This window comes from Nonomuraea ceibae, assembly GCF_019396325.1.
Classification (GTDB): domain Bacteria; phylum Actinomycetota; class Actinomycetes; order Streptosporangiales; family Streptosporangiaceae; genus Nonomuraea; species Nonomuraea ceibae.
Window position 1 is genome coordinate 1 of record NZ_JAHKRO010000080.1, and the last position, 45,065, is coordinate 45,065.

General features: G+C 73.0%; 41 protein-coding genes, 4 tRNA genes and 1 riboswitch. Of the genes, 26 read left to right on the top strand and 19 right to left on the bottom strand.

All coding sequences use genetic code 11. The features are described from left to right. Positions 1 to 127: 127 nt before the first annotated feature. The 3 genes from KME80_RS34865 (at position 128) to KME80_RS34875 (ending at position 1,994) form a co-directional block, all read left to right on the top strand. Positions 128 to 487, top strand: coding sequence for a hypothetical protein (locus tag KME80_RS34865; protein ID WP_219511052.1), 360 nt, complete (start codon positions 128 to 130; stop codon positions 485 to 487). 88 nt (positions 488 to 575) lie between these two features. Then, positions 576 to 1,127, top strand: coding sequence for a hypothetical protein (locus tag KME80_RS34870; RefSeq protein WP_219511054.1), 552 nt, complete (start codon positions 576 to 578; stop codon positions 1,125 to 1,127). A gap of 117 nt (positions 1,128 to 1,244) precedes the next feature. Then, positions 1,245 to 1,994, top strand: a complete 750-nt coding sequence (locus tag KME80_RS34875) for a crotonase/enoyl-CoA hydratase family protein (protein WP_219511056.1) — start codon at positions 1,245 to 1,247, stop codon at positions 1,992 to 1,994. Between the two features lie 2 nt (positions 1,995 to 1,996). Here the strand turns inward: KME80_RS34875 and KME80_RS34880 are convergent, their stop codons facing one another. Both KME80_RS34880 and KME80_RS34885 read right to left on the bottom strand, forming a co-directional pair. Continuing rightward, positions 1,997 to 2,236 (bottom strand): hypothetical protein, encoded by a 240-nt coding sequence (locus KME80_RS34880; RefSeq protein WP_219511059.1) that lies wholly within the window; start codon positions 2,234 to 2,236, stop codon positions 1,997 to 1,999. A gap of 50 nt (positions 2,237 to 2,286) precedes the next feature. Then, positions 2,287 to 3,180 carry a hypothetical protein gene (locus tag KME80_RS34885; RefSeq protein ID WP_246646271.1) on the bottom strand — a complete coding sequence of 298 codons (894 nt, stop codon included), beginning with the start codon at positions 3,178 to 3,180 and terminating at the stop codon, positions 2,287 to 2,289. 173 nt (positions 3,181 to 3,353) lie between these two features. On the opposite strand from KME80_RS34885, the gene KME80_RS34890 reads away from it, so the two are divergent. Then, entirely contained in the window at positions 3,354 to 3,758 is a 405-nt protein-coding gene (locus KME80_RS34890) for a RidA family protein (RefSeq protein WP_219511062.1), read from the top strand. A 103-nt stretch (positions 3,759 to 3,861) separates the two neighbouring features. Here the strand turns inward: KME80_RS34890 and hpaE are convergent, their stop codons facing one another. Genes hpaE through KME80_RS34905 form a run of 3 tightly spaced genes read right to left on the bottom strand, consistent with a single transcriptional unit; the run spans position 3,862 to position 7,701 of the window. Continuing rightward, positions 3,862 to 5,337: a 5-carboxymethyl-2-hydroxymuconate semialdehyde dehydrogenase gene (hpaE, locus tag KME80_RS34895; protein WP_219511064.1), complete on the bottom strand. Its 1,476-nt coding sequence runs from the start codon at positions 5,335 to 5,337 to the stop codon at positions 3,862 to 3,864. After that, positions 5,334 to 6,248 (bottom strand): 4-hydroxy-tetrahydrodipicolinate synthase, encoded by a 915-nt coding sequence (gene dapA / locus KME80_RS34900; RefSeq protein WP_219511065.1) that lies wholly within the window; start codon positions 6,246 to 6,248, stop codon positions 5,334 to 5,336. Before dapA ends, hpaE begins: the two co-directional genes overlap by 4 nt. Positions 6,249 to 6,291: 43 nt before the next feature. Then, positions 6,292 to 7,701 (bottom strand): fumarylacetoacetate hydrolase family protein, encoded by a 1,410-nt coding sequence (locus tag KME80_RS34905; protein ID WP_219511067.1) that lies wholly within the window; start codon positions 7,699 to 7,701, stop codon positions 6,292 to 6,294. Positions 7,702 to 7,876: 175 nt separating this feature from the next. Between KME80_RS34905 and hpaD the strand changes: the two genes are divergently transcribed. From hpaD to KME80_RS34920, 3 genes are all read left to right on the top strand, one after another. Beyond that, positions 7,877 to 8,734: a 3,4-dihydroxyphenylacetate 2,3-dioxygenase gene (gene hpaD, locus KME80_RS34910; RefSeq protein WP_219511068.1), complete on the top strand. Its 858-nt coding sequence runs from the start codon at positions 7,877 to 7,879 to the stop codon at positions 8,732 to 8,734. A 59-nt stretch (positions 8,735 to 8,793) separates the two neighbouring features. Next, positions 8,794 to 9,564, top strand: a complete 771-nt coding sequence (locus KME80_RS34915) for an alpha/beta fold hydrolase (RefSeq protein WP_219511070.1) — start codon at positions 8,794 to 8,796, stop codon at positions 9,562 to 9,564. A gap of 100 nt (positions 9,565 to 9,664) precedes the next feature. Further along, a complete protein-coding gene (locus tag KME80_RS34920) occupies positions 9,665 to 10,348 on the top strand; it encodes a GntR family transcriptional regulator (RefSeq protein WP_219511072.1) in 684 nt (227 codons plus the stop codon). Positions 10,349 to 10,436: 88 nt separating this feature from the next. On the opposite strand, the gene KME80_RS34925 is transcribed toward KME80_RS34920, so the two are convergent. Beyond that, positions 10,437 to 11,159 (bottom strand): SDR family NAD(P)-dependent oxidoreductase, encoded by a 723-nt coding sequence (locus KME80_RS34925; protein ID WP_308126049.1) that lies wholly within the window; start codon positions 11,157 to 11,159, stop codon positions 10,437 to 10,439. Positions 11,160 to 11,197: 38 nt separating this feature from the next. Beyond that, on the bottom strand, positions 11,198 to 12,181 hold the full coding sequence (locus tag KME80_RS34930) for a methyltransferase (protein ID WP_219511077.1): 984 nt from the start codon (positions 12,179 to 12,181) through the stop codon (positions 11,198 to 11,200). Positions 12,182 to 12,279: 98 nt separating this feature from the next. Between KME80_RS34930 and KME80_RS34935 the strand changes: the two genes are divergently transcribed. Further along, positions 12,280 to 13,260 (top strand): aldo/keto reductase, encoded by a 981-nt coding sequence (locus tag KME80_RS34935; protein ID WP_219511078.1) that lies wholly within the window; start codon positions 12,280 to 12,282, stop codon positions 13,258 to 13,260. A gap of 52 nt (positions 13,261 to 13,312) precedes the next feature. On the opposite strand, the gene KME80_RS34940 is transcribed toward KME80_RS34935, so the two are convergent. After that, on the bottom strand, positions 13,313 to 14,698 hold the full coding sequence (locus KME80_RS34940) for an amidohydrolase (protein WP_219511079.1): 1,386 nt from the start codon (positions 14,696 to 14,698) through the stop codon (positions 13,313 to 13,315). Between the two features lie 106 nt (positions 14,699 to 14,804). Between KME80_RS34940 and lipP1 the strand changes: the two genes are divergently transcribed. The 8 genes from lipP1 to ligD are packed head-to-tail and all read left to right on the top strand — an operon-like array spanning position 14,805 to position 23,947. Beyond that, on the top strand, positions 14,805 to 15,734 hold the full coding sequence (lipP1, locus tag KME80_RS34945) for a LipP1 family hormone-sensitive lipase (RefSeq protein ID WP_219511082.1): 930 nt from the start codon (positions 14,805 to 14,807) through the stop codon (positions 15,732 to 15,734). After that, positions 15,734 to 16,465: an ABC transporter ATP-binding protein gene (locus tag KME80_RS34950; RefSeq protein WP_219511084.1), complete on the top strand. Its 732-nt coding sequence runs from the start codon at positions 15,734 to 15,736 to the stop codon at positions 16,463 to 16,465. Before lipP1 ends, KME80_RS34950 begins: the two co-directional genes overlap by 1 nt. Then, positions 16,462 to 18,510, top strand: coding sequence for an ABC transporter permease subunit (locus tag KME80_RS50940; protein WP_246646273.1), 2,049 nt, complete (start codon positions 16,462 to 16,464; stop codon positions 18,508 to 18,510). Before KME80_RS34950 ends, KME80_RS50940 begins: the two co-directional genes overlap by 4 nt. Positions 18,511 to 18,545: 35 nt before the next feature. After that, positions 18,546 to 19,700, top strand: a complete 1,155-nt coding sequence (locus tag KME80_RS34965; RefSeq protein ID WP_219511085.1) for an ABC transporter substrate-binding protein — start codon at positions 18,546 to 18,548, stop codon at positions 19,698 to 19,700. A gap of 28 nt (positions 19,701 to 19,728) precedes the next feature. Beyond that, positions 19,729 to 20,601, top strand: coding sequence for a branched-chain amino acid ABC transporter permease (locus KME80_RS34970; protein ID WP_219511087.1), 873 nt, complete (start codon positions 19,729 to 19,731; stop codon positions 20,599 to 20,601). A 19-nt stretch (positions 20,602 to 20,620) separates the two neighbouring features. Next, positions 20,621 to 21,730 (top strand): zinc-binding dehydrogenase, encoded by a 1,110-nt coding sequence (locus KME80_RS34975; protein ID WP_219511089.1) that lies wholly within the window; start codon positions 20,621 to 20,623, stop codon positions 21,728 to 21,730. 27 nt (positions 21,731 to 21,757) lie between these two features. Continuing rightward, a complete protein-coding gene (locus KME80_RS34980; RefSeq protein ID WP_219511091.1) occupies positions 21,758 to 22,714 on the top strand; it encodes an aldo/keto reductase in 957 nt (318 codons plus the stop codon). A 51-nt stretch (positions 22,715 to 22,765) separates the two neighbouring features. Further along, positions 22,766 to 23,947: a non-homologous end-joining DNA ligase gene (gene ligD / locus KME80_RS34985; protein WP_219511093.1), complete on the top strand. Its 1,182-nt coding sequence runs from the start codon at positions 22,766 to 22,768 to the stop codon at positions 23,945 to 23,947. Positions 23,948 to 24,005: 58 nt separating this feature from the next. Here the strand turns inward: ligD and KME80_RS34990 are convergent, their stop codons facing one another. From KME80_RS34990 to KME80_RS35000, 3 genes are read right to left on the bottom strand one after another with little or no spacing between them, the layout of a single operon-like run. After that, positions 24,006 to 27,422 carry a hypothetical protein gene (locus KME80_RS34990; protein WP_219511095.1) on the bottom strand — a complete coding sequence of 1,139 codons (3,417 nt, stop codon included), beginning with the start codon at positions 27,420 to 27,422 and terminating at the stop codon, positions 24,006 to 24,008. Between the two features lie 28 nt (positions 27,423 to 27,450). Continuing rightward, positions 27,451 to 28,371, bottom strand: coding sequence for an SDR family oxidoreductase (locus KME80_RS34995; protein WP_219511097.1), 921 nt, complete (start codon positions 28,369 to 28,371; stop codon positions 27,451 to 27,453). A 36-nt stretch (positions 28,372 to 28,407) separates the two neighbouring features. After that, positions 28,408 to 29,169: an IclR family transcriptional regulator gene (locus KME80_RS35000; protein ID WP_219511099.1), complete on the bottom strand. Its 762-nt coding sequence runs from the start codon at positions 29,167 to 29,169 to the stop codon at positions 28,408 to 28,410. A gap of 68 nt (positions 29,170 to 29,237) precedes the next feature. Between KME80_RS35000 and KME80_RS35005 the strand changes: the two genes are divergently transcribed. Together KME80_RS35005 and KME80_RS35010 are read left to right on the top strand one after the other, a co-directional pair. Further along, positions 29,238 to 30,398 (top strand): 4-hydroxybenzoate 3-monooxygenase, encoded by a 1,161-nt coding sequence (locus KME80_RS35005; RefSeq protein ID WP_219511101.1) that lies wholly within the window; start codon positions 29,238 to 29,240, stop codon positions 30,396 to 30,398. Between the two features lie 59 nt (positions 30,399 to 30,457). Beyond that, positions 30,458 to 30,772: a DUF6401 family natural product biosynthesis protein gene (locus KME80_RS35010; protein WP_246646279.1), complete on the top strand. Its 315-nt coding sequence runs from the start codon at positions 30,458 to 30,460 to the stop codon at positions 30,770 to 30,772. 40 nt (positions 30,773 to 30,812) lie between these two features. Here the strand turns inward: KME80_RS35010 and KME80_RS35015 are convergent, their stop codons facing one another. Further along, the gene (locus tag KME80_RS35015; protein WP_246646274.1) at positions 30,813 to 31,553 is read right to left on the bottom strand and encodes a mechanosensitive ion channel family protein; all 741 of its coding nucleotides are present in this window, start codon (positions 31,551 to 31,553) and stop codon (positions 30,813 to 30,815) included. A 222-nt stretch (positions 31,554 to 31,775) separates the two neighbouring features. Between KME80_RS35015 and KME80_RS35020 the strand changes: the two genes are divergently transcribed. Further along, complete coding sequence (locus tag KME80_RS35020; protein ID WP_219511105.1) at positions 31,776 to 32,249, top strand: DUF5946 family protein; 474 nt, start codon at positions 31,776 to 31,778, stop codon at positions 32,247 to 32,249. 48 nt (positions 32,250 to 32,297) lie between these two features. Here the strand turns inward: KME80_RS35020 and KME80_RS35025 are convergent. The 5 genes from KME80_RS35025 to KME80_RS35045 all read right to left on the bottom strand — a co-directional run bounded on the left by KME80_RS35025 (position 32,298) and on the right by KME80_RS35045 (position 34,633). Beyond that, positions 32,298 to 32,372, bottom strand: a tRNA-Val gene (locus KME80_RS35025). A gap of 18 nt (positions 32,373 to 32,390) precedes the next feature. Beyond that, positions 32,391 to 32,462 (bottom strand) — tRNA-Gly (locus KME80_RS35030). Positions 32,463 to 32,514: 52 nt separating this feature from the next. After that, positions 32,515 to 32,585 (bottom strand) — tRNA-Cys (locus KME80_RS35035). A 15-nt stretch (positions 32,586 to 32,600) separates the two neighbouring features. Further along, a tRNA-Gly gene (locus KME80_RS35040) sits at positions 32,601 to 32,672 on the bottom strand. Positions 32,673 to 32,758: 86 nt separating this feature from the next. Further along, on the bottom strand, positions 32,759 to 34,633 hold the full coding sequence (locus KME80_RS35045; protein WP_219511108.1) for an N-acetylmuramoyl-L-alanine amidase: 1,875 nt from the start codon (positions 34,631 to 34,633) through the stop codon (positions 32,759 to 32,761). A 195-nt stretch (positions 34,634 to 34,828) separates the two neighbouring features. Between KME80_RS35045 and KME80_RS35050 the strand changes: the two genes are divergently transcribed. The 7 genes from KME80_RS35050 (at position 34,829) to KME80_RS35080 (ending at position 43,367) form a co-directional block, all read left to right on the top strand. Then, positions 34,829 to 35,104 carry a hypothetical protein gene (locus KME80_RS35050; RefSeq protein ID WP_443681637.1) on the top strand — a complete coding sequence of 92 codons (276 nt, stop codon included), beginning with the start codon at positions 34,829 to 34,831 and terminating at the stop codon, positions 35,102 to 35,104. A 10-nt stretch (positions 35,105 to 35,114) separates the two neighbouring features. Beyond that, complete coding sequence (gene glmS, locus KME80_RS35055; protein ID WP_219511112.1) at positions 35,115 to 36,935, top strand: glutamine--fructose-6-phosphate transaminase (isomerizing); 1,821 nt, start codon at positions 35,115 to 35,117, stop codon at positions 36,933 to 36,935. An 89-nt stretch (positions 36,936 to 37,024) separates the two neighbouring features. After that, positions 37,025 to 37,735, top strand: coding sequence for an SAM-dependent methyltransferase (locus KME80_RS35060; RefSeq protein ID WP_219511114.1), 711 nt, complete (start codon positions 37,025 to 37,027; stop codon positions 37,733 to 37,735). 69 nt (positions 37,736 to 37,804) lie between these two features. Continuing rightward, entirely contained in the window at positions 37,805 to 38,752 is a 948-nt protein-coding gene (locus tag KME80_RS35065; RefSeq protein WP_219511115.1) for a tripartite tricarboxylate transporter substrate-binding protein, read from the top strand. A 4-nt stretch (positions 38,753 to 38,756) separates the two neighbouring features. Further along, positions 38,757 to 38,949: riboswitch (cobalamin riboswitch) on the top strand. Positions 38,950 to 39,051: 102 nt separating this feature from the next. Beyond that, a complete protein-coding gene (locus KME80_RS35070; RefSeq protein ID WP_219511117.1) occupies positions 39,052 to 41,205 on the top strand; it encodes a ribonucleoside-diphosphate reductase subunit alpha in 2,154 nt (717 codons plus the stop codon). 15 nt (positions 41,206 to 41,220) lie between these two features. Beyond that, positions 41,221 to 42,216 carry a ribonucleotide-diphosphate reductase subunit beta gene (locus KME80_RS35075; protein ID WP_219511119.1) on the top strand — a complete coding sequence of 332 codons (996 nt, stop codon included), beginning with the start codon at positions 41,221 to 41,223 and terminating at the stop codon, positions 42,214 to 42,216. Positions 42,217 to 42,236: 20 nt separating this feature from the next. Beyond that, positions 42,237 to 43,367: a mechanosensitive ion channel family protein gene (locus tag KME80_RS35080; protein WP_308126050.1), complete on the top strand. Its 1,131-nt coding sequence runs from the start codon at positions 42,237 to 42,239 to the stop codon at positions 43,365 to 43,367. A 31-nt stretch (positions 43,368 to 43,398) separates the two neighbouring features. Here KME80_RS35080 and KME80_RS35085 read toward each other — a convergent pair whose 3' ends face one another. Together KME80_RS35085 and KME80_RS35090 are read right to left on the bottom strand one after the other, a co-directional pair. After that, positions 43,399 to 44,205 carry a cytochrome c biogenesis CcdA family protein gene (locus tag KME80_RS35085; protein WP_219511120.1) on the bottom strand — a complete coding sequence of 269 codons (807 nt, stop codon included), beginning with the start codon at positions 44,203 to 44,205 and terminating at the stop codon, positions 43,399 to 43,401. Next, entirely contained in the window at positions 44,202 to 44,954 is a 753-nt protein-coding gene (locus tag KME80_RS35090) for a DsbA family protein (RefSeq protein ID WP_219511122.1), read from the bottom strand. The genes KME80_RS35085 and KME80_RS35090 overlap by 4 nt, the downstream gene beginning before the upstream one ends. Between the last annotated feature and the right edge of the window lie 111 nt (positions 44,955 to 45,065).

Genomic DNA, 45,065 nt, shown 5'->3' on the forward strand with positions numbered 1-45,065 from the left:
CGAAGCTCCTGGGGATGCTGTTGCTCTTGGTCGACAACGCATCTACCAGGGGCTTCTCTGCTTGTAGGTCAAGATCGAGAGCCTGCAACATGCTTGTGACCTGGCGCTTCAGGATGGAAATGGCTCAATGGCCGAAAAGGTCGTCGGCCTGGCGCCAGGTCCCCAAGGCAAGTTTGTCGGTCTCCTGGTGGACGAGGCAAAGGCCACGATTTTCGGAAAGATCGGGTCCAGCCGCGAAGAACAGGCGCGGGAGGATGCAGATACCGCAACCGGCTTGGCCAAGCATATGTTCGCCGACCTTACGGCAGCTACGATGATGCGCCATGGGCTTTTCGGTGACCCGGCCGCCCAGGCCAAGACCCACCCGTACAGTCACAAGGACTTTTCCCCTGGCGCGGCAGGCCATTTCATGGTCGACGGAAAATCAAGCCATGGTCGGATATGGACTCAGATGAGCGTAGGTCTTACAAAGACTGGCTGTCCTTGAACGAGACCGGCCGCGTCTTCGGTGCACCGGACACAGCCATCGAGACCGGGTTCGAGAGTGCGAAGAAATACTACTCCAAGAGCGGCTCATGAGAATAAAGCGATCGATTGCACTCGCTGTTGCCCCTCTTTCCTTGCTCGCGGCATGTACGTCTTCTGAACCGCCACCGGACACCCGGCCGCTGGGGAACGTCACCCAGGCACCTCTGGAATGTGACCTGATCTCGGCGAACGCCATCCAGATCGCTACGGGGTTGGACGACTACAAGGCTTTTGGCACGAAGATGGACATGGGGCGGCGCTTCGAATCCTGCACCGTGAGTGAGAAACCGGACCAGGAAGACGACCAAGGACTCATGATTGAAGTCTTCGAACCGTCTCCCACCAGCCCGGAAGGGCTGGAGAACACCAAGGTGTCCGCTCAGGGGAAGGACCTGCCTGGCGGATTGGGACCGGGCTTCGCGGCTAGACGGAAGAACGAACAGGATCAGACGATCGCGTTCGTCTACGGATGGACGCCTGACCACAAACGCCTTCTCAGCATCAACATTATGGAAGGTGCGCCGGGCCGCGACTCCCTGGCGGATGCGACCGAATTCTTCCGCCAGCTCAAGCCAATCCTGCTGGACAAGCCCGCCTGATCGGCCACGGCCAGGTGATTCGGCAACTGGGTGCCCTTCTGTAGGGACGAATCGGCCTGGTATGGCGTCGGCTTCCGCCGTAGCGTGAGGCGTGGCGAGGGATCCAGGGAGGCACCCATGACCGTACGAGTGGAGCGCGACGGCCCCGTCACCACCGTCGTGCTCAGCAGGCCCGGCGTACGCAACGCCGTCGACGGCAAGACCGCCGCCGCGCTGGCCGATGCGTTCCGGGAGTTCGACGCGTCCGACGCCGCCGTGGCCGTGCTGTGGGGGGAGGGCGGCACGTTCTGCTCGGGCGCCGATCTCAAGGCGCTGGACAACCACGTCGGGGAGGACGGCGACGGGCCGATGGGGCCGACGCGGCTGCGGCTGACGAAGCCGGTGATCGCCGCCGTCGCCGGGCACGCCGTCGCCGGCGGGCTGGAACTGGCCCTCTGGTGCGACCTGCGGGTGGCGGAGGAGGACGCGGTGTTCGGCGTGTTCTGCCGCCGCTGGGGCGTGCCGCTCATCGACGGCGGCACCGTACGGCTGCCGCGTCTCATCGGGCAGAGCCGGGCAATGGACCTGATCCTCACCGGCCGCCCCGTCCCGGCGCGGGAGGCGTATGAGATGGGGCTGGTCAACCGGTTGGTGCCGGGCGGGACGGCACGGCGGCACGCCGAGGAACTGGCGGGAGAGATCGCCCGGTTCCCGCAGGAATGCCTGCGGGGGGACCGGATGTCAGTGCTGGAGCAGCACGGGCTGCCCCCGGCGGAGGCGATGCGCAACGAGGTACGCCGCGGGCTCGTCTCGCTGCCGGGTGCGGCCGGAGGCGCGGCCCGGTTCCGGGCCGGGGCTGGACGGCACGGGGACTTCGGCCACTTCTGACCTCAGGCGAACAGGTCGTCGAGGGTTTGGATGGTGGCTGCTCTGGTGGCCCAGGTTTCCAGCTGGTTGAGGTCTTTGCAGGTGGTGATCTGGGTGTGTGTTTGGTCGGGGAGGGTGAAGCCTCGGGCGGTGAGTACGAGGATGACCAGCTTGGCGGCTTCCTCCTCTTTGCCTTCTTCCTTGCCGCGGCCGAAGTGTTCGCGGGCGAAGGGGCTGTAGACGGGCCAGGTGGTGGACGTCATGATCTCCTCCGTCCGGGGCTGCGGCAAGGCGGTGGCGAACTCTGAGGCCCTTAGGCGAACAGGTTGTCGAGGGTTTGGATGGTGGCTGCTCTGGTGGCCCAGGTTTCCAGCTGGTTGAGGTCTTTGCAGGTGGTGATCTGGGTGTGTGTTTGGTCGGGGAGGGTGAAGCCTCGGGCGGTGAGTACGAGGATGACCAGCTTGGCGGCTTCTTCGGCTTTGCCCTCTTCGCGGCCGACTTCTCGGCCTTCCTCCCGTCCCTCGTCCTTGCCGCGGCCGAAGTGTTCGCGGGCGAAGGGGCTGTAGACGGGCCAGGTGGTGGACGTCATGATCTCCTCCAGGAGCTGGCGAATCTCCGGCGCGGACATGCTGTAGGCGTATTCATAGTACTGCGGAGCGTGATCGTCGGCGGTGTCGGCCAGGGCGGTGGCGAAGGCTTCGATGACCTTGCGGTTGCGGCCGTGGACCATGACGGACATCGTGGCGAGGTCGAGGTGGGCGGTGGCTTCTTTGGCGTCGGTGATGGCGGGGATGGAGTCGGGGCCGAGGACGCAGGGGTGCAGGCGGTAGCCGGTCAGGCCGGAGTCGACGGGACGCATGTAGTGGGCGGCGGTGGCCCGGTTGGGGCAGACGACCAGGACGGTGGCGTCGCAGTGCATCATCAGCCACAGCGAGGCGGCGTAGCGGGCCAGCTTCCTGGGGTCCTTGGAGGTGTCCTGCTGGATCTCGACGACGATGGCGTGGGCCGGGGACTGCGGCGGGCCCATGGAGAGGACGAGGTCGGCGTCGAAGTCGTCGGAGGGCCGCGTGTTGAACGTGTTGGGCTCCACCCGCACGAGAGGAGTCTCGGGGAGCTGTTTCCCGATGAGGTCGCGCAGGATCTCCACCGCCAGTTGCGGCCGGTCGCGGAACATGGAGACGAGCGCGTCATGTGGAGGGGACGGCATGAAGCTCATTGTTACATGATGAACACGTAACGTGACGGCAATTCATAAGGTCCAAGGCGTGGCGGAAGGAATGCGCCGGGAGGTGGCGGCGTTCAGCGGCACGTGATGATCATCGCAGCGTCTCCGGTGCTCCCGCCCCGGGTGCGGATCACACGGTAGGCAGGGGGTACGTCGTGACCGTCAAGCCCAGAACGTTCCGCTTCGGTGTGCCGTGGGAGGACGCGTACGGCTACAGCCAGGCGCTGCAGGCCGGCGACACGCTGTACGTCTCGGGGCAGCTCTCGCACGACGCCGCCGGCGAGTTCGTCGGCGCCGGTGACTTCGAGCTGCAGATGAAGACCACGCTGGCCAACCTCGACCTGGTGCTGGCGCATTTCGCCGCCACCCGCGGCCAGATCGTGGAGACGACCGTGCTGGTCAGGAACCTGCGGGAGAACTTCGACACGACCGCGCGGCTGCACGCCGAGTACGTCGGCGAGCACCGTCCGACGAGCACGGTCCTGGGGGTGGCCGACCTCGCCCTGCCGGACCAGCTCGTCGAGATCGGTGCGCTGGTCCGGCTGGACGTGCGGGCGTAGCGCGGTCGAAAGCCGGGGAGCGGGCGGGCTACCAGCTCGCCCCCTCCTCACCCGGACGGCGCTCGTCACCGCCCGCACCGCTTCCCCGCCGGCCGAAGGAAGCTCAGGCCGGCTCCGCGATCCCGAAGCGGGGGATGGGCAGGTCCTCGGTCGCCAGGTGCACGATGTGCGACTCGGTGTAGACGTCGATGCTGTGCCGCCCGCCCTCCCGGCCCAGCCCGCTGGCCTTCACCCCGCCGAACGGGGTACGCAGGTCGCGCACGTTCTGCGAGTTGACCCAGAGCATCCCCGCCTCGATGCCCTGCGCGAGCCGGTGCGTGCGGCGCAGGTCGTTGGTCCACAGGTACGCGGCCAGCCCGTAGCGGGTGGCGTTGGCCAGCTCCAGCGCCTCGGTCTCGGTGGCGAACGGGGTGACGCACACCACCGGCCCGAAGATCTCCTCCTGGAAGATCCGCATGCCGGGGGTCACGTCGGCGAACACCGTGGCGGCCAGGAAGTTGCCGTCGGGCAGCGCTTCGGGCCGCGAGCCGCCCGCCACGAGCCGGGCGCCCTCCTCCACGCCGGTCCGCACGTACTCCATCACCCGGGCGTGGTGCTCGGGGTGGATGAGCGCGCCCAGCTCCGTGGCGGGGTCGTCCGGCGATCCGACCCGGACGCGCGAGGCCCGTGCTGCCAGCCGCGTCACGAACTCCTCGTACACCGTGTCCTGCACCAGGACGCGCGAGCTGGCCGTACAGCGCTCGCCGTTGAGCGAGAACACGCCGAAGACCGCGGCGTCCAGCGCCCGGTCCAGGTCGGCGTCGTCGAACACCACCAGCGGCGACTTGCCGCCGAGCTCCATCGACAGCGTCTTCAGCCCGTCGGCGGCCGAGCGCATGATGGTGCGGCCCGTCCCGGTCTCGCCGGTGAACGAGATCACCGGCACGTCGGGGTGCGCCACCAGCGCCGAGCCCGCCTCCTCGCCGATGCCGTGCACGAGGTTGAACACCCCGGTGGGCAGCCCGGCCTCCTCCATGATCTCCGGAAGCAGGCCGGCCGACAGCGGGGACCACTCGGCGGGCTTGAGCACGACCGGGCAGCCCGCCGCGAGCGCGGGCGCGAGCTTCCAGGTCTCCAGCATGAACGGGGTGTTCCACGGCGTGATCAGTCCGGCCACCCCGACGGGCTTGCGCACCACGTAGTTGAGCTGGGCCGAGCCGACCCGGTAGACGTCCTCGCCGAGCGTGGTGATCACGTCGGCGAAGAAGCGGAAGTTCTGGGCCGCCCGGCGCGCCTGGCCGCGCGCCTGCGCGATCGGCAGGCCGGTGTCGCGGCACTCCAGCGCGGCGATGCTCTCGTCGCGCGTCTCGATCGCGGCGGCGATCGCGCGCAGGACGGCGGCCCGCTCCTCGCCCGTCATCCGGGGCCACGGCCCGTCGGTGAACGCCTTGCGCGCGGCGGACACGGCGGCGCCGACGTCCTCGGGACCGCCGGCGGCGACCGTCAGGTAGGGCCGGTTCGTGGCCGGCTCCAGCGCGGTGAACGTCGCGCCGGACACGCTCGGCACGTGCGCGCCGTCGATGTAGTGCTCAAGGTTCATCGGACGACTTCCTCGCTCTGTGCCAGCAGTTCCTCGATCCGGGCGGCGCCCGCCTCGGTCGGCGTGATCAGGGGCGGCCGGACGTGCCCGGAGGCGATCAGCCCGCGCCGCTCCAGCACCCACTTGGCCGGGGCCGGGTTCGTCTCCACGAACAGCAGCTCCACCAGGGGATGCAGGGCGTAGTGCAGGTCCAGGGCGGTGCGGTGGTCGCCCTCGGTGTAGGCGGTGTACATGCGGGCCACGGCAGCCGGGGCGAGGTTGGCCGCGGCGCTGACGAAGCCGGCGCCGCCGATCGCCAGCAGCGGCAGGCACAGCAGCTCGATGCCCGACCACATCAGGAAGTCGCGCCCGCACCGGTGCAGCACCTGGGAGAAGTGCTCGAAGTCCTTGGTGGTCTCCTTGATGCCCACGATGTTGTCGTGGGCGCGCCGCAGCCGGGCGACGGTCTCGGGCGCGATGTCCACCGCCGTGCGCGAGGGCACGTTGTAGATGACGATCGGCAGCCCGGGGAACTCCGCCGCCACCGTCGCGTACCAGCGGAACAGCGCCTCCTGCGTCGGGCGCGCGTAGTAGGGGGTGATGACGAGCGCCGCGTCGGCGCCCAGCCGCTCGGCCTCGGCGGTGAGGCGCAGCGTCTCGTCCAGCTTGGCCGAGCCGGTGCCCGGCAGGAACGGCACGCGGTCGGCGGTCTCCTCGGCCACCGCCGTCATCGCGGCGATCCGCTCCTCGACGCTCTGCGCCCCGGGCTCTCCGGTGGAGCCGCCGGTGGAGATGCCGTGCGAGCCCCGGTCGAGCTGCCAGCGCACCAGCGCCTGCAGCGAGTCGACGTCGAGCTCGCCGTCCTCGGTGAACGGGGTCACCACCGGGGCGATGGACCCGCGGATGGTCGCCGGATCCGAACGGAACTTCATGTGATCACTCCTTGCTGCACGATCAGACCTGCGCGCGCGGTCGTCACCGGGCGTCACGCCACGCCTGGTACGCCTCCCGCGAGGCTTGGTTCATCGGGTAGAGCCCGTCGACGGACGCGCCCGCGGCCACCCGTTCGTAGATGAAGCGCTCCTCGTCCTCCTGCCGGGCGGCGTCGCGCGCTACCTCGGCCGCCAGGCCGGGCGGGATGACGACCACGCCCTCGGCGTCGCCCACGAGCACGTCGCCGGGCCTGACGAGCACGCCGCCGCAGGCCACCGGGACCTGCGAGTCCATCGGCACGTGGCGGCGGCCCAGCACCGCCGCGTGCGGCACGGCGAAGTAGGCGGGCAGGTCCAGCGCGGCGAAGGACGGGCTGTCGCGCAGCCCGCCGTCGGTCACGACGCCGGCCGCGCCCCGGCGCAGCGCCCGCAGGGCGAGGATGTCGCCCAGCGTGCCCGCGCCGTGGTCGCCGCGCGCCTCGATCACCAGGACCTCGCCGGGGCGGATCTCCTCCACGGTGCGCTTCTGGGCGTTCATGCCGCCGCCGATCTCGGCGAACACGTCCTCGCGCAGCGGCAGGTAGCGCAGCGTCCGCGCCACGCCGACCATGCGCAGGTCGGGCCGGGTGGGGCGGACGCCCTCGACGAAGTGGTGGTCGATGCCGCGCCTGCGCAGCTGCGACGACAGCGTGGCGGTCGACACCGACCGCAGCGCCGCCGCGGTCTCCTCGTCGAGGGCTCCCGTACGGGCGGCGGCGGATCCGAAGGCGGCGGCGCGGGTCTCGCCGGTGGCGCGGGGCTGCGCGCCCCAGGCGGGCAGCGGCTCCGGGTCGGCGACGACCTCGTTGCGCAGCCGGCCCGCGCCCTCCAGCTCCACCTCCACCACGTCGCCGGGCCGCACGACCGTGGAGCCGGCCGGGGTGCCGGTCAGGACGAGGTCGCCGGGCTCCAGCGTCATGAACCGCGACAGGTCGGCGATCAGCACGTCGAAGCCGAACAGCAGCTCGTCCGTGCCGGCGTCCTGCACCAGCTCGCCGTTCACGTACGTGCGCAGCCGCAGCGCGGCGGGGTCGGCGCCGGTGAGGATCGCGGGGCCGACCGGCGTGTAGCCGTCCTGCCCCTTCGCCCGCAGGTTGGAGCCCAGGTCGGCGTGCTTGAAGTCGTGGACGCCGAAGTCGTTGGCCGCGGTGTAGCCGGCCACGCAGCCGAGCGCGCGCTCGCGGGGGACGCGGTGGGCGCGTTCGCCGACGACGATCGCGATCTCGCCCTCGAAGGCGAGCAGCTCGCACCCGGCGGGCCGGACGACGGGCCGACCGGACCAGGACAGCGAGGACGGCGGCTTGAGAAAGTAGGAGGGGACGGCCGGGACGCGCCCGCGTTCGGCGGCGCGGCTGCGGTAGTTGAGGTGGACCGCGATGATCTTGGACGGCGTCAGGCCGAGCGGGTGTGCCACATCAGCTCCCAAATCATATAGGACATCGTGAATGATATCCGAGGGATCAAGGGAGAGCTATAGACAAAGATATTTGAATTCGTACATGATTGGCCATGCCCGGCAGGGCCCCGGAGCGGCCACGAGGCCGCCACCTGGGCCGGGAGACGGGACCCGTACCACCTGGAGGGGCGTGATGGGAGAGATCGTCCTGGCGGCGAAGATCACACATGTGCCGTCGATCTGGCTGTCCATCCAGCCGGGTGAGCACTTCGGCATCCGCAGGCCCGCCGAGCTGGCGCTGACCGAGGTCGGCGAGCGGGCCCGCGAGCGCGGCGCCGACACCTTCCTCGTCGCCGACACCCACTGGATGAACAGCATCGGCTTCCACCTCAACGGCAAGGAGCGCCACCGCGCCTCCTACGTCAGCCACGAGCTGCCGCACTTCATCCACGACCTGGAGTACGACTATCCCGGCGACCCCGAGCTGGCCGAGCTGATCCGCGAGGAGATCGTCGCCGGCGGCCAGAAGGCCCGCGTCCACACCTACAAGGACCTCGGCCTGGAGTACGCGACGCTGGTGCCGATGTACTTCATGAACGGCGACCCGGCCGTCCGCGTGCTGCCGATCGGCTGCAACATCTACTCCTCGATCGAGGAGAACCGCCGCATCGGCGAGGCCCTGGCCCGTGCCGTGCGGCGCAGCGACCGCAAGGTGGCCTTCCTGGCCAGCGGCTCGCTGTCGCACGCCTTCCCGCCCAACGAGATCGCCGAGTCGCTGCTCAACGACGTGAGCAGCGAGATCAACCGGAAGGTCGACCTGTCAGTGCTCGACATGTGGACCGAGGGCAGGATCGCCGAGTTCCTCAGGATGCTGCCCGACTACAACGAGCGCTGCACGGGGGAGGGCGCGATGGCCGACACCGCGATGCTCTTCGGCCTGCTCGGCTGGGACCGCTACACGGGCAAGGGCGAGCAGCTGTGCCCGTACTTCGGCAGCAGCGGCACCGGTCAGGTCGTGGTCGACTTCCCGGTGCCCGAAATCGTGAACTGAGACCGTTAAGCTACGATCCGATATCGTATGCGAAAGTTGGCGGGGAAAGGTGTGAAGCGATGGGGGACCGTGCCGGCCTGGCCGTGCGGGTGTTCACTCCCGATCGGGCCGCGGACGCGCCGCCCGTGCTGCTCGTGCACGGCTTCGGCTCCGACGGCGGGCGCGACTGGGCCGAGACGGGCATCGCCGGCGCGCTGACCGCCGCCGGGCGCGTCGTGGTGGCGCCCGACCTGCCCGGCCACGGTGACAGCCCGGCCCCCGCCTCGCCCGCCGACGCCGGCGCCAAGGCCGTCGCCGCGGCCCTGGTGACCGCCCTCGACCAGGCCCTGGCCGGGGTTCCGGCTCGTGCCCGGGGCGCGTTCGACGCGTTCGACGTGGTCGGCTACTCGCTGGGGGCGCGGCTCGCCTGGGAGCTGCCCGAGGCGGCCCCGGGCCGCGTGCGCCGCGCCGTGCTCGGCGGGCTCAGCCCCGTGGAGCCGTTCGCGGCCGTCGACGTGGCCGCCCTGCGCCGGGCCGTCGCCGGTGAGGGCGAGCCCGCCGACCCGCTCACCTCGGCGATCGCCGGCCTGGCGCGCGCCGCCGGCGAACGCGCCGCCGGGCTGGCGCTCTGCGTCGAAGGGCTGCGCGACACCCCGTTCGAGCCCCGCGCGTGGGGCGGCGAGCGCCCGCCGGTGTTCGTGGTGGGAAAAGACGACGTGATGAGCGACGGGATCGGGCGTATCGTCGAGTTGGCCGGCGCCACGGAGCCGGTCACGGTTCCCGGCGACCACTTCCAGGCCCTCGCCGGCGCCGGGTTCCGCGACGCCGTCCTGAGGGTGCTCCTACAGTGATCAAGCAGAGAACGACCGGCGGAGCAGGCGCCGGCGTCCGGCCGCCTGCCGCCGGTCGTCCGTGGTGGCCCAGCGTCCGGCCGAGAGTGAGGGGACATCGGTGAGTTCCGCGAAGGGGTCCGCGCGGGCCAGGGCCTCCAAGGCCGAGCTGAGCTATGAGCTGCTCCGCTCGCGCATCATCGACGGCACGTACGGGCCGGGCTACCGGCTCGTCATGGACCAGCTCGCCCGCGAGACCGGGGTCAGCACCATCCCGCTGCGCGAGGCCGTGCGGCGGCTGCAGTCCGACGGGCTGGTCGAGATCGTGCGCAACATCGGCGCGCGGGTCGCCATGTTCGACTCCGCCCAGGTGGAGCACTCGCTGCAGGTCCTGGCGCGGCTGGAGGGCTACGCCACCGCGATCTCCGCGCCGCGCATGAAGGCGTCCCACCTCAAGCAGTCACGCGAGATCAACGCGCGGATGGTGGCGGCGCTGGAGGAGTTCGACCCGCCGTCGTTCACCGCGCTCAACCGCGAGTTCCACTTCTCGATCTACCAGCACTGCCCCGACGAGCACCTGCGGGCGCTGCTGGAGGCGGAGTGGGCGCGGCTCGACCACATGCGTCGCTCGTCCTTCGGCCACGTGCCGGGGCGGGCCCGCCGCTCGGTCGAGGAGCACGAGCACCTGCTCGACCTGATCGCCGCGGGCGCCCCCGGGGCCGAGATCGAACGGGTGGCGTGCGCGCACAAGATCGCGACCGCCGACGCGCTGCACAACGCGCACCTGTCGCCGCAGTCCCTCTGACCCGCCCGTGCGGCCCTGACCGGCGTGCGACCTTGACCGCTCGTACGGCGCACCGGCCCGCGTGGCCCGGTGCGCCGCACGCGTGTTCTCAGACCAGGAGCTGCCCGCCGTCGACCTGCACCACCACGCCCGTGATGTGCCGGGCGGCGGGCGAGGCGAGGAACACCACGAGCGGCGTCACGTCGCCCGTCTCGGCGATGCGGCCCAGCGGGATGCGCGCCTCCCAGGCCGCGCGGGCCTGCGGGTCGGCCATCAGCCCGGCCGTCATCGGCGTGTGCACCGGGCCCGGGGCCACGCCGTTGACCCGGATGCCGTGCCCGGCCAGCTCCAGCGCGCCGGTCCTGGTCAGCGCGTCGACGCCGGCCTTGGTGGCCTCGTAGTGGCCCAGGCCCGCCGTGGGCTGGCGGGCGCCGATCGAGCTGATGTTGACGACGCAGCCGCCCCGGCCGGCCGCGATCATCTGGCGGGCGGCGGTCTGCGTGACGGTGAACGTGCCGCGCAGGTTGACGGCCACGACCCGGTCGAACACCTCCAGCGGCAGGTCCGTGAGCGGGCCGCCGCCCGCGACCACGCCCGCGTTGTTCACGAGCACCTCGACCGGGCCGAGCCGCTCGGCCACCACGGCCAGGCCACCGGCGACCGACGCGGCGTCGGTGACGTCCATCGTCACGGCGAGCGCGCCCAGCTCGCCGGCCGCCGCCTTGGCGGCCACCCCGTCGGCGTCGGCGATCACGACCCGCTCCCCGGCCTCGGCGAACGCCCCGGCGACGGCCCGGCCGATGCCACTGGCCGCCCCGGTGACGACGACCACCCGCCCCCCACCTGCGCCACTCCCCGGGCCTGCGCCGTTCATCGGGCCTCCGCCACGATGACGCGCGGGCTGCCCGGCAGGGTCCGCGTCTCGACCGGCTCCCAGCCGGCAGCCCGCAGCCAGCCCCGCACCTCGTCGTCCGGGTAGACGACGGTGCCGTCGATGACCAGGTATTCGGCGGCGTGCAGCGCGTCGAGCGGCCGCTGCCGGTCGTCGGAGTCGAGGAAGAAGTCGAGCAGCAGGAGCGTCGCCCCCGGCGTGGCGGCCCGGCGGGCCCGCTCGGCGATGCGCAGGTTCTGGGCGGCGTCGTAGCGGTGCGCGACGTGCTCCAGCAGCACCAGGTCGAAGCCCTCGGGCACGTCGCCGTCGAGCGGGTCGCCGTCGACGACCTCGGCCCGGTCGCCCACCCCGGCGGCGACCAGCGTGTTGCCGGCGTGCACGGCCAGGTCGCCGCCGGAGAAGAACACGCCCCGCAGCCCCGGGGCCGCGCGCAGCGCCTCGGCCAGGAACGACCCGGACAGCCCGCCGAAGTCGATCACCCGCTCGTGCCGGGAGAAGTCGTAGTGCCCGGCGAGCATCCTGGCGTGCAGCGCGTTGTAGGTCATCACGCCCGACAGGAACACGCGCATCCGGTCGCCGCCCAGGTCGAGCTGGGCGGGCTTGGCGGTGCGGGCGCTCTCGCCGAAGCCGAGCCAGTGCCCGTAGCTGATCGTGTCGAGGAAGGTCAGCCACGGGCCCAGGTCGACGTCGTCGCCCGACCCGGCGAGGTAGCGGGCGGCGGCGGGGCCGTTGGAGTAGCGGCCGTGGTCGCGCTCCAGCAGGCCGAGGCCCGCCATCGCGTCGGCCAGGACGCGGGCGGTGCGCTCGGGCAGGCCGGTCGCGGCCGAGAGCTCGGCGACGGACGCGGGCCCTGCGGCCAGGGCGCGGAACAGGCCCGCCTCGCTCGCCGCGAAGAGCTGCTTGGCGGCCATGTAGCCGGTGGCCACCTGCACGATCCGCTCGGGGCCGTTGAGAGATGACATGGGGGGTGCACTCCTTGTACGGCAGAAGGATATGGGGAATGCTATACGATTCAGCGGACGGCGGCCAGGGGCCGCACCCACCCCCAAGGGAGGCAGGCGTGGAATTCTCAGGTCAGGTGCCCCGGCGCAGGCTCGGCGACGGCGGCCCGGAGGTCCCGGTCCTCGGCCTCGGCTCGTGGAACACCTGGGACCGCATGCCGCGCGAGCAGGTGGCCGAGCTGATCGGCACGGCCGTCGGGCGCGGCGTCAACCTGTTCGACGTGGCCCATTACGACTTCGGCCCGCATGCCGAGAACGCCGTCACCGACGTGATCTTCGGCCAGGCCGTCAGAGAGGCGGGCGTCGCCCGGGAGGACTACCTGCTGTGCGGCAAGCTCTGGCTGTGGGACTACCCGGTGCTCTCCTTCGCCGGGCAGGCGGAGGTCGCGCTCGACCGCATCGGCACCGACCATGCCGACCTCGTCGTCCTCGGTGACTTCGCCGGCGAGCTCGACCTGCGCGCCGTGGTGACCGACGTGTCCGAGCTGGTGCGGGCCGGGCGGTTCGGCTGCTGGGGGGTCAACAACTGGTCGGCCCGCGACCTGCGACTCGCCCGAGACTTCGCGCTGGCCGAAGGGCTGACGTCGCCCGCGTTCGCGCAGCTCAAGTACAGCGTGGCCCGGCGCTCGGTGCCCGACGGCGAGCCTTACGGGCGGCTGTTCGCCGACGGGCTCGGGCTGCAGGCCTCCGACGTCTTCGAGGGCGGCATCCTGGCCGGCAAGCTCCATCCCGAACGCAAGATCGGCGCCGACCCGGGCGGCATCCGCGACCGGATTCGCGCCGCCTACCCCGAGCTGCGCCGGGTCGCCGAGTCCTTCGGGGCCACGCCCGCGCAGCTCGCCATCGCGTTCTGCCTGGCCCACCCGGCGGCGGCCAGCGTGCTGGTCGGGGTCAGCGGGCGGGCCCAGCTCGACGACAACCTCGGCGCGCTCGCCCTGCTGGAGCGGCACGGCGACGAGCTGCGCGCCGCCGTGGCCGGGCTCTGGATCGACCGCGACGCCGTGCACCCGGAGGCCGCCTGGGGCGCCGACGTCCGCTGAGCGGGCGGCGGCCGGGCGCGAGGGCGTGGCAGGCGGCGTCGCGGCGGCGCTCCTACACCTCGTGGACGACGCGGCCGTCCACCACCGTCATGCGGACCGGGACCTGCGGCAACACCCCGGGCTCGGTCCGCAGCAGGTCGCCGTCCAGCACGCACAGGTCGGCGACCTTGCCGGGCTCCAGCGACCCCTTCCACGCCTCCGCGCCGTCCTGCCACGCCGGCGTGATCGTGTACGCGCGCAGCGCCCGCGCGAGCGCCACCCGCTGCGCCGCCCCGCGCACCCGCCCGTCGGGGCCCTGCCGGGTGACCGCCGCCGCGATGCCTGCCCGCCAGTCCGGCGTCAGCACGGGCGCGTCCGAGCTGAGGCAGAGCGGCACCCCGGTGGCCAGCGCGTCACCCACCGGCCAGGCGTACGCCGCCGCCTCGCGGCCCAGCGCGGCCACCAGCAGGTCCTCGGTGGCGACCGGGATGCCCGCCTGGGTGTTGAGCCCGATCCCGACGGCCGCCATCGCCTTCAGCGTCGCCGGGTGCAGCAGGTCGCCGTGGATCAGATAGTGGCGGGCGTCCCGGCCGTCGCGCGCCAGGGCGGCGGCCAGGGCGCGCGTGACGACCCGCGTCGCCCGGCTGCCCGTCGCGTGCACGCCGATCTGGTGCCCGGCCGCGTGCGCCGCGTCGATCATCGCGACCAGCCCGGCCTCGCGTTCGTCGTCGGTGCCGCCGTCGACCAGCAGACTCCCGTACGTGCCGTCCTCGTACGGCTCGTCCGTCCAGGCGGTGCGCATCGGCGGGATGCCGTCGGCGAAGACCTTCACCCCCGCCACCCGGAACCAGCCGGGCACGGCGGCGGGCGGCGCGAAGCCGCGCAGGCCCTCCAGCAGGGCGGCGGGCGAGCTCGCGCCGTCGAGCTCGCCGAACAGCGTCAACGCGGTGACGCGCGCCGTCAGCAGGCCCTCGGCGGCCAGGTCCGCGTAGTCGCGCAGGGCCGCCGAGCCGAAGCAGCCGCTCGGCCCGTCGTCCTCGCCGGGGCCCAGGCCGGGCTCGGTGTAGCTGGTGATCCCGAGCGTCGCGAGCAGGGCGCCGGTGCGCAGGATCGCGGCCCGCCGGTCGGCGCTCGTCTCCAAGCGCGCGGGCGCCGCCGGGGGGTCGCCGTGACCGCCTCCGGTGAGCTGGTCCATGAGCAGGGACGGCCACATCGTGCCGAGCCACACGCCGTGCAGATGGGAGTCGTTGATGCCGGGCAGCACCGACGCGCCGCGCAGCGGGACGACGCGGGTGCGGCGGCCGATCAGCGGGGCCACCTCCCCGGCCGTGCCGACACGGGCGATCGCGCCGCCCCGGACCGCGATCGCCTCGGCGACCCGGTCGGCGGCGTCGACGGTGTGGACCTGACCCCCGGTCAGCACCAGGTCGGCCTCGTCCTGGGATTCGTTGCGCAACATCTTCCTCTTCGCTCTAGACATCGCCGATCGGCTCCGAATAACGTACACGGAATCGGATACGATTTTCGAGTGCCTGAGCGAGGCACCCGGGCGATCGGAGGTAACGATGCCGCTGCATCCCGAGGCGCAGTCCATCATCGACCGCATGAGCGTCGCTGACCAGGGCCCGGTCGTCGCGTTCGACGCTCAGGCCATGCGCGAGGGGTTCCGGAGCGCCTGGCGGATGCCCGAGCGGCTGCAGCCCGTGGGCGCCGTCGCCGACACCGTGATCCCGGGCCCGGCCGGCGACCTCCCCGTCCGCGTCTACACCCCCGAGGGCGACGGGCCCTTCCCCGCGCTCGTCTGGTTCCACGGCGGCGGCTGGACCATCGGCAGCCTCGACGAGAACGAGGTCGCCTGCCGGGCCGTCTGCGCCGGCGCGGAGGCCGTCGTCGTCTCCGTCGACTACCGCCTTGCCCCCGAAAACCCCTATCCGGCCGCCGCCGACGACTGCTACGCCGCCGTGCGCTGGGTCCACGAGCACGGCGAGCGCCTCGCCGCCGACCCGGCGCGCCTGGCCGTCGGCGGGGAGAGCGCCGGCGGCAACCTGGCCGCCGTCGTCGCGCTCAAGGCCCGCGACCTCGGCGGCCCCCCGATCCGCCTGCAGGTCCTCGTCTCGCCCGTGGTCGGCCACCCCGGCGACGGCTACGCCTCCTACGACGCCTACGCCGACGGCTACTTCCTGTCCAGGGCCAGCATGGAGTGGTTCTTCACCACCTACCCGCGCGACGTCAAGGACCTCGACGACCCCTACCTGCTGCCGCTGCGCGCCGCCGACCTGTCCCGGCTGCCCCGCGCCCTCGTCCTGGGCGCCGAGTGCGACGTGCTGCGCGACGAGGGCGAGGAGTACGCCCGCCGCCTCGCCGACGCCGGCGTCGACGTCGAGCTCGTCCGCTACGACGGGCTGATCCACGGCTTCTTCGGCCTGCTCGCCACCGAGCTGACCGACTCGCGCGACGCGCACGCCCGGGTGATCGCCGCCCTGCGGGCGCTCTGATGACCGCCCCCGTCCTCAGCCTCCGCGGCGTCGGCGTCAACCGCCGCGAGGTCCCCGTCGTCCACGACGTCTCGCTCGACGTCGCCCCCGGCGCCGTCACGGTCGTCCTCGGCGCCAACGGCGCCGGCAAGACCACGCTCATGGACGGCATCGCCGGGCTGGCCCCGGTGACCTCCGGAACGGTCCAACTCGACGGCCGGCCCATCGGCAAGCTGCCCACCTACCGGCGCGCCCAGGCCGGCCTCGGCTACGTCGAGCAGGCCCGCACCGTCTTCCGCACCCTCACCGTCGAACAGAACCTGCTCGTCGCCGGGGGCGACCTCGGCAAGGTGTACGACCTCTTCCCCGAACTGGGCAACCGCCGCGGCCTGCAGGCCGGGCACCTGTCCGGGGGCGAGCAGCAGATGCTGGCGCTCGGCCGCACCCTCGTCTCCGGCCCGAAAGTCGTCCTCATCGACGAGATGTCCCTCGGCCTCGCCCCCGTCGTCGTGCGCCGCCTCATGGACGCCGTCGGCGACCTGGTCGGCCTCGGCATCGCCGTCCTCCTCATCGAGCAGTTCGCCAACCTCGCCCTGGACATCGGCACCCACGCCTATGTGCTGCGCAAGGGCCGCGTGGTGCACGACGGGCCCTGCGCCGAGCTGCGCGGCCGGAGCGAACGGCTGCACGAGTTCTACTTCGGCCTGCCGCCGGCGCCGGTCGCCGCCGCGGCGGAGAGCGAGACGCGATGACCCTCGTCGACAGGCGCGCACTCGGCCTCGGCCTCGGCGCCGCCCTGGTGGCCTGCCTCGCCGTGCCCGCGCTGCTGCCGCCCTACTGGATCTACCTCGCGATCACCGCCGTGGTCAGCGCCGTGATCATGCAGAGCTACGGCGTGATCGTCGGACGGGCCGGCGTCATGTCCCTGTGCCAGATGTCGTTCGCCGCCATCGGCGCGTGGGTCGTGCTCCGGCTCAACCTCGCCGACGCGCCCGGCGGCTTCCTGCTCTGGCTGCTGCTCGGCGGACTCGCCGCCGTCCCCGTCGGCGTCGCCATCGGGCTGCCCGCCCTCCGCATCCGCGGCGTCAACCTGGCCATCGTCACCTTCGGCTTCGCCGTCTCGGCCGACATCGTGCTCAACGCCAACCAGTTCCCCGGCACCACCGAGCTGAAGACGCTCACCAGGCCCTCCCTGTTCGCCACCAACGGCGCCTACTTCGTCCTCGCCGTCCTCGTCTTCACCCTGCTGGCCGTCGGGCTGGCCCTGTTCAACCGGACCCGGCTCGGCATGTCGCTGCTCGAACTGCGCCACTCCGAACGCGCCGCCGCCTCCCACGGCATCTCGGTCGCCCGCAGCAAGCTCACCGCGTTCGCGATCAGCTCCTTCATCGCCGGCATCGGGGGCGGGCTGATGGCCGGACAGCTCGGGCTCGTCGTCTCCAGCAACTTCGCCATGGGCCAGTCGCTGGCGCTGTTCGCCGTGGCGATCCTCATCGGGCCGCACCACCCCGAAGGGGCCGTCATGGGCGGCGTCTTCGGCGCGGCCATGGCGACCGTCATGGAGAAGCTCAAGCTGCCCCAGGACCTCGGCGGGATGCTCTTCGGCCTCTTCGCCATCCTGGCGTTACGCGGCGGCGTCAGCCAGACCGACCTGACCCGCGGCCGCAGACGCGAAGCCGCCGCCCGCAAACTCCTCGCCTCCAAGGAACCCTCCGCTCCGGACACCGCCCCCATCACCGCGAGCGCCCCTTCCGGCGACCTCGTGAAGGACACCCCCCGTACGGAACACGTGCAGGAGCCCGCGCCGGCGGCCTGCCCGGACGCCGCACCGGGCGGGGCGGAGGCGACCCCCCGCGCCGGGGGTGCCGCCTCCGGCGCGGCGGGTGCCGTCGGTGGCGGGTCCGCCTCAGCCGCCGCAGGCTCGGCGACCGGCGATGGCCTCCCGGACGACGTCGCCCGTACGGAGCACGTCCGGGAGCCCGTGCCGGAGGCTCGTGTGATCGCCGCAGGCGGGGGCGAGGCCGTGCCCACGGCGCAGGGGGGTGCCGCAGCGGGGGACGCCGCACAGGCCGGGGGTGCTCGCCACGCGGGGTTGGCGGTGCGGGGGTTGCGGGTGCGGTTCGGGGAGGTGGTGGCGCTCGACGGGGTCGACCTGACCGTGCCCGACGGCGCCGTGGTGGGGCTGATCGGGCCGAACGGGGCGGGCAAGTCGACGTTCATCGCCGCCGTGACCGGCTTCGTCGCCGGTTACGAGGGCACGGTGACGCTGGCCGGGCAGCCGATCGACCGGCTGGCCCCGGCGGCGCGGGCCCGCCGGGGGCTGCGCCGCACGTTCCAGACGACGATGATCGCCCCCGAGCTCACCCAGTACGAGTATCTGACGATCGGCGCCGGCCGGCGGCTGCCCAGGCGGGAGGCGGACGAGCTGCTGGAGTTCTTCGGCTGCCCGCCGGGCGAGGTGCCGGTGTCGATCGTGGACGTCGGGACCCGGCGCCTGCTGGACGTGGCCGCGGCGGTCGCGGCGCGGCCGAGGGTGGCGCTGCTCGACGAGCCCGCTGCCGGGCAGTCGGCGGCGGAGTCCCTGAAGCTCGGCGCGTGCCTGGTGGAGGCGCCGAGACGCTTCGGGGTGTCGATCCTCCTGGTCGAGCACGACATGGAGCTCGTCCGGGCCGCTTGTCAGGAGGTGACGGTGCTCGACTTCGGGCACGTCATCGCCTCGGGGCCCACCGGTGACGTCCTCGAGGATCCGGCCGTGATGGCCGCCTACCTCGGCGCCGCGGACGTGCCGGTGCCCTGAACCCCCCACCCCTCCAGACGAAGGATGTGCCTCACATGAAGCGTTCGCATCTGGCCGCGGCGGCCGCCGCCGTCCTGGTTCTCGCCTCCGCCGCCTGCTCGGGGGAGGGCGGCGGGGCCGACGGCCCGATCAAGGTGGGTTCGATCAACGGCATCACCGGCCTGTTCCAGACGCCGGAGGTCCCGCAGGCGGTCAAGGCGGTCTTCGACGAGGTCAACGCCGCGGGCGGCATCGGGGGCCGGAAGCTGGAGCTCATCAGCAAGGACGACGCGATGAACCCGCAGCGTTCGACGGAGGCGGCGATCGAGCTCATCGAGTCGGAGGAGGTGGTGGCGCTCGTCGGCTCGTCGAGCGCGGTCGACTGCGGTCTCAACCGGGCGACCTACAGCAACGCCGGCATCGTGTCCGTCCCGGCGATCGGCGTCGACCCGGCCTGCTTCACCAGCCCGAACATCGCCCCGGTGAACCCCGGCCCGTTCAAGCTGCTGACGGCGATGCTCTACTACGCCTCTGAGACGCTCAAGCACGACAAGGTCTGCATGTTCTACACGACGCTGCCCGGCAGCGGCGGCGGCATCGACGCCGCGATCAAGGAGTGGAGCGACCTCACCGGCAAGGCGCTCACGGTCAAGGACACCTCGGTGGGCCAGGGCGACCCGACGCCCTACCTGGTCAAGGCCAAGGGCGCGGGCTGCCAGGCGGTGCTCTACAACGCGCAGGTGGGCCCGTGGTTCGCGCAGGCCAAGACGCAGGGCATGCAGGACGTGGACTTCATCATGGGCGCCAACAGCTACACCGACGCCAACGCGGAGGTCATCCCGGAGGGCATGAACGCCTACGCCGGGACGGAGTGGCAGCCGTACACGGACGAGACGCTGCCGGGCAACGACCGCTGGGCCAGGGTCGTCGACGGGAGCAAGATCCAGAAGACGGCGTTCAGCCAGGGCGCGGTGATGGCGGCGGACGTGTTCGTCCAGGTGCTCAAGACGGTCAAGGGCCCGATCACCCGGGAGTCGGTGACGGAGGCGTTCAAGACCATGCGGCCGATCGACTACCCGATGGTCGGCACCCCGTACGTCTTCGGCCCCGGCGAGGCGCACAACCCGATCGAGGGCAGCCGGTTCGTCAAGGTGCAGGACCGCAAGTGGCAGGTGCTGCCGGAGGACTTCATCGTCCCGGGCCGGAAGTGACCGGCCAGGCCCGCCCAGGAGGTGCTCGATGCTGAATTCCGTGGTCGCCGGGCTGACCAGCGGCGGCGTGTACGCGCTGCTGGGGCTGTGCGTCGTGCTGACCTACCGGCTGGTCGCCGTGGTCAACTTCACGATGGCGGCCGTCGGCGCGATGGGCGCCTTCGTCATGGTGTCGCTCATGGACGCCGGGCTGGGCGTGTGGCTGGCGCTGCCGCTCGGCGTCGCGGCGGGGGCGGCGCTGTCGGCGCTGCTGGGCGCCGTGCTCGTCCGCTGGTTCGGCGACCACGACGAGCGCACCAAGGCCGCCGTCACCGTCGCCGTGTACGTGGCCGTCATGGCGATCGGCCTGCGGCTGTTCGGCGGCACGACGACGGGAGCGCGCCGGTTCCCCGCGCCGTTCGACACGCCCGCGTTCACCGTCGGCGGCGTCGTGGTGCCCCAGTCGGTGCTGGTGTCGCTGGCGTTCGCGGTGCTCATCACGGTGGGCGTCGGGCTGCTGCTCAACCGCACGCTCGTCGGCCTGCGGCTGCAGGCGCTGTCCGAACGGCCCGCCACGGCCGAGGTCGTCGGCATCCCGGCGCCCAGGCTCGCCGTCGGCGTGTGGGCGGCGATCGGCGCCGTCACCACGCTGGTGATCCTCCTGGTGGCGCCGAGGCTCGGCGGCGACTTCTCCACGCTGGGCAACCTCATCGCCACCGCCTTCGCCGTCGCCATGGTCGGCGCCTTCCGCAGCCTGCCGCTCACGCTCGCCGGCGGCCTCGTCCTCGGCTGCCTGGAGGGCCTGTCGGCGTCGCTGAGCGCGATCCAGCAGTACCGGGGCGTCGTCCCGTTCCTCGTGATCGTGGTGCTGCTGTGGTGGCGCAGCCGGCACGAGGTCTGGGACACCGCCCACAGCAGATGACCCAAGAGGAGAGCAGAGCATGACCGTTCCCGCCTCCACCCGTGCCGCCGTGCTGCGCGCGCACGGCGAGCCGCTGGTGATCGAGGAGCTGCCGCTGCCCGGCGAGGTCGAGCCGGGCGCCGCGATCGTCCGGATCACCTGCGCGACCCTGTGCGCCACCGACGTGCACCTGTGGAGCGGCGCCATGTCCTGGCCCGGCATGCTGCCGATGGTGCTGGGCCACGAGATGACCGGCACCGTCGAGGCCGCCGGTCCCGGCACCGTCGACGCCCTCGGCCGCCCCGTCAAGGCGGGCGACCGGATCGGCTGGTCGGAGTCCGTCTGCGGCCGCTGCTACGGCTGCACCGTGCTGCGCGCCCCCGTCGCCTGCGCGGACCGCGGCTACGGGTTCCGCCAGCGGGCCGACCGCTGGCCGTACGCCACGGCGGGGCTGGCCGGGCACGCCTACGTCACCCCCGGCGCGCTCAAGGTCGTGCTGCCCGACGACGTCGCCGACACCTGGGCCGCCGCGGCCGGCTGCGCCGTCAAGACCGTCCTGCACGCCTTCGAGCGGGCCGGGAGCGTACGGCCCGGATCGAGCGTGCTGGTGCAGGGCGCCGGCGCGCTCGGGATCATCGCCACCGCCGTCGCCCGCACCGCCGGGGCGGGCACCGTCATCACCGTCGGCGCGCCCGGCAGCCGGCTGGAGCTGGCCCGCCGGTTCGGCGCCGACGTGGTCGTCGGGCTCGACGGCGACGCGGCGAGCCGGGTCGCCGCCGTCCTGGACGCCACCGGCGGCCGGGGCGCCGACCTCGTCCTCGACCTGGCCGGCGCGCCCGGCGTCGGGGCCGAGGCCGTCGACATGGCGGCCTGGGGCGGCCGGTTCGTCGTCGTCGGCAGCACCGGCCCGCGCCCCGACCCGATCCCGCTCGGCACGATCATGGGCAAGGAGCTGACCGTGCTCGGCTCGCTCAACGGCGACGTCGGCGACTACTACCGGGCCGTCGAGTTCCTGCGCGCCTTCCGTACGCGCTTCGCCTGGGACGAGCTGTTCAGCGAGCCGGTCGGGCTCGGCGGGGCGAGCGCCGCCCTGGCGTCGATGTCGCGGCTCGACCAGGTCAAGGCCGTCATCCACCCGTGGCTGCCCTGACGAACCCCCATACCTACGAGGAGACAGATGTCCACCGTGCCGCGCCGCAGGATCGGAACCTGCGGCCCCGAAGCCTCCGTCCTGTCCCTGGGATCGTGGCACACCTACGACCGGATGGATTTCGCCGACGCGGTCGCCCTCGTGCGCCACGCCGTCGACCTGGGGATCAACCTGTTCGACGTCGGCGTCTACGGCTTCCCCGGGCACCCGCCGGTCTTCACCGACGTGCTGTTCTCGGCGATCGTGCGCGCCGCCGGGATCGCCCGCGACGACTACCTGCTGTCGGAGAAGCTCTGGCTGGAGGGCTACCCCGAGCAGCCGCTGCGCGACCAGCTCGAACGCGCCCTGTTCCGCGTCGGCGCCGACCGGGCCGACCTGGTCGTCCTGGGCGACATCCGGCGCGCCGACCTCGACCTGCGGCGGCTCGCCGCCGACCTGGCCGACCTGGAGGCCGCCGGGCTCGTCGGCTGCTGGGGCGTCAACAACTGGTCGGCCACCTCGGTCCGCACGCTGCGCGACCACGCCCTGGAGGCGGGCTCACCGGGGCCGCAGCTCGCCCAGCTCAAGTACAGCCCGTGCCGCCGCTCCATCCCCGACGGCGAGCCGTTCGCCGCGCTGTTCGCCGAGGGCATCTCGCTGCAGGCGTCCGACGTCATGGAGGGCGGCATCCTGGCGGGCCGGGCGACGCCGACCCGCGAGATCGGCCGCGACCCCGGCGGGATCCGCGACCAGATCATGGCCGCCGCCAAGGGGCTCGCCGAGGTCGCCGCCGACCTGGACGCCACCCCGGCGCAGCTCTGCGTCGCGTTCACGCTCACCCACCCGGCCACCTGCACCGTGCTGTTCGGCGTCACCCGCATGCGGCAGCTCACCGACAACGTCGGCGCGCTGGCGCTGCTCGAACGGGTCGGCGCCGAGCGGCTGCGCGAACTGGTCGAACCGTTCTGGGCCGACCGCGACGCCGTCGACCCCGAAGGGCCCTGATCCCGCGCACGCCGCCCCGGGAATGTCGGGCCGCGCGCGTATCGTGATCTCATGCCCGACATCGAGGTCGCCGGCCGCGAGGTACGCGTGACGAGCCCCGACAAGGTGGTGTTCCCGCAGGCCGGGATCACCAAGCTCGACCTGGTCCGCTATTACGAGCGGGTCGGCGAGGCGGCGCTGCGCGGCGTCCACGGCCGGCCGATGGTGCTCAAGCGGTTCGTCAAAGGCATCGAGGAGGAGCCGTTCTTCCAGAAGCGGGCCCCGGCCAAGCGGCCCGCCTGGATCGAGGTGGCCGAGCTGCGCTACCGCTCGGGGCTCAGCGCCGAGGAGGTCGTCTGCACCGACCTGGCGCAGCTCCTGTGGGTGGTCAACCTGGGCTGCGTCGACCTCAACCCGCACCCGGTCCGCGCCGACGACCTGGCCAGCCCGGACGAGCTGCGCATCGACCTCGACCCGGTGCCGGGCGTCGGCTGGGCCGACGTGCTGGCCACCGCCCAGGTCGCCCGCGAGGTGCTGGCCGACCACGGGCTGACCGCCTGGCCCAAGACGTCCGGCTCGCGCGGCTTCCACGTCTACGCCCGCATCGAGCGGCGCTGGCCGTTCGCCCAGGTGCGCAAGGCGGCCGAGACCGTCGCCCGCGAGGTCGAGCGGCGCGCCCCCGGCCTGGCCACCAGCCGGTGGTGGAAGGAGGAGCGCCACGGCGTGTTCGTCGACTTCAACCAGAACGCCTACGACCGCACCGTCGCCTCCGCCTACTCCGTGCGCGCCGTGCCCGACGCCCGCGTCTCCACCCCGCTCACCTGGGACGAGGTGCCCGGCTGCGACCCGGCCGCCTACACGGTCGCCACCGTGCCCGGGCGGCTGGCCGAGCTCGGCGACCCGTGGGCCGACATGGACGCCCACCCCGGCTCCCTCGACGGCCTGCTGGAGCTGGCCGAGGATCTGGGCCCGCCGCCCAAGCCGCCCAAGGGCAGCGGGCGCCGCGTGCAGACCCGGCCCGTCATCGAGATCGCCAAGGCCCAGCACAAGGACGAGGCGCTGGCCGGGCTGGAGCGCTGGAAGGCCCGCCACCCCGACGTGGCCGCCCTCCTGGAGCCCGCCGACGTGCTCGTCGACGGCATGCGCGGGCGCAGCAGCGTGTGGTACCGGATCCGCGTCAACCTGCAGAACGTGCCGGAGGACCGGCGGCCCCCGCAGGAGCCCCTGGAGTCCGACTACGACCCCTGGACCTGACGCCCGCGTGGATGCCCGCGTGGACGCCTGCGCGGGCTCGCCGTCACGCGACCTGTCGTCACTCGTCCGCGGTGATGACCTGGGACGCCTGGTAGGCGGCCTCGCGGGGGCCGTCGGCGCGCACCTGGCGCAGCAGCGCCCGCCACGGCTCCGGCCAGCCCGCCCGCGGCCCGCACTCGGCTGCCAGCCCCACCGCCAGCAACGCCGCCACCTCGGCCGTCACCCCATTCGTCCCCAGGTCCGGGGGCTGAAGGGCGGCGAGGCGCTGGGCGTGGGGGAGGACCCGGTCGGCGGGGACGTCCTCCGCCGACCGGGCGAGGGCGTGGGCCGTCGTGACGGCGGCCAGGACGCCCGGGACCGTCCGGGTCAGCCGGTCCAGCACGGCGTGCGGGTCGTCCCAGTCGACGGTGGCGGCCAGGAGCTCGGCGGCGAGGTGGGCAGGCAGCTCGGCGGCTACCTCCGCTACCACCGCCGCCGCCGGCTCGCGGTCGGCCCGGTGCGCCTCGCACAGGTCCGACACGACGGCGGCCAGCCGCTGGGCGGCCGGACGGTCGCGGTCGGCGCCCGCGTCGGGCTCGGCCGGCGCGGCGGCCAGCGTCCGTACGGCCCCGCGCAGCTCGGCCGTCCCGTGCCCGGAGCACGCCGCGCTGACCAGCCCCCGCGCGGCGGCCCTCCAGCCGGCGGTCTCGTCCAGCCCGGAGAGAAGCCCGGCCAGCCGCTCCACGGCCTCCGGCGCGTACGCGGCCCAGCGGGGCAGCGTCTCGACGGCGATCAGCCGCGTCCGCCGGTCCCGCGCCCGCGTCGCGGCCACCACCAGCCCCCCGTACGCGACCCGCCACCGCTCCGGCACCGCCAGCGGATGCACCCCGAGCACCGGAGCCGCCACATCCCCCGCCGCACCGTCACCCACCACACCGCCGTCCGGGGAGGCCGGGCCGCCGTTCGTCGCGCGGTCCGCGGGGGAGGGCGGGGGGTCGCTCGCCGGGGTGCCGGCCGGGGCGCCTGCGGCTTCGCGTAGGAGGGGCCAGGCTTCCGGGGCGGGGAGGAGGCCGAGGGTGGCCGAGACGATGGCCACGCGGACGTCCTTGTGCTGCCCGTCGGCGCGCCAGAGGTCCCGCAGGATCCCGATGGCGCCGGGGGCGCGGTGGCGGGCGAGGAGCCGGACGGCTTCCTTGCGCGCGGTGACCTTGCCCCCGGCGAGCACCGGCTCCAGGGCCGCCGCCAGCTCGGCGGGTGGGGTGAACCGGGCCGCCCGCGCCGCCGCGTACACCGCCACGTGCGCGTCGTCGCCGCTCGCGCGGGCGAGCAGGGCGGCGAGCACGTCCTGGGGCCGGGCCGTCCACGGGAGCGCGGTGAGCGCGGCCCGCCGCAGCAGCGCCTCGTCCGACTCCAGGTGGCGGCGGAGGCGCCCGGCCTCGACGCCGGGGATCTCGCCCAGTGACCGCACGGCGTGCGCCCGCTCGCCGGTGGGCAGGCCGCCCTGGCCCGCGACCTGTTCGAGCAGCTTCACGTACGCGTCGCGCTGCCGGGCGGTCCATCGCAGGACGGCCTGGCGGGGGACGTGACGCACCTGCCGCACGTCGCTCCTGGCGAAGCGGCCGGAGGGGGCGCGCCGGCCGAGGACGGCGTCCAGCAGGTCGGTGCGGTGCCACACCAGCGCGGCGAACACGCTGCCCACGGCCACCGTCGACGGGTCGGCGGCCAGCAGCCCGGCCACGCGCTCGCCCCGGGTGCGGGGCGGCTCCAGCCAGAGGTCGATCGCCTCGATGGCGGTGAGCTCGCTGACCGCGGTCAGGGCACGTCGCAGCGCCTGTTGCAGCTCGGGCAGGTCGTGGCCGCGCCGCCCGAGCGCGTTGGCGAGCAGGAAGGCCAGCTCGTGCCGGTCGCGGCGGCCGCCCGCCTCCAGGTGGGGCGCGAGCCGCCGCACCAGCGTGACCTCCTGGCCGCGCCGCAGCACGCGCGACAGGTGGCTGAGCGAGGCGGTGCCCACGTAGCCGGTCAGCCGGTCGAAGGCGCGCAGGCCGTACTCCAGCAGGGCGGGGTCGTCGCGCGCGGCCCCCTGCTCGAAGACGCGGGTCGCCAGGCGGGCCAGGGCGAGCCGGGTGTGGTAGGAGCAGTCGCGGGCGGCCAGCGCGTCCTCGACGAGCCGGTCGAGGCCGGGCACGTGCTCGGCCGCGAACAGCCGGGGCGGGACGGCGGCCAGTGCGGCGAGGGCGGCCTGGCGTACCGGGTCCTGTTCGTTGCGCAGCCGCCCGAGCGCGCCGAGCAGGCGGATGAACACGGCGGGGTCGCGGTCGCGCCCGGCGCAGGCGATCAGGTGGCCGTACCCGATGGCCCGGTCGGCGCCCTCGGACCGGCGGGTCGCGGCCAGCAGGGCGGGCTCGGCGTCGGCGTAGGGCAGGAAGGCGGTGATCTCCAGGGTGCGCGCCGGGTCGTCGGCGACGGCGCGCAGCCCGAGCATGCGCCGGGCCTCGGCGACGCGCGGGCGCAGCGGCAGCACGTTCAGCAGGAACGGCGACGGCAGCGCCCGCGACCGGTCCACGCCGGCGGTCGCCGCCTCGAACACGGCCTCCCTGCGGCCCGGCGCCACCGCCCGCAGCAGGTTGATCAGCGCGGGCTCGTGGTCGCGCACCGCCCGCCCGGCCTCGCCGAGCCGGTCGTCGGGCAGCGCGGCCAGCCGCCGCCGGATCGCGGCGCGCCGCAGCAGCCCGGCGAGCTGCGCCTGCCGGCCGGGGACCAGGTAGAGGGCGAGCGTGCGGTCGGGGTCGGCCTTCAGCAGCAGGCTCACGCACCGGGCGCCGCGCGGGCTCCAGTGCTGCTCCAGCAGGGTGATCACGCGTCCGGGAGCGTGCGCGGCGGCGGCCTCGACGCCGGGGCCGCGCGTGAGCCACCACGCCGGGCGGAGCGGGAGCGGCAGCCCGGCCAGCGCCGATTCGGCGTGCCCGAGTACGAGCAGCGGGTGCCGCCTGGCCAGCGTGCGCCAGTTGGGCACGGCGTGCTCGAGGCCGGGCAGCAGGGCGGCGGCCAGATCGGCGGGGCAGGCCGGGAGCAGGCTCGCCGCCTCGCGGTCTCCCCACCGCTGCCGCACGTCGTCGATGAGCAGCGCGGCCAGGTCGCCGCGGCCGTGACGCCGGATCGCCCGGTAGACCTCGGCCCGCCGCGCGGCCGGGCCGGTGCGGACGATCCGCGCGACGACCTCGTCCGGGGCGCCGAGCTTGACCGCCGAGACGATCGCGTAGCGGCCGACGTCCGGGTCGGGGTCGCCGGTGGCCCGGGCGATGTGGGGGAGGTCGCGGGCCGCCGCCGCCAGCCGCACGGCGAGGAAGCGCTCGTACGGGCCGAGCCGGGCCAGGCCGTCGAGCAGGGCGCGCAGCTCGGGCCGGCCGGCCAGGCGCCGCCCGTGCTCGGCCAGGCGGCGGCACCGCTGCCCGTGCGCGAGCTGTTCCACGTCCTTGATCAGAGCATGAGGCCGCATAACTGCCCCATTATGGGGGCTTGCGGCGTCAGCCGCGGGTCGGCCGCTGGTAGCCCTCGTCGCCGCCGTAGACGTGCCGGTCGGGGTCGCGTTCGGGCTGGTTCGCCGGGCTGGTCGGCGACGCGGTGTGTTCCTCGGCGAAGTCCTCCGACGGCATCGGCGGCGGGTTCAGGTAGTCGTGCCAGGTGATTCGGCCCCTCGGCATGGCGTCGGTGGTCAGCGCGCCCTTGCGCTGGGCGGCGGCGACCTTGCCCGGGTAGCGCAGGGGCGGGCACAGTCGCCGCAGCCCTCGGGCGGCCAGCCAGGTCCTGACCAGCTCGGACGTGGCCAGCACGTGCGGCCCGCCGTACTCGGTCACGGCGCGGCCCGGCCCGTCGGCGAGCAGGCCGGTCACCCGGGCGGCGGCCTCGCCCGCGTCGAGCGGCTGCCACGGCAGCGACCGGTCGACCGGCAGCACCGGCGAGCCGGTCAGCCCGCGCAGCACCTGGTCGAGCCGCTGGTGCAGGTGGGTGACGCGGAGGATGGTGAAGGGCAGGCCGCTCTCCCTGACGAACCGTTCTGCCTCGGCCCGGCGGCGCATGGGCCCGGACCGCCCGGCCCCGACGGCGGAGACGTGCAGCAGGTGCGTCACTCCCGCCTCCCGGGCGGCGGTGACGAGCGCGCGGGTGCCGGTGGCGTCGACGGTCAGCGCGCCGGGCGCGGTGCCGGGCCGCGACAGCAGGTCGCCCGCCGTCGCGCGGTCCAGCGCGGCCAGGTGGACGACGGCGTCGCAGCCGGCCACGGCCTCGCGCACGCCGTAGCCCGTGGCCAGGTCGCCGCGCACCCAGGTGACGTCACGCCGGGGCTGCTCCTCCCGGCTCAGCGCCCGGATCTCGTGGCCGGCCCTGAGGAGGGCGGGCACCGCGGCCCGGCCGAGCGTGCCGGTCGCGCCCGTCAGCATGATGAGCATGACCAGCACCTACCCACCAGGCCCCGGACATGCCCGTCAGTCCCCGGCCGGTGGGGCGGCGGCGCGGGCGATGCCCGCCGCGGCCGCGCGCAGCGGCTCCACCAGCCGGGGCAGCTCGCGGGCCCGCCGGGCGGCCAGCACGATCCCGACCGCCGCGATGGCGCGGCCCTCCACGAGCACCGGCGCCGCCGCCGAGCACGACCCGGCCGTCATCTCCTCGTACGTGAGCGCGTGGCCCTGCGCCCGCACGGCGGCCAGCTCGCGCGCCAGCCGCCCCGGCTCGGTGATGGTGTGCGCGGTGGGGCGTTCGAGGGTGCGCGCCAGGTAGGACTGCACGAACCAGTCGGGCTCGTGCGCCAGCAGCGCCTTGCCCACGCCCGTCGGGTGCATCGGCAGCCGCCCGCCGGTCCGCGACACGATGGGCACGGCGCGCCTGCCGTACACCTTGTCCACGTACAGGACCTCCATGCCGTCGCGGACGGCCAGGTGCACGTTCTCGCCGGTGCTCGCGAACAGCTCCTGCAGCCACGGCTGCGCGACCTCGCGCAGCCGTCCGGGCGCGAGCTGGCCGAGCTCCCACAGCCGAAGCCCGACGCGCAGCCGCCCGCCGGGGTCGCGGCTGAGCGCCTGCCACCGCTCCAGCTCGCCGACCAGCCGGTGCGCCGTCGCCAGGGCGACGCCGCTGCGCTCGCTGATCTGCGTGAGCGTGAGCTCGCGGTGGGTGGCGTCGAACGCGCCCAGGATGGCCAGCACCTTGGAGGTGACCGTACGGCCCGGCTCGCGGGCGCCGCCTGACATGTCGCCATTCTTCCACTGAGCGGAAGCCGGTTCTCGATCCGGGGCCCGGCGGGCAGCATGCTGTGCTCATGCGAACTCAGGTAGGGATCATCGGCGCCGGACCGGCCGGCCTGCTCCTTTCTCATCTGCTCCACCTGCGCGGCATCTCCTCGGTGGTGCTGGAGAAGCGCAGCCGCGACTACGTCGAGCGCCGGGTCCGCGCCGGCGTGCTGGAGCAGGGCACGGTCGACACGCTCGTGGAGGCGGGCGTCGGCGGGCGGCTGCTCCGCGAGGGCCTGCCCCACCACGGCATCGAGCTCCGCTACGGCGGCGCGGGACACCGCATCCCGTTCGAGAAGCTGGTGCCCGGCCGGGCCATCACCGTGTACGGCCAGCAGGAGGTGGTCAAGGACCTCATCGCCGCCAGGCTGGAGGCGGGCGGTGACGTGCGGTTCGAGGTCGAGGACGTGGCGATCCACTCGCCGGAGGACCGGCCGTACCTGACGTTCGGCGGCGAGCGGCTGGACTGCGACGTGATCGCCGGGTGCGACGGGTTCCACGGCGTGTCGAGGCCGTCGGTGCCGCCGGGCGTGCTGCGGACCTACGAGCGCGACTACCCGTTCGCCTGGCTCGGCATCCTGGCCAGGGTGGCGCCGTCGTCGGAGGAGCTGATCTACGCCAGGAACGAGCGCGGCTTCGCCCTGCACAGCATGCGCACGCCCGAGATCAGCCGCTTCTACCTCCAGGTGCCGCCCGACGCCGACGTGGCCGAGTGGCCCGACGAGCGGATCTGGGCCGAGCTGAAGGCCCGGCTGGAGACGGTGCCCGGGTTCGCGCTGACGACCGGCGAGATCATCGAGAAGGGCGTCACGCCGATGCGCGGCTTCGTCACCGAGCCGATGCAGTACGGCCGCCTCTACCTGGCCGGGGACGCCGCCCACATCGTGCCGCCGACCGGCGCCAAGGGGCTGAACCTGGCCGTGGCCGACGTGCGGGTGCTCACCGAGGCGCTGGCCGCGTTCTTCCACGACGGCTCCACCGGCCTGCTCGACGGCTACTCCGAGGCGTGCCTGAAGCGGGTGTGGCGGGCCCAGCACTTCTCGTGGTGGATGACGACGCTGCTGCACACGTTCGACTCCGACGACGACTACGGGCGCCGGCTGCAGCTGTCCCACCTGGACTACGTGACGTCCTCGGAGGTCGCGGCCACGACGCTTGCGGAGAACTACGTGGGACTGCCCTTCCCCTGAGCCGGCCGCCCGGACGTGGGCGGGACGGGTAAAGGGGTTTTGGCATGGTTTAGGGTTTGATGGTGCTTTTTGCGGATGGATGGGCGGCTGCGCCGCTGCGCTCGGTCATGCAGACCCTCGGGCAGGACCAGCTCGCCAGGATGGCCACGGACCCCGGTCTCGTCGCCGCGGTGGACCAGCACGCCGCGGTGCTGCGGGACGCGATCCCGCTGGATCGCGAGACGCTGGGCGACTACCTGCTCGGCTTCCTCGACGAGCTGCGACACCGGGGCTGGGCGTTCAGCGGCGAGCCGGACGCCGCCGCCCTCCGTCTGACGGCGGTGTGCTGGCTCGCCCGCGAACGGGGCTTCCTCGAAGGGGAGCTCCCCGCCTGACGCGCCGGGACCGGCCGGGCGGCCGGTCCCGTGAGGCACGTCAGGGTTCCCGGTAGTCGGACCGGGTGGCGCCGCCCGACTGGACGTGCGGAGCCTCCTCGGTCATCTGCTGGGCGTCCCCGCGACCCCGCTGGTACGCCTCCGCGTGCGCCCTGGCCTGCGGCGCCTCCTGCTCGATCCGGCCCAGCCAGCGTTCCCACCGCTGCTGCATCGGCCGGACGAGACCGCCGCCCACGCCGATGGCCGCGATGGCGCCGAGCGTCGCCAGCACCGTGATCAGCACCGGGATCGTGACCGCGGTGGCCACCCCGATCTGGTTGAGCGCGGCGATGATGCCCAGGGCCCAGATGAACACGGCGGCGGCCGTCGCCAGCCAGCGGCCGTACGAGAGCTCGCCGAGCGCACTGGAGATGATGTCCCGGACCGCCTTGGCGATGGCCCCGGCCACCACGATGATCACGATCGCGACCGCGGCCAGTGGCAGCCAGGCCACCACGCCGGTGAGAAGCGTCGAGATCGGGTTCGGCCCGAACACGCTGAAGGCGATCTGCAGCGTGATCAGCAGCAGCGCGTAGTACAGGAGCTTCGACAGCAGCCCGCTGGCGCCGTAACGGCTGCGTTCCTGCCACCGCCCGGCGGCGCCGCTGCGTGCCACCGCGCGGTCGAAGCCGACCCGGTTCAGCAGCTTGCCCAGGACCTTCGCCAGCACCTTGGCCACGATCCAGCCGATAATGAGAATGACGACGAATGCGACAAGCTTCGGAACGAATGTCGCGATCATCCGCCAGGCATCGGATATGCCTTGGCCTATGTTGATGTCCACGGTTTCCTCCTCCGAGGAGCCAATGCCTGCGCGCTACCCGCTCAGCGCCCCGATATACACGGAGAGCGACGATAAATGCGGGTTTTTGGCATATTTGGTCAACGGAGAGTAATGACATGGCTTGGCGGAGGCCGGGAATTCGGATGACAAGCCTGTCGCCGTGCGCCTAGGGTGCCGCGCATGGATCAGTGCGACTGCGGCGCGGAAGCCGGCCCCCTCGGCCTGTGCGACTACTACTACTACGCGATCCTGGCCGAGGAGCAGGGCGATCCGGAGATGTACCGCTGGCACGCCCCCGTCGTCTGCGCCTACCTGCTGCAGCACCCCTCCCGGGGGCACGCCAAGTACCTCGACACCCAGTTCCGACTGTTGCAGCTCTGCCTGGACCAGGGGATCGAAGCGCTGCTGCGGGTGGCGTCCCACCAGGTGGCGCGCAACCGGCACGGGGTCCGGTCGGGATACGACATGGCGCCGCTGGAGCCCTACGCGCCGCTCCCGCAGGAGGGGCCGCCGGAGCGGTTCCGCACCGGGTTCGCCGCCCTGCCGTGCGACGACGGCAGCTTCGTCGCCCGGGGCCACGAGGACTACGGCCGCCGCATGACGGCCATCGCCCAGGCCACCGTGGACGCCTGGTTCGGCCGCCCCGCCGGATGACGAAAGAGCCCCGGTCCTCCATCGGAGGCCGGGGCGTTTCGCGGTCGGTGGTGGACGATACTGGGATTGAACCAGTGACCTCTTCCGTGTCAGGGAAGCGCTCTCCCGCTGAGCTAATCGTCCGGGATTGAGTTGTCTCAGAGCGGAAGACGGGATTCGAACCCGCGACCCTCACCTTGGCAAGGTGATGCTCTACCACTGAGCCACTTCCGCATGGCGTTGCACTTACTTTAGCCGATCCTGACGAGTCCGCCGAACCGCACCGAGGTGGAGACGGGATTTGAACCCGTGTAGACGGCTTTGCAGGCCGCTGCCTCGCCTCTCGGCCACTCCACCAGGAGTTGAACTCCGAGCGGAAGACGGGATTCGAACCCGCGACCCTCACCTTGGCAAGGTGATGCTCTACCACTGAGCCACTTCCGCGTGTTTCCGGCACTGAACCGGCCACGGGAAAACCATATCGCCTCCTGGGAGTGCCCGTGCGCACTGTGAGGCCCCTGTGGCGAAAATCAGCGGATGACACGGACGTCGTCCGCCCGGACGAACGCCACCCGGTGGCCGAGCTGGATCTGGTGGTAGCGCAGCCGTCCCTTGACCGTGACGTGCCGGGCCGGGTCGAACGAGCGGGCCGAGTGATAGCTGCCCGTCAGGCTCTGGCCGAGCGCGTACGTCTGGCCGGGGGCGAGCGTGTAGGGCAGCGCGGCGTGCTGCTGGACCGGGGCGCGGGTGCCCGCATAGGCCGACCTTTCCGGGAAGGCGCGGCCGTACACCTTGACGCCCGGGCGGACCGGCGTGACCAGCGGCCCCCGCGCCGCCACGGACGTCGGGCGCGCGGACGGGTCGTGGAACCAGGCCTTCTGCCCGAGATACCAGATGGCCGTCCAGTCGCCCCGCCGCTCCGCCAGCCCGAACCGCTGCCCCGCCGACGCGCGGGCGCTGTGGTCGTAGACGCTGTACGTGCTCGGTGCGCCGGGCCGCTTGCCCGCGTCGTCCACCAGCGGGGCGTCCTCGCGCGGCTCGGTGCGCAGCCACACCGCCGACGCGCCGTGCCGCGGGCACCGCCCGGCCGGCCTGGCCTTCACGCAGCCGGTGAACCTGGGCCGGTGCTCGTCGTACGACGGCAGCACCAGCACCGACCCCGGGCCGCTTTCGTCGCCCGCGAACCCGCCCGTCAGCTCGTACGCCGGCCCGTCGTGCCCCGGCCGCTCGAACGGCTTGCCGAGCAGGTCGAAGTAGTGCGCCCAGTCCCAGTACGGGCCCGGGTCGTCGTGCATCTGCGGCAGCGTCTTCGCCGACGTGCCGGGGACGTTGTCGTGGCCCAGGACGTGTTGGCGGTCCAGCGGGATGCCGTGCCGGTCCGCCAGGTAGCGCACCAGCTTGGCCGACGCCCGGTACATCGCCTCGGTGTACCAGGTGCCGCCCTGCGCCAGGTACCCCTCGTGCTCGATGCCGATCGAACGGGTGTTGACGTCCCAGTTACCGGCATGCCAGGCGATGTCCTTGTTCCGCACGTGCTGGGCGACATGCCCGTCGCGGGAGCGGATCGTGTAGTGCCAGCTCACGTACTTCGGGTTGCGCACCAGCGAGGGGATCCCGGCGTAGGTGCCCTCGGTGTCGTGGATGACCACGTAGTCGATGCGGCGGGCGCGGTCCAGGCGGTCGTGGTTGCCGTGGTCGCCCTTGCCGGTGCGCGCGTACGCGGCGGGCATCCACTCGCAGGCCAGCGTGTGCGGGCACTCGGCGTGCCCCTTCGCCCGGCGCAGCGGCGCGGGGCCGGGCAGGCGCGGGTTCGCGGGCAGCCGCACCACCGACCCGTCGTCGGTCCTGCGCTCCACCCCCGAGCGCATCACCGACACCACCTCGTCGGCGAAGGCCCGCGACCCGGCGTACCGGGCGATGGCCTCGTACCAGGCGGCCGGATCGGCGCCGGGCCGCTGCTGGTAGGAGGCCAGCAGCGCGGCGCCGCCCCGGATGTTCGCCGCCGGATCGCTGCGCAGCCGCTCCGCGCTCACCCCGGTGAGCCGTCCCGCCTCGGCCAGCGTCGCCCCCGCGGCCGAGGCGCCTGCTTCACCGGCGTCCTCGTGGTGAACAGGCGCCTGCGCCAGCGGGCGGGCCGGGTCGCCGCGGCGGTCGGCGTGGGTGTGGCCGGGGCCGGGCCGGGCGGCGGCGGGGTCGAGGAGGTGCATGGGGCCGTAGCCGCCGGCGGTGCTGGGCGCGCCGCCGTGGGCGTCCCAGCGCGACTGCAGGTACGACACGCCGAGCAGGACGCTCTCCGGCACCCCGTACGCGCGGGCGGCGGCGGCGAAGTCCGCCTGGCGGCCGTCCGGGTGGCCGGGCGCGACCAGGACGGTGGCGGCGGCGACGACGGCGGCCCACAACAGCATGACAACCCCCACGGAATGGCACACAATGAATACTCACCGTAACCATTCCCAGATGGGGATGTGTCAGACGGGACAGTTGAGGCAGATGTGACTCATGGTGATCTCCTCCCTCATGACAGAAGATGGAGGTAAATGCTGCCCGATATCGGGCAGGAAGTTGAAGTGTCTCGTTCCAGCTGCGTAATGTCCTCGACTGTGTCCACGGCACGGCATCCCTACGAGGACCTCATCGCCCACCTCACCAGGAGCACCCCGCTGGGGCCCGGTGAGGCGGCGCGCGTGGTGGCCGACGTCCTGGCGTACTTCTCCGAGCCGGTGGAGGAGTTCGTGCGGCGGCGTCACGGCGAGCTCAAGGCTCGCGGCCTGACCAATGACGAGATCTTTCCCAGGATCGCCGCGGAGCTGCGCGGCCGCCGGGTGGCGGCCCCCGAGCTGTCGCTGCGTCAGCTGCGCCGGATCGTTTACGGATAGGAGACCTCGCATGTGCGGAATCGTCGCGTACGTGGGGCCGCAGGACGCGGCGCCCATCCTGCTCGAAGGGCTGCAGCGGCTGGAGTACCGCGGCTACGACTCGGCCGGGGTCGTGGTCTCCAACAAGGGCCTCAAGCTGCGCAAGGTCAAGGGCCGGGTGGCCGATCTGGCCAAGGTGGTGCCCGCGAGGTTCAAGGGGACGCTCGGCATCGGCCACACCCGGTGGGCCACGCACGGCGTGCCGAGCGACGTGAACGCGCATCCGCACCTGTCGTCCGACGAGCGCGTCGCGGTCGTGCACAACGGCATCATCGAGAACGCCGACGAGCTGCGCGCCAAGCTGATCGCCGACGGCGTGGGCTTCCGGTCGGAGACCGACACCGAGGTGCTGGCCCACCTGATCGCTCGCGCGGTGGACGAGAACGACACGCTGGAGGAGGCCGTGCGCAAGTCGCTCAAGAGCGTCGTGGGCACGTACGGCATCGCGGTGATCGACGCCGAGCGGCCGGGCGAGGTGGTCGTGGCCCGCAACGGCAGCCCGATCGTGCTCGGCATCGGCGAGAAGGAGATGTTCGCCGCCTCCGACGTGGCCGCCCTGGTGCGCTACACCCGGCAGGTCGTCCACCTGGAGGACGGCGAGCTGGCGGTGCTGCGCGCCGACGGCTTCCACACCTTCGCCAGCGACGCCCGAGAGACGGCCAAGGAGCCGCTGACCGTCGACTGGGACGCCGGACACTACGACACCGGCGGCTACGAGCACTACCTGCTCAAGGAGATCTCCGAGCAGCCGGAGACCGCGGCCCGCACGATGAGCGGCAGGCTCGACGAGCGCTTCCACGTCGCGCACCTGGGCGGGCTGAACATGGACGCCCGCGAGACCCGCTCGTTCCGCCGGGTGAAGATCATCGGCTGCGGGTCGGCCTACTACTCGGGCCAGATCGGCGCCCAGCTCATCGAGGAGCTGGCGCGCATCCCGGCCGACGCCGAGCCGGCCAGCGAGTTCCGCTACCGCAACCCGGTCGTCGACCAGGACACCCTCTACGTGGCGATCAGCCAGTCCGGCGAGACGTACGACACGCTGGCCGCCGTGCAGGAGCTCAAGCGCAAGGGCGGCCGGGTGATCGGCATCGTCAACGCGGTCGGCAGCGCCATCGCCCGCGAGGTCGACGGCGGCGTCTACCTGCACGCGGGGCCGGAGGTGTCGGTCGCCTCGACCAAGGCGTTCACCTCGACGGCGGTGGCCTTCGCGCTGCTCGCGCTGCATCTGGGCCGGGTGCGCGACCTGTCGCCCGCCGACGGCAGGCGCATCTGCGAGGGCCTGCGCCGGCTGCCCGACCAGATCGAGGAGATCGTCGCGCAGAGCGACAAGATCGCCGAGCTGGCCGGCAAGTACGCCAAGCACGCGAGCATGATGTTCGTCGGCCGGGTGCGCGGCTACCCGGTGGCCCGCGAGGGCGCCCAGAAGCTCAAGGAGATCTCGTACGTGCACGCCGAGGCCTATCCGGCGAGCGAGCTCAAGCACGGCCCGCTCGCGCTGATCGGCCCGGAGATGCCGACGGTGGCGATCGTGCCCGACGACGAACTGCTGGACAAGAACCTCACCACGCTCGGCGAGATCCGCGCCCGCGGCGGCCAGGTGCTCATGGTCGGCCACCGCGAGCCCGACGCCAAGCTGGCCGACGACGCGATCGTGGTGCCGAAGAACGAGATCGAGCTCGACCCGATCCTGCTGACGATCCCGCTGCAGCTCCTGGCCTACCACGCCGCGGTCGCGCTGGGCCGTGACGTGGACAAGCCGCGCAACCTCGCCAAGAGCGTCACAGTGGAGTGACCCGAGGGCAGGAAATGCTTACCGTCGGAGGGGTCACAGTGGGAATCGGCCCCCTGTGGCCCTTGACAGTGAGCGCCTAGGGTCGAACTGTGTCCCAGTTCGACCCACGCACTCCCAATCTTGCCCGGATGTACGACTACCTGCTCGGCGGCACGGACAACTACGCGGTCGACCGCGAGGCCATCGACAGGCTGTCGGACCTGATCCCGGAGGCCGTGCCGCTGGCCAGGGCCAACCGCGGCTTCCTCCAGCGCGCCGCCCGCTACGTCGCCGCCGAGGGCGTCGGCCAGTTCGTCGGCCTGGGCAGCGGCCTGCCGACCCGGGGCAACGTGCACGAGGTCGTGCCCGGCGCGAAGGTGCTCTACGTCGACCACGACCCGGTCGTCGCCGAGCACGCCCGCGAGCTGCTGGCCGACGAGCCCCGCGCGGTGTTCGCCGAGGCCGATCCGCTCGACGCCGGCGAGGTGCTGGCCAGGGCAGAGGGCTTCCTGGACCTGTCGCGGCCGGTCGCCGTGTTCCTGGTGTCGATGCCGCACGGCGGCCGCGACCCGGGGCCGGCGCTGTCCCGGCTGCGGGAGGCGGTGGCGCCCGGCAGCTATGTGGCGCTCACCCACGCCGCCTCCGGCGACCGCCGGGACGGCACCCGCAGCCCGGCGGAGATCCGCGCGTTCTTCGGCGACTTCGCGCTGGTCCCGCCGGGTCTGGTGCAGGCGGCCGAGTGGCGCCCGGACCGGCCGAGGCTGGTCGGCGGCACGCCGCTGCCGTCGTACCTGCTGGCGGGGCTCGCGATGAAGAAGTAGCAGCAAATCGGATTAACTATGCGTGATGCGTCAATAACCTGAGGTAACTGCGCTCGGGGGAGGCGGGTCATGCGGCGGAGACGCTTTCTCGCGGCGGGCCTCGGAATGGCCGCCGCCGTGGCCGGCTGCGGCACCGAGCGCTTCCCGGCGGGCGCCGGGGACGCACGCGGCGCGTACGAGATCGTCGCGGGCGGCGAGCGGTGGGAACGCGTGACCCGCGCGTTCGCCGGCGCGGCGGGCGAGGCCGGGTTCGCCGGGCGGGGGCCCGTGCGGATCACCGTCACCGGGCTGCCCGCGCTCGCCGCCGCCGAGCTGAACCACGGCGAGTCGCTGATGGACACCGCGACGCCGCTGGCCAGGCTGGCCGGCGAGGTCGTGGTCGTGGTGGTGCCCGCCACGTCCCGCTTCCGCAGCTTCGACGAGTTCGGCGCCCACCTGCTGGCCAGGCCGGGGGAGACGCCGCTGGCCGGCGGCCCCCAGGGCGAGCCCGACCACCTGCTGTTCGGGCTGATCGCCAAGGGGCTGGGCGCCGACACCCGCCAGGTCGACTACACCGGCTACCGGAGCAGCGCCGAGGCGGCCACCGCGCTGCGGGCCGGCCGGGCCGCGGCCGCCGCCGGCGCGCTCGCCGACTGGCGCGGCCCCATCCGTCGCGGCGCCGTACGGGTGCTGGCCGTCTCGTGCGCCAGGCGCTTCCCCGGCGTGGACGCGCCCAGCCTGCTGGAGAGCGGCATCCGCGTCGACTTCGCCAACTGGTGCGCCGCCGTCGGCCCCGGCGCCATGCCGGAGGACAGGCGCGCCTCGGCGGTGCGGATGTGCGAGGAGGTGACCGGATCGCCGTCCTGGCAGCGCGCCTGCGAGGCGGGCGGCTGGGTGCGCATCCCGCTGGCCGGCGACGACTTCCGCGCCTGGCTCGACTCCGAGGTGCGCAGGACCAAGGCCGTGCTCCGCGATCTCGGCCTCGTCGAGACCAGCGGCGGCACAACATGCTGGGGTAGTTGCGGAAACGGCCACTAGATGTAGGATCCTGGTCGTCGCTGGTTCGCCCCTTGGGGCGGAGTGAAAGGGAACCCGGTGCGAATCCGGGGCTGCCCCGCAGCGGTGAGCGGGAACGACCGCCGTCACACGCACTGGAGAGATCCGGGAAGCGACGGCCAGTAGGAGTGCGCGTTGCGCCCGCGAGCCCGAAGACCTGCCAGCGGTTGTCTTGTCCAGGGCCTCGAGGGAGGGCCCGGGGGCGTCGCGCGGCCGGGGATCGAGGCGAGCCGCCGTGCTCTCGCGTGCCCTCACGGGGGAAGCTCGCGAGGAGAGAGCACGTGACACAGATCGTTGAGGGTGACCGCCGCCTGGCCATCGAGGAGGCCGCCGCGCGGGTGATCACCGACCCGGCCAACTCGCGGGTCGCCGCCCGGCTGCTGGCCGAGGAGATCGCCGAGGAGGCCGCCGGGCACGGCGTGCGGTCGTTCGCCGAGTCGGTAGCCGCCACCCACGCCGCCGGGCTGATCCAGGACTCGCTCGCCGCCTTCGTCGCCGCGCACGCCGCCGAGCTGGACGCGCTGATCGACGACGGCGCCGACGAGCGCTTCGAGTACTTCGGGCTGCGCACCGTCTACGACCGCTACCTGCTGCGCCACCCCGTCACGCGGGCCGTGCTGGAGCGGCCCCAGCACTTCTTCCTGCGGGTGGCGTGCGGCCTGTCGGAGACCGTGGCCGAGGCCGCCGAGCTGTACGCGCTGATGTCGGCGCTGGCCTACCTGCCCAGCTCGCCGACGCTGTTCAACGCGGGCGCGCGCCGGCCGCAGCTCTCGTCCTGCTTCCTGCTCGACTCGCCGCGCGACGAGCTGGAGTCGATCTACGACCGCTACGGCCAGGTGGCCCGGCTGTCGAAGTACGCGGGCGGCATCGGCATCTCGTGGACCCGGGTGCGCTCGCGCGGGTCGCTGATCCGGGGCACCAACGGGCACTCCAACGGCATCGTGCCGTGGCTGCGCACGCTCGACTCCTCCGTGGCCGCGGTCAACCAGGGCGGCAGGCGCAAGGGCGCGGCCTGCGTCTACCTGGAGACCTGGCACGCCGACGTCGAGGAGTTCCTGGAGCTGCGCGACAACACCGGCGAGGACGCCCGCCGCACCCACAACCTCAACCTGGCCAACTGGGTGCCCGACGAGTTCATGCGCCGGGTGGAGGCCGACGAGGTCTGGTCGCTGTTCGACCCCAAGGAGGTCCCCGACCTGACCGACCTGTACGGGGAGGAGTTCGACCGCGCCTACCGCGCCTACGAGGCCGCCGGGCGGTTCGTCCGCCAGATCCCGGCCCGCACCCTCTACGGGCGGATGATGCGCACGCTCGCGCAGACCGGCAACGGCTGGATGACGTTCAAGGACGCCGCCAACCGCACCTCCAACCAGACCGGCCGCCCCGGCAACGTCATCCACCTGTCGAACCTGTGCACCGAGATCCTGGAGGTCACCGGCGACGCCGAGACCGCGGTGTGCAACCTGGGCTCGATCAACCTCGCCGCCCACGTACGGGACGGCGACCTCGACTGGGAGCGGCTGCGCGGCACCGTCCGCACCGCCGTGCGCTTCCTGGACCGCACGATCGACCTCGGCTTCTACCCGACGCCCGAGGCCGAGACGGCCAACAAGAAGTGGCGGCCGATCGGGCTCGGCGTGATGGGGCTGGCCGACGTGTTCTTCGCGCTGCGGCTGCCGTTCGACTCCGGCCCGGCGCTGGCGCTGTCGACCCGGATCGCCGAGGAGATCGCTCTGGCCGCCTACGACACCTCCGCCGACCTGGCCGCCGAGCGCGGCAGGCACCCCTCCTACGACGACACCCGCGCCGCCGCCGGGGTGCTGCACCCCGACCACTACGGCGCCGCCGCCACGCCGCGCTGGGACGCGCTGCGCGACAAGATCGCCGTCACCGGGCTGCGCAACTCCCTGATGGTCGCGATCGCGCCGACGGCCACGATCGCCTCCATCGCCGGCTGCTACGAGTGCATCGAGCCGCAGGTGTCCAACGTGTTCAAGCGCGAGACGCTGTCGGGCGAGTTCCTCCAGGTCAACCGCTACCTCGTGGCCGACCTCCAGGCGCGCGGGCTGTGGACGCAGCCGGTGCGCGACGCGATCAAGCGCGCCGACGGGTCCGTGCAGGACGTGCCCGGCGTCCCGGACGACCTCAAGACCCTCTACCGCACCGCGTGGGAGCTGCCGCAGAAGGCGCTCATCGACCTCGCGGCGGCGCGGCAGCCGTACATCGACCAGTCGCAGTCGCTCAACCTGTTCATGGCCAGCCCCACCATCGGCAAGCTGTCGTCGATGTACGCCTACGCGTGGAAGAGCGGCCTCAAGACCACCTACTACCTGCGCTCGCGCCCGGCCACCCGGATCGCGCAGACGACCGTCCCCGTCGCCGAGGCCGTCGCCTGCTCGCTGGAGAACCCGGAAGTCTGCGAAGCCTGCCAGTAAAGGACGGATCCCATCATGCTGCTCGACCCCGGAATGGACCTCACGCTCCGCCCGATGCGCTACCCGGACTTCTACGAACGCTACCGGGCCGCCATCCGCAACACCTGGACGGTGGAGGAGGTCGACCTGCACAACGACCTCGCCGACCTGACCAGGATGACGCCGCAGGAACGCCACCTGATCAACCGCCTGGTCGCCTTCTTCGCCACCGGCGACTCCATCGTGGCCAACAACCTCGTGCTCAACCTCTACCAGCACGTCAACGCCCCCGAAGCGCGCCTCTACCTGAGCAGGCAGCTGTACGAGGAGGCCGTGCACGTGCAGTTCTACCTGACGCTGCTCGACACCTACCTGCCCGACCCGGACGAGCGGGTCAAGGCGTTCGCCGCGATCGAGCACATCCCGTCCATCCGGGACAAGGCCGAGTTCTGCTTCCGGTGGATCGACTCGATCAACGGCATCCAGCGGCTGGAGAGCGCCGCCCAGCGGCGGCAGTTCCTGCTCAACCTCATCTGCTTCGCCGCCTGCATCGAGGGCCTGTTCTTCTACGGCGCCTTCGCCTACGTCTACTGGTTCCGCTCCCGGGGGCTGCTCGACGGGCTGGCCGCCGGGACGAACTGGGTGTTCCGCGACGAGTCCATGCACATGGAGTTCGCCTTCAGCGTCGTCGACACCGTACGCTCCGAGGAGCCCGAGCTGTTCGACGACGACCTGCGCGACCAGGTCACCCGCATGCTGGAGGAGGCGGTCGAGGCGGAGCTGGCCTTCGCCCGCGACCTGTGCGGCGACGGCATGCCGGGGATGAGCGTCGAGCAGATGCGCGCCTACCTGGAGTACGTGGCCGACCAGCGGCTGGCCAGGCTCGGCATGCCCGGCCGCTACGGCAGCGCGAACCCGTTCGCGTTCATGGAACTGCAGGACGTGCAGGAGCTGGCAAACTTCTTCGAGCGGCGCGTCTCCGCGTATCAAGTTGCGGTTGAGGGCAATGTGACCTTTGACGAGACGTTCTAGAACATTTGGGGGAGTAGCGCGTGCAGCCGACGTCCAACTGGCTGATCATGGCCGTCTCCGTCGCCGGGGCGATCCTCGGCGTGGAGCTGGCCAGACGGGTGCTGTCACGGGTGGGCCGCAAGTACGCGCTCGCCCGGCACCTGGTGGAGCACTGCACGTGGGCCACCTTCGCCATGGCGGCCGTCCTGGCCTGCAACATCGTGTTCGGGCCGTGGATGATGGGCGACACGCGGCAGGAGCGCCAGCTCGGCGAGTCGATCGACCGCGTCATCGGCCTGCTCACCATCGCCACCGTCACCTGGCTGATCATCGGCGTCACGTACGCGCTCACCGACGTCATCCTCGACCGGCTCGTGCTGGTCGAGGGCGAGCGCAACCGGCGGGCCCGGCGCATCATGACGCAGATCGCGCTGGTCCGCCGGATCGCCGCCGCCACCGTGATCGTCGTCGCGGTCGGCGCCATGCTCTTCTCCTTCCCGCAGGTGCGGGCCCTCGGCGCCGGACTGCTCGCCTCCGCGGGCATCGCCGGCGCCGTCGTCGGCATCGCCGCCCAGCCCACGATCGGCAACATGCTCGCCGGGCTCCAGCTCGCCTTCAGCGACGCGCTGCGCCTCGACGACGTGGTGGTGGTCGAGGAGGAGTGGGGCCGCATCGAGGAGCTCACGCTCACCTACGTGGTGCTGCGGCTCTGGGACGAGCGGCGGCTCGTGCTGCCCGTCTCCTACTTCACGCAGAACCCGTTCGAGAACTGGACCCGGCACGGCAGCCGCGTCCTGGCCGTCGTCTATTTGCGGGTCGACTGGTCGGTGCCGGTCGACAAACTGCGCGAGGAACTGTACGCGTTCATCCAGGAAAGCCCGCTGTGGGATCAAAAGGACTGGACGCTCCAGGTCACCGACGTGCTCCCCAACGGGCTGGTGGAGCTGCGCGGCCTGATGAGCGCCGCCGACTCGGCCTCCGCCTGGGACCTCAAGTGCGACGTACGCGAGCACCTGGTGAAGTTCGTCCGCGAGAACTACCCCGACGCGCTGCCCCGCTTCCGCGTCGAGACCCCCGAGACCCGGGCCGGGGTCCCCTGGTCGGCGGGCCGCGACACCGCCGCCAAGGGCACGCAGGGCGCGTCGGGCCGCGACGACCCCGGCGACGCCTGAGCCCTCAGCGGCGCCTCAGCCGCCAGTGCGCTCAGCGGCGCCTCAGCCGCCAGAGCGTGACCCCGGCCAGCGCCACGGCCGCCACCCCCACGAGCGCCAGGTCGGGCACCCGCACCGACGCCGCCGCCTCCTGCAGCCACGCCTCCCACTCCTCCGGGAACGGCGCCGCCAGCCCGCGCGTGCCGTCGGAGACCAGGAACAGCACGCCCAGCCCGGCGAACACCAGCCCCGACAGCAGCGACGTGGTGTGCACCCGCAGCCTGCCGACCCGCAGCCCGCGCCCCCGCAGCCACCGCCGCCCGCCGAGGTCGAAGCGCTCCCACAGGGCCGCGAGCAGCAGCAGCGGCGCCGCCATCCCGGCCGCGTACACCGCCAGCAGCACGCCGCCGCGCAGCGCGCCGCCGGAGGCCGCCGCCACCGTGAGCACCGCGCCCAGCACCGGCCCGGCGCAGAACCCGGCCAGCCCCGACACCAGCCCCAGCGCCAGCACGGCTCCCGCCGAATCGCCGCGCACGTGCGCCCGCAGCCGCTCCAGCGGCCCGATCGTCCAGCCCTGCCCGGCGACCTGCGCCACGCCCAGCGCGATCAGCAGCCACCCGGCGGCCGTCACCAGCAGGTCCTGGTGGCCGTAGAACAGCCGGCTCGCCTGCGCCGACCCCATCCCGAGCGGCACCAGCACCAGGCACAGCCCCAGGTAGAACAGCAGCGTCCGCCCGGCCAGCCGGCGCCCGCCCGGGAACGCGTAGCCGAAGAACGCCGGCAGCAGCAGCGCCCCGCACGGGCTCAGCAGCGAGAACAGCCCGCCCAGGAACGCGGCGGCGTAACCGACGCCGCTCATCCGCCCCGGCGCGCCTTCTCGATCGCCTCCCGGAACGCCGCCACCGGCTGCGCCCCGAACAGCAGCTCCCCGTTGACCAGGAACGCGGGCGTGCCCGGCAGGCCGAGCTGGTAGGCGAACGCGGTGTCGTGGTCGACGGCCTCCCGCACGGCTCTGCCCCGGCGGTCGCGGTCGAACCTGGCCACGTCCAGCCCGGCCGTTACGGCGGCGGCGCGCAGCCGCGCGGGCGTCACCCGCGTCCCGCCCGCGAACAGCGCGTCGTGGAACTGCCAGAAGCGGCCCTGCAGCGACGCGGCCCGCGCCGCGTAGGCCGCGTCGACGCTGGCCTGGCCCCTGATCGGGTAGTCGCGCCAGAAGACGCGGACGACGCCGGTGGCGATGTAGTCGCGCTGGAGCACGGGCTCGATCTCGCGGGCGTAGCGGCGGCAGTTGGGGCACTGGAAGTCGCCGAACTCGACGATCGTGACGGGCGCGTCCTGCGACCCCTTGGCCAGCTTCAGGTCCACGGGCGGCGGCGTGGGCCCCTCCCACACGGCCACACTCGGGCTCTCGGCCGGAGTGGCCTCCGCAGTGGCCGTGGGGGTCGCGGAGGCCGGGGGCGTGGAGGCCGGGGGCGCGGTGGCCGGGGGCGCGGTGGCCGTCACGGCGGCTTCGTCGTCGCGGTCGAGGGCGGCGACGCCGAGGACCGCCAGCACCGCCGTCCCGGCCACGGCGCCGAGCACCGCCCTGCGTCTCGATCCTGCGTCCATCTGCCCCATCATCCCAGCCCCGGGGCCCGGTGCGGCCTCCCGGGAGGCCGCACCGCCCGGTCACCGGGGGCCGACGGGGCTCTCCGCCGGCCCCCGGCTCCCCCGCCCCGG

Coding starts and splice junctions, on each gene's coding strand:
- KME80_RS35090 (WP_219511122.1), bottom strand. CDS start 44,954: ATGGACGCAGGATCGAGACGCAGGGCGGTGCTCGGCGCCGTGGCCGGG.
- KME80_RS34880 (WP_219511059.1), bottom strand. CDS start 2,236: ATGACGTCCACCACCTGGCCCGTCTACAGCCCCTTCGCCCGCGAACAC.
- ligD (WP_219511093.1), top strand. CDS start 22,766: ATGCCCGACATCGAGGTCGCCGGCCGCGAGGTACGCGTGACGAGCCCC.
- KME80_RS35065 (WP_219511115.1), top strand. CDS start 37,805: ATGCGGCGGAGACGCTTTCTCGCGGCGGGCCTCGGAATGGCCGCCGCC.
- KME80_RS34875 (WP_219511056.1), top strand. CDS start 1,245: ATGACCGTACGAGTGGAGCGCGACGGCCCCGTCACCACCGTCGTGCTC.
- KME80_RS35000 (WP_219511099.1), bottom strand. CDS start 29,169: ATGTCAGGCGGCGCCCGCGAGCCGGGCCGTACGGTCACCTCCAAGGTG.
- KME80_RS35015 (WP_246646274.1), bottom strand. CDS start 31,553: ATGATCGCGACATTCGTTCCGAAGCTTGTCGCATTCGTCGTCATTCTC.
- KME80_RS34970 (WP_219511087.1), top strand. CDS start 19,729: ATGCTGAATTCCGTGGTCGCCGGGCTGACCAGCGGCGGCGTGTACGCG.
- KME80_RS50940 (WP_246646273.1), top strand. CDS start 16,462: ATGACCCTCGTCGACAGGCGCGCACTCGGCCTCGGCCTCGGCGCCGCC.
- KME80_RS35005 (WP_219511101.1), top strand. CDS start 29,238: ATGCGAACTCAGGTAGGGATCATCGGCGCCGGACCGGCCGGCCTGCTC.
- KME80_RS35010 (WP_246646279.1), top strand. CDS start 30,458: ATGGTGCTTTTTGCGGATGGATGGGCGGCTGCGCCGCTGCGCTCGGTC.
- hpaE (WP_219511064.1), bottom strand. CDS start 5,337: ATGAACCTTGAGCACTACATCGACGGCGCGCACGTGCCGAGCGTGTCC.
- KME80_RS34885 (WP_246646271.1), bottom strand. CDS start 3,180: ATGCCGTCCCCTCCACATGACGCGCTCGTCTCCATGTTCCGCGACCGG.
- KME80_RS34915 (WP_219511070.1), top strand. CDS start 8,794: ATGGGGGACCGTGCCGGCCTGGCCGTGCGGGTGTTCACTCCCGATCGG.
- KME80_RS34930 (WP_219511077.1), bottom strand. CDS start 12,181: ATGTCATCTCTCAACGGCCCCGAGCGGATCGTGCAGGTGGCCACCGGC.
- KME80_RS34980 (WP_219511091.1), top strand. CDS start 21,758: ATGTCCACCGTGCCGCGCCGCAGGATCGGAACCTGCGGCCCCGAAGCC.
- glmS (WP_219511112.1), top strand. CDS start 35,115: ATGTGCGGAATCGTCGCGTACGTGGGGCCGCAGGACGCGGCGCCCATC.
- dapA (WP_219511065.1), bottom strand. CDS start 6,248: ATGAAGTTCCGTTCGGATCCGGCGACCATCCGCGGGTCCATCGCCCCG.
- KME80_RS35085 (WP_219511120.1), bottom strand. CDS start 44,205: ATGAGCGGCGTCGGTTACGCCGCCGCGTTCCTGGGCGGGCTGTTCTCG.
- KME80_RS34950 (WP_219511084.1), top strand. CDS start 15,734: ATGACCGCCCCCGTCCTCAGCCTCCGCGGCGTCGGCGTCAACCGCCGC.
- lipP1 (WP_219511082.1), top strand. CDS start 14,805: ATGCCGCTGCATCCCGAGGCGCAGTCCATCATCGACCGCATGAGCGTC.
- KME80_RS34965 (WP_219511085.1), top strand. CDS start 18,546: ATGAAGCGTTCGCATCTGGCCGCGGCGGCCGCCGCCGTCCTGGTTCTC.
- KME80_RS34975 (WP_219511089.1), top strand. CDS start 20,621: ATGACCGTTCCCGCCTCCACCCGTGCCGCCGTGCTGCGCGCGCACGGC.
- KME80_RS35075 (WP_219511119.1), top strand. CDS start 41,221: ATGCTGCTCGACCCCGGAATGGACCTCACGCTCCGCCCGATGCGCTAC.
- KME80_RS34995 (WP_219511097.1), bottom strand. CDS start 28,371: ATGCTCATCATGCTGACGGGCGCGACCGGCACGCTCGGCCGGGCCGCG.
- KME80_RS34870 (WP_219511054.1), top strand. CDS start 576: ATGAGAATAAAGCGATCGATTGCACTCGCTGTTGCCCCTCTTTCCTTG.
- KME80_RS35045 (WP_219511108.1), bottom strand. CDS start 34,633: ATGCTGTTGTGGGCCGCCGTCGTCGCCGCCGCCACCGTCCTGGTCGCG.
- KME80_RS34940 (WP_219511079.1), bottom strand. CDS start 14,698: ATGTTGCGCAACGAATCCCAGGACGAGGCCGACCTGGTGCTGACCGGG.
- KME80_RS34865 (WP_219511052.1), top strand. CDS start 128: ATGGCCGAAAAGGTCGTCGGCCTGGCGCCAGGTCCCCAAGGCAAGTTT.
- KME80_RS34990 (WP_219511095.1), bottom strand. CDS start 27,422: ATGCGGCCTCATGCTCTGATCAAGGACGTGGAACAGCTCGCGCACGGG.
- KME80_RS35020 (WP_219511105.1), top strand. CDS start 31,776: ATGGATCAGTGCGACTGCGGCGCGGAAGCCGGCCCCCTCGGCCTGTGC.
- hpaD (WP_219511068.1), top strand. CDS start 7,877: ATGGGAGAGATCGTCCTGGCGGCGAAGATCACACATGTGCCGTCGATC.